The sequence below is a fragment of the Marinobacter sp. ST-43 genome (assembly GCF_030541085.1).
Classification (GTDB): Bacteria; Pseudomonadota; Gammaproteobacteria; order Pseudomonadales; family Oleiphilaceae; genus Marinobacter; species Marinobacter nauticus.
In genome coordinates this window covers 1-57,671 of record NZ_JASSVO010000009.1, presented here as the reverse complement: position 1 = coordinate 57,671, position 57,671 = coordinate 1, and the positions used below count along the sequence as shown (strand labels likewise).

49 protein-coding genes and 1 riboswitch (1 of these 50 running past the window's edge) are annotated in these 57,671 nt (G+C 55.7%); of the genes, 29 read left to right on the top strand and 20 right to left on the bottom strand.

Annotated features, from left to right (window positions below):
* The 5 genes from glnE to QPL98_RS12420 form a co-directional block, all read left to right on the top strand.
* Window positions 1–309 carry the 3' portion of a bifunctional [glutamate--ammonia ligase]-adenylyl-L-tyrosine phosphorylase/[glutamate--ammonia-ligase] adenylyltransferase gene (gene glnE / locus QPL98_RS12440; protein WP_303293360.1) on the top strand. Its footprint begins 2,592 nt before the window's first position, so 309 of the gene's 2,901 nt are visible here — the last part of the coding sequence; its start codon lies off the left edge, out of view; the stop codon is at window positions 307–309.
* 80 nt (window positions 310–389) lie between these two features.
* Window positions 390–1,316: a branched-chain amino acid transaminase gene (locus QPL98_RS12435; protein WP_023010942.1), complete on the top strand. Its 927-nt coding sequence runs from the start codon at window positions 390–392 to the stop codon at window positions 1,314–1,316.
* A gap of 36 nt (window positions 1,317–1,352) precedes the next feature.
* Window positions 1,353–2,300 carry an SIS domain-containing protein gene (locus tag QPL98_RS12430; protein ID WP_286874782.1) on the top strand — a complete coding sequence of 316 codons (948 nt, stop codon included), beginning with the start codon at window positions 1,353–1,355 and terminating at the stop codon, window positions 2,298–2,300.
* Between the two features lie 86 nt (window positions 2,301–2,386).
* Window positions 2,387–3,418 (top strand): hypothetical protein, encoded by a 1,032-nt coding sequence (locus QPL98_RS12425; protein ID WP_286874783.1) that lies wholly within the window; start codon window positions 2,387–2,389, stop codon window positions 3,416–3,418.
* A 72-nt stretch (window positions 3,419–3,490) separates the two neighbouring features.
* Complete coding sequence (locus QPL98_RS12420) at window positions 3,491–4,321, top strand: glycosyltransferase family 2 protein (protein WP_286874785.1); 831 nt, start codon at window positions 3,491–3,493, stop codon at window positions 4,319–4,321.
* Here the strand turns inward: QPL98_RS12420 and QPL98_RS12415 are convergent.
* The gene (locus QPL98_RS12415; RefSeq protein WP_286874787.1) at window positions 4,297–5,544 is read right to left on the bottom strand and encodes an O-antigen ligase; all 1,248 of its coding nucleotides are present in this window, start codon (window positions 5,542–5,544) and stop codon (window positions 4,297–4,299) included. The two genes, QPL98_RS12420 and QPL98_RS12415, sit on opposite strands and share 25 nt — an antisense overlap.
* Before the next feature lie 124 nt (window positions 5,545–5,668).
* On the opposite strand from QPL98_RS12415, the gene rfbB reads away from it, so the two are divergent.
* From rfbB to rfbC, 4 genes are read left to right on the top strand one after another with little or no spacing between them, the layout of a single operon-like run.
* Window positions 5,669–6,742 (top strand): dTDP-glucose 4,6-dehydratase, encoded by a 1,074-nt coding sequence (gene rfbB, locus QPL98_RS12410; protein WP_286874789.1) that lies wholly within the window; start codon window positions 5,669–5,671, stop codon window positions 6,740–6,742.
* Entirely contained in the window at window positions 6,739–7,611 is an 873-nt protein-coding gene (rfbD, locus tag QPL98_RS12405) for a dTDP-4-dehydrorhamnose reductase (protein WP_286874791.1), read from the top strand. The genes rfbB and rfbD overlap by 4 nt, the downstream gene beginning before the upstream one ends.
* Complete coding sequence (gene rfbA / locus QPL98_RS12400; RefSeq protein ID WP_286874793.1) at window positions 7,612–8,478, top strand: glucose-1-phosphate thymidylyltransferase RfbA; 867 nt, start codon at window positions 7,612–7,614, stop codon at window positions 8,476–8,478. It abuts the gene before it with no gap.
* Window positions 8,479–8,490: 12 nt separating this feature from the next.
* On the top strand, window positions 8,491–9,066 hold the full coding sequence (gene rfbC, locus QPL98_RS12395; RefSeq protein ID WP_286874795.1) for a dTDP-4-dehydrorhamnose 3,5-epimerase: 576 nt from the start codon (window positions 8,491–8,493) through the stop codon (window positions 9,064–9,066).
* Between the two features lie 55 nt (window positions 9,067–9,121).
* Here rfbC and QPL98_RS12390 read toward each other — a convergent pair whose 3' ends face one another.
* From QPL98_RS12390 to lpxL, 9 genes are all read right to left on the bottom strand, one after another.
* Window positions 9,122–10,174: a glycosyltransferase gene (locus QPL98_RS12390; protein WP_286874797.1), complete on the bottom strand. Its 1,053-nt coding sequence runs from the start codon at window positions 10,172–10,174 to the stop codon at window positions 9,122–9,124.
* The gene (locus QPL98_RS12385; RefSeq protein WP_286874799.1) at window positions 10,171–10,914 is read right to left on the bottom strand and encodes a YrbL family protein; all 744 of its coding nucleotides are present in this window, start codon (window positions 10,912–10,914) and stop codon (window positions 10,171–10,173) included. Before QPL98_RS12385 ends, QPL98_RS12390 begins: the two co-directional genes overlap by 4 nt.
* A complete protein-coding gene (locus QPL98_RS12380; RefSeq protein ID WP_286874801.1) occupies window positions 10,911–11,951 on the bottom strand; it encodes a glycosyltransferase in 1,041 nt (346 codons plus the stop codon). The genes QPL98_RS12385 and QPL98_RS12380 overlap by 4 nt, the downstream gene beginning before the upstream one ends.
* Before the next feature lie 60 nt (window positions 11,952–12,011).
* Window positions 12,012–13,112 carry a glycosyltransferase family 4 protein gene (locus QPL98_RS12375; RefSeq protein WP_286874803.1) on the bottom strand — a complete coding sequence of 367 codons (1,101 nt, stop codon included), beginning with the start codon at window positions 13,110–13,112 and terminating at the stop codon, window positions 12,012–12,014.
* Entirely contained in the window at window positions 13,109–14,008 is a 900-nt protein-coding gene (locus QPL98_RS12370; RefSeq protein ID WP_031211213.1) for a mitochondrial fission ELM1 family protein, read from the bottom strand. Before QPL98_RS12370 ends, QPL98_RS12375 begins: the two co-directional genes overlap by 4 nt.
* Before the next feature lie 39 nt (window positions 14,009–14,047).
* Window positions 14,048–14,914, bottom strand: a complete 867-nt coding sequence (locus QPL98_RS12365; RefSeq protein WP_161629038.1) for a glycosyltransferase — start codon at window positions 14,912–14,914, stop codon at window positions 14,048–14,050.
* Window positions 14,915–14,983: 69 nt separating this feature from the next.
* The gene (locus QPL98_RS12360; protein WP_023010956.1) at window positions 14,984–15,883 is read right to left on the bottom strand and encodes a lysophospholipid acyltransferase family protein; all 900 of its coding nucleotides are present in this window, start codon (window positions 15,881–15,883) and stop codon (window positions 14,984–14,986) included.
* Entirely contained in the window at window positions 15,880–17,298 is a 1,419-nt protein-coding gene (locus QPL98_RS12355; RefSeq protein WP_023010957.1) for a mannose-1-phosphate guanylyltransferase/mannose-6-phosphate isomerase, read from the bottom strand. The genes QPL98_RS12360 and QPL98_RS12355 overlap by 4 nt, the downstream gene beginning before the upstream one ends.
* Window positions 17,295–18,353, bottom strand: a complete 1,059-nt coding sequence (gene lpxL / locus QPL98_RS12350) for an LpxL/LpxP family Kdo(2)-lipid IV(A) lauroyl/palmitoleoyl acyltransferase (RefSeq protein WP_227499520.1) — start codon at window positions 18,351–18,353, stop codon at window positions 17,295–17,297. The genes QPL98_RS12355 and lpxL overlap by 4 nt, the downstream gene beginning before the upstream one ends.
* A gap of 17 nt (window positions 18,354–18,370) precedes the next feature.
* Between lpxL and waaA the strand changes: the two genes are divergently transcribed.
* Complete coding sequence (gene waaA / locus QPL98_RS12345; protein WP_031211220.1) at window positions 18,371–19,624, top strand: lipid IV(A) 3-deoxy-D-manno-octulosonic acid transferase; 1,254 nt, start codon at window positions 18,371–18,373, stop codon at window positions 19,622–19,624.
* Window positions 19,625–19,680: 56 nt separating this feature from the next.
* Here waaA and QPL98_RS12340 read toward each other — a convergent pair whose 3' ends face one another.
* Window positions 19,681–21,084, bottom strand: coding sequence for a TolC family outer membrane protein (locus QPL98_RS12340; protein WP_303293359.1), 1,404 nt, complete (start codon window positions 21,082–21,084; stop codon window positions 19,681–19,683).
* Between the two features lie 137 nt (window positions 21,085–21,221).
* Window positions 21,222–21,335: riboswitch (TPP riboswitch) on the top strand.
* A gap of 80 nt (window positions 21,336–21,415) precedes the next feature.
* On the opposite strand from QPL98_RS12340, the gene thiC reads away from it, so the two are divergent.
* The 6 genes from thiC to QPL98_RS12310 all read left to right on the top strand — a co-directional run bounded on the left by thiC (window position 21,416) and on the right by QPL98_RS12310 (window position 28,318).
* Complete coding sequence (thiC, locus tag QPL98_RS12335; RefSeq protein WP_303293358.1) at window positions 21,416–23,293, top strand: phosphomethylpyrimidine synthase ThiC; 1,878 nt, start codon at window positions 21,416–21,418, stop codon at window positions 23,291–23,293.
* Between the two features lie 114 nt (window positions 23,294–23,407).
* The gene (locus QPL98_RS12330; RefSeq protein ID WP_114434797.1) at window positions 23,408–24,028 is read left to right on the top strand and encodes an NUDIX domain-containing protein; all 621 of its coding nucleotides are present in this window, start codon (window positions 23,408–23,410) and stop codon (window positions 24,026–24,028) included.
* Window positions 24,025–24,510, top strand: a complete 486-nt coding sequence (locus tag QPL98_RS12325; RefSeq protein WP_278350779.1) for a DUF1249 domain-containing protein — start codon at window positions 24,025–24,027, stop codon at window positions 24,508–24,510. The genes QPL98_RS12330 and QPL98_RS12325 overlap by 4 nt, the downstream gene beginning before the upstream one ends.
* 210 nt (window positions 24,511–24,720) lie before the next feature.
* Complete coding sequence (gene cpdA / locus QPL98_RS12320; RefSeq protein WP_303293357.1) at window positions 24,721–25,527, top strand: 3',5'-cyclic-AMP phosphodiesterase; 807 nt, start codon at window positions 24,721–24,723, stop codon at window positions 25,525–25,527.
* A gap of 113 nt (window positions 25,528–25,640) precedes the next feature.
* The gene (locus QPL98_RS12315; protein WP_303293356.1) at window positions 25,641–27,701 is read left to right on the top strand and encodes a DUF2235 domain-containing protein; all 2,061 of its coding nucleotides are present in this window, start codon (window positions 25,641–25,643) and stop codon (window positions 27,699–27,701) included.
* Between the two features lie 38 nt (window positions 27,702–27,739).
* Window positions 27,740–28,318 (top strand): DUF2931 family protein, encoded by a 579-nt coding sequence (locus QPL98_RS12310; RefSeq protein WP_199452530.1) that lies wholly within the window; start codon window positions 27,740–27,742, stop codon window positions 28,316–28,318.
* A 63-nt stretch (window positions 28,319–28,381) separates the two neighbouring features.
* Here QPL98_RS12310 and metE read toward each other — a convergent pair whose 3' ends face one another.
* A complete protein-coding gene (gene metE / locus QPL98_RS12305; RefSeq protein ID WP_199452529.1) occupies window positions 28,382–30,652 on the bottom strand; it encodes a 5-methyltetrahydropteroyltriglutamate--homocysteine S-methyltransferase in 2,271 nt (756 codons plus the stop codon).
* Between the two features lie 113 nt (window positions 30,653–30,765).
* Between metE and QPL98_RS12300 the strand changes: the two genes are divergently transcribed.
* The 3 genes from QPL98_RS12300 to QPL98_RS12290 are packed head-to-tail and all read left to right on the top strand — an operon-like array spanning window position 30,766 to window position 33,299.
* Entirely contained in the window at window positions 30,766–31,656 is an 891-nt protein-coding gene (locus tag QPL98_RS12300) for a LysR family transcriptional regulator (protein ID WP_023007627.1), read from the top strand.
* 47 nt (window positions 31,657–31,703) lie between these two features.
* The gene (gene gcvH / locus QPL98_RS12295) at window positions 31,704–32,096 is read left to right on the top strand and encodes a glycine cleavage system protein GcvH (protein WP_022992066.1); all 393 of its coding nucleotides are present in this window, start codon (window positions 31,704–31,706) and stop codon (window positions 32,094–32,096) included.
* 6 nt (window positions 32,097–32,102) lie between these two features.
* Window positions 32,103–33,299, top strand: a complete 1,197-nt coding sequence (locus tag QPL98_RS12290; protein ID WP_303293354.1) for a class I SAM-dependent rRNA methyltransferase — start codon at window positions 32,103–32,105, stop codon at window positions 33,297–33,299.
* Window positions 33,300–33,457: 158 nt separating this feature from the next.
* Here the strand turns inward: QPL98_RS12290 and QPL98_RS12285 are convergent, their stop codons facing one another.
* Window positions 33,458–34,114, bottom strand: coding sequence for an HAD family phosphatase (locus QPL98_RS12285; protein WP_041656166.1), 657 nt, complete (start codon window positions 34,112–34,114; stop codon window positions 33,458–33,460).
* A gap of 182 nt (window positions 34,115–34,296) precedes the next feature.
* Between QPL98_RS12285 and QPL98_RS12280 the strand changes: the two genes are divergently transcribed.
* From QPL98_RS12280 to QPL98_RS12270, 3 genes are all read left to right on the top strand, one after another.
* A complete protein-coding gene (locus QPL98_RS12280) occupies window positions 34,297–34,827 on the top strand; it encodes an RNA pyrophosphohydrolase (protein ID WP_011784333.1) in 531 nt (176 codons plus the stop codon).
* A gap of 12 nt (window positions 34,828–34,839) precedes the next feature.
* Window positions 34,840–37,146: a phosphoenolpyruvate--protein phosphotransferase gene (ptsP, locus tag QPL98_RS12275; protein ID WP_153741315.1), complete on the top strand. Its 2,307-nt coding sequence runs from the start codon at window positions 34,840–34,842 to the stop codon at window positions 37,144–37,146.
* A 93-nt stretch (window positions 37,147–37,239) separates the two neighbouring features.
* On the top strand, window positions 37,240–38,481 hold the full coding sequence (locus tag QPL98_RS12270; protein ID WP_022992070.1) for a patatin family protein: 1,242 nt from the start codon (window positions 37,240–37,242) through the stop codon (window positions 38,479–38,481).
* 85 nt (window positions 38,482–38,566) lie between these two features.
* Here QPL98_RS12270 and hslU read toward each other — a convergent pair whose 3' ends face one another.
* The 6 genes from hslU to QPL98_RS12240 all read right to left on the bottom strand — a co-directional run bounded on the left by hslU (window position 38,567) and on the right by QPL98_RS12240 (window position 47,836).
* Window positions 38,567–39,898: an HslU--HslV peptidase ATPase subunit gene (gene hslU, locus QPL98_RS12265; protein ID WP_023007631.1), complete on the bottom strand. Its 1,332-nt coding sequence runs from the start codon at window positions 39,896–39,898 to the stop codon at window positions 38,567–38,569.
* A 14-nt stretch (window positions 39,899–39,912) separates the two neighbouring features.
* Window positions 39,913–40,443 carry an ATP-dependent protease subunit HslV gene (hslV, locus tag QPL98_RS12260; RefSeq protein ID WP_011784337.1) on the bottom strand — a complete coding sequence of 177 codons (531 nt, stop codon included), beginning with the start codon at window positions 40,441–40,443 and terminating at the stop codon, window positions 39,913–39,915.
* A 91-nt stretch (window positions 40,444–40,534) separates the two neighbouring features.
* Entirely contained in the window at window positions 40,535–41,179 is a 645-nt protein-coding gene (locus QPL98_RS12255) for an SPOR domain-containing protein (RefSeq protein ID WP_286714907.1), read from the bottom strand.
* A 7-nt stretch (window positions 41,180–41,186) separates the two neighbouring features.
* Window positions 41,187–42,872, bottom strand: coding sequence for an arginine--tRNA ligase (gene argS / locus QPL98_RS12250; protein ID WP_303293353.1), 1,686 nt, complete (start codon window positions 42,870–42,872; stop codon window positions 41,187–41,189).
* An 837-nt stretch (window positions 42,873–43,709) separates the two neighbouring features.
* Window positions 43,710–45,404, bottom strand: a complete 1,695-nt coding sequence (locus QPL98_RS12245; RefSeq protein ID WP_303293352.1) for an Ig-like domain-containing protein — start codon at window positions 45,402–45,404, stop codon at window positions 43,710–43,712.
* 215 nt (window positions 45,405–45,619) lie between these two features.
* On the bottom strand, window positions 45,620–47,836 hold the full coding sequence (locus QPL98_RS12240; RefSeq protein ID WP_303293351.1) for a primosomal protein N': 2,217 nt from the start codon (window positions 47,834–47,836) through the stop codon (window positions 45,620–45,622).
* A gap of 190 nt (window positions 47,837–48,026) precedes the next feature.
* Between QPL98_RS12240 and rpmE the strand changes: the two genes are divergently transcribed.
* Window positions 48,027–48,248 (top strand): 50S ribosomal protein L31, encoded by a 222-nt coding sequence (gene rpmE / locus QPL98_RS12235; RefSeq protein WP_014420566.1) that lies wholly within the window; start codon window positions 48,027–48,029, stop codon window positions 48,246–48,248.
* Between the two features lie 213 nt (window positions 48,249–48,461).
* On the top strand, window positions 48,462–49,727 hold the full coding sequence (locus QPL98_RS12230) for a malic enzyme-like NAD(P)-binding protein (protein ID WP_222534799.1): 1,266 nt from the start codon (window positions 48,462–48,464) through the stop codon (window positions 49,725–49,727).
* Between the two features lie 82 nt (window positions 49,728–49,809).
* Here the strand turns inward: QPL98_RS12230 and QPL98_RS12225 are convergent, their stop codons facing one another.
* Complete coding sequence (locus tag QPL98_RS12225; RefSeq protein WP_303293350.1) at window positions 49,810–52,350, bottom strand: penicillin-binding protein 1A; 2,541 nt, start codon at window positions 52,348–52,350, stop codon at window positions 49,810–49,812.
* A gap of 237 nt (window positions 52,351–52,587) precedes the next feature.
* Between QPL98_RS12225 and QPL98_RS12220 the strand changes: the two genes are divergently transcribed.
* The 5 genes from QPL98_RS12220 to pilQ are packed head-to-tail and all read left to right on the top strand — an operon-like array spanning window position 52,588 to window position 57,503.
* Window positions 52,588–53,652, top strand: a complete 1,065-nt coding sequence (locus QPL98_RS12220) for a pilus assembly protein PilM (protein ID WP_031211232.1) — start codon at window positions 52,588–52,590, stop codon at window positions 53,650–53,652.
* A complete protein-coding gene (locus QPL98_RS12215) occupies window positions 53,652–54,215 on the top strand; it encodes a PilN domain-containing protein (protein WP_011784346.1) in 564 nt (187 codons plus the stop codon). Before QPL98_RS12220 ends, QPL98_RS12215 begins: the two co-directional genes overlap by 1 nt.
* Window positions 54,215–54,826, top strand: a complete 612-nt coding sequence (locus QPL98_RS12210; RefSeq protein WP_303293349.1) for a type 4a pilus biogenesis protein PilO — start codon at window positions 54,215–54,217, stop codon at window positions 54,824–54,826. The genes QPL98_RS12215 and QPL98_RS12210 overlap by 1 nt, the downstream gene beginning before the upstream one ends.
* 2 nt (window positions 54,827–54,828) lie before the next feature.
* Window positions 54,829–55,371, top strand: a complete 543-nt coding sequence (locus QPL98_RS12205) for a pilus assembly protein PilP (RefSeq protein ID WP_023007639.1) — start codon at window positions 54,829–54,831, stop codon at window positions 55,369–55,371.
* A gap of 14 nt (window positions 55,372–55,385) precedes the next feature.
* Window positions 55,386–57,503 carry a type IV pilus secretin PilQ gene (pilQ, locus tag QPL98_RS12200; protein WP_303293348.1) on the top strand — a complete coding sequence of 706 codons (2,118 nt, stop codon included), beginning with the start codon at window positions 55,386–55,388 and terminating at the stop codon, window positions 57,501–57,503.
* The last annotated feature ends 168 nt before the right edge of the window (window positions 57,504–57,671 follow it).

The following is a 57,671-nucleotide window of genomic DNA, read 5'->3' as shown; positions in this document are numbered from 1 at the left end:
CACATCAAACACGACGCCGGCGGTATTGTGGATATCGAATTCATGATGCAGTACCTGATGCTGGCCTGGAGTGCTGAACACCCGGAGCTGACCCAGTGGAGCGACAATATTCGCCAGATGGAAGAGCTGGGCCGTGCCGGTGTATTGCCGGTGGAGGACACAGAGAAGTTGCGGGAGGTATACATCACCCTGCGTTCGACCATTCACCGCAGGGCGCTACAAAACCTGAACAGCCAGGTGGAGGGTAGTGCCTTTCAGGAAGAGCGTGACTACATCCAAAGTATGTGGAAAAAAGTGATGATTCAGTAGCAAGCTAAATTTATTTCTGTCCGGCTTTCCTGCTAGAATGCCCGATCCCCGAAAAACCGCTTATTCAGGAGCAAAATACAATGTCGATGGCTGATCGCGATGGCGTTATCTGGCTGGATGGTGAAATGGTTCCCTGGCGGGAAGCCAAAACCCACGTACTCACCCATACCCTTCATTACGGCCTTGGCTGCTTTGAAGGCGTGCGTGCCTACAACACCGCGAACGGCCCGGCCATTTTCCGCCTGAAAGAGCACACCGACCGCTTGTTCCGCTCGGCCCACATCCTGAACATGAAGATGCCGTTCACCAAGGAAGAGCTGAACGAAGCCCAGTGTGCTGCGGTTCGTGAAAACAATCTGGACGAAGCCTACCTCCGCCCGATGGTGTTTCTGGGCTCCGAAGGCATGGGTCTGCGCGCTGACAACCTGAACAGCCACGTGATGGTCGCCGCCTGGAGCTGGCCCTCGTACATGTCGCCGGAAGCCAAAGAGCTGGGCATCAAGGTGCGCACCTCTTCCTACACCCGCCACCACGTGAACATCACCATGTGCAAGGCGAAGGCCAACGGCAACTACATCAACTCCATGCTGGCCCTGAACGAAGCCATCTCCGGCGGCGCGGAAGAGGCCCTGTTGCTGGATAACGAAGGCTACGTGGCTGAAGGTTCTGGCGAGAACATCTTCATCGTACGCGACGGCGTGCTGCATACCCCGGAATTGACCTCCTGCCTGGAAGGCATCACCCGCGCCACGATCCTCGACTTCGCCCGCGACATGGGCCTGGAAGTTCGCGAGCGCCGCATTACCCGCGACGAAGTCTACATCGCCGAAGAAGCCTTCTTCACCGGCACCGCCGCCGAAGTACTGCCCATCCGTGAACTGGATGGCCGTCAGATTGGTGAAGGTAAGCGTGGGCCGGTTACCGAGAAGCTGCAGGCTAAGTACTTTGCGGCGGTTAAGGGTGAGTTGCCGGAGCATTCGGATTGGTTGACGCTGGTTAACGCTTAATTCCGCCATAGTCCTGGGTAAAAGGATTGGAGAATCATGTCGAGTCAAGGTATTGGTCGAGAAGTCTTTGAAGTGCAGGCCGAGGCCTTGCGCGCAACGGCAGAAAAGTTGAGCCAGGAGTTTGATCAGGCGGTAGACATGATTCTGTCAACGTCCGGTAGGGTTATTGTGTCTGGCATGGGGAAGTCCGGGATTATCGGTAACAAGATTGCGGCTACACTGGCCTCTACCGGCACCCCCAGCTTTTCTGTGCATCCTGCGGAAGCCTATCACGGCGATTTGGGGATGTTTACGGCAGATGATGTTGCCATTTTGATCTCATACAGTGGTGAAACAGAAGAGGTGATACGCCTGGTTCCCTCATTGCGCCATTTCGGAGTCAAGATCATTGCCCTGGTGGGCAATCCTGAATCGACATTGGGGCGCAACAGTGACCTTGTTTTAGATGTGTCGGTGGAGCGAGAAGCTTGCCCAAACAACCTGGCACCAACTACCTCCACAACAGTAACGTTGGCGATGGGCGATGCTCTGGCAGTTGCCTTAATCGAGCGCCGCCAGTTTAAACCGCATGATTTTGCTGTTTTCCACCCCGGCGGGAGCCTTGGGCGGCGATTGCTCACGCGTGTGAAAGATGTGATGCATACCGATCTGCCGATATGCACATCGCGCGATAGCATGAAGGAAGTGATCATGACCGCAAGCCAGGCGGGATTGGGGCTTGCTGTTGTGGTCGATGATGGCGAAATAAAAGGTATTATCACCGACGGCGACCTTCGCCGGGCGTTGTTCAATCATGACTCGCTTGATGGTTTAACAGCAGAAAGCGTGATGACTCGCAGCCCAATGCTGATCAACGAGAATGAGATGTTTGCTGACGCAGAGAATATCATGCTGAAAGCGAGTATCACTTCTCTTTTGGTTGTTAGTGAGCAAGGGGCTTTAAGTGGGGTGTTGAAGCTGCAGGATGCGGGTAGGGTTGTTTGAGTGTTCTCTATGGGCTTCTCTAGGAGAGTCTGCGCCCACATTTCTAAGTGTGAAGAGTCGTTAGTTAAACAATGTGGGTCCCTGTTATGTCAATTCTTTTTACCTTAGGGCTTTACCAGACTCGTAAGCCTGAACGTTGGCAATCCAAGCACAAGGTATTTTTTTATTTGAGCCAGTCTTTGAGGTCGCTCGGAATTGATAGCTGTTTTCTATGTAATCCTGCATCGGTAAAAGAGCGCTTTATTGAAAGTGAGGCCGAGTACTTTTTTGAGGGTGAAAAAGATCTTGTTCAGTTGTTGGACGAAAAAAACATAACCCACCTGGTTATTTGGGGAGGGCGAACAGATGCTGACGAACGTATTCGGAAAGAAGTTGGTGGCCGTGTAAGAGTCATCTATGGCGAGTATGGCTGGTTCCCTCAGTCCCAACATTGTTACTTTAGCCCTAATGGCACCAATGCAGATGCGGATCTTTGGAACGAAGGATTAGCCGAGCATAAATTGGATCGTCGTCGTTTCCTTTTTGCTCGCCGAAAACTGTTATTCTCAATGCTGGGGTGGCGAGGGATGGTTTCCCCGCCGGAGTTTTTCCGGCAGTGCTTCTTCGATGTCCAAAAGAAAATATTTGTTCCTTTACAGGATGAGCAGGATACAAATATTGTTCTTTCTTCGCCGGTCAAAACTATGTCGGCTTTTGTCGAGGGCCTGTCATCCACGTACCCGGATCAAAAATTCCTGGTGCGTGCCCATCCAAGGGCTCATTATGAGTCACTCCCAAAGTTGCCCAATGTCGAGTATCAGTCGCCAGCGGTAAACCCTTTTAAGAGTTATAAAGAATACGGTGGCGTGCTCGGTATTAACTCGACCATGCTGTTGCAGTTTGCTCTGCTTGGATTGCCAGTTGCAGGAATTGGCGAAGGGGTTGCCTCCCATAGTGGCGTATATACCGACTTGGACTGGTACGACCTTCCGCAGGATATCAGCTTGCTTGGCTCCGATCCTGATGCAGCGGCTAAAGTTATTGATTATATGCTTCGCGTTAAACAAGTCAATCTTCCAGATCTTCGTAGTCCAAAGTACGTGAAACAAAGTTATATTTATCGACTGCTTACATCCTGATATCAAGTAGAAAATTTTCCTGCTAGTGATCCAAGCCTAAGTAATAAGGCTTAATCGTACTTGGGGGCTCTTTTGGCAACAACTCTAGTCATCGTTTCATTCAATAGCTTTAAAGTGATTGAGCAATGCCTGGGCGGCGTCATAGACGCTGGAAACCTCGGTGTGATTATCGTCGATAACGGCAGCCCGGATGGCAGTGCGTCAGCGCTGTCAGCTCGCTTTCCGTCTGCGGAGGTAGTTGCTCTCGTGCAGAATATTGGATATGGCCGAGCTGCTAACAAAGGATTTGAGCGAGTAGAAACAGAATATGCGCTCCTGCTTAATCCAGATATTGTTGGAGACATGGAAACGATTCAGCGACTGGAGCAGCGCATGGGCGGCTTGTCCGGTGATGTGGCCATTCTTGCGCCAGCGGTTAATCCCCGGGATTTTCGGAGGGATGGGCTTGTTGAGCGGGATTGGGTTATTGGTGCCGCGCTGTTATTTCGCATGCAGTCTTGGGCAGATGTGGGTGGTTTCGATGAGAATATTTTTCTCTTCTCTGAGGAAACAGACTTATGTATGCGAATTAAAGAAGCGGGTAAAAAGATATTCTTGGATTCAGATGTCTATATTGAGCACCTGTCAAAGCAATCTAGCACTCCAAGCGTTGAAGTTGATTTTTTGAAGGACTGGCATTATGCGTGGTCAAATCAATACTTGGCTGTAAAGCATGGGTTTGCGCATGGTAAGTGCCATCCTCGAAGGCGTTTGCTTATCTATGGGGTGAAGTTTCTGACGGCAACCAATGCCAAAAAGCGACAGAAATATAAAGCGAGATTTATGGGAGTGAGAGCCTTTTTATCCGGTGAGAAGGCGTTTTTAAGTGATGGTAGCCCTCAGCAATCGCATCGCCTTGGTTGAGGCATGCCCATTTTCTGATTCGTGATCTTGCCCCATTCGCCATACAGTAGCCCGCTTAGTAAGCCTATCGGGGTCCAGAATACTAAGTAGATTTCCTGTGGGCTGGTTACAAGTGTGTCAGGATCAGTGAAGCACAGTCCGCCCACAGTGGCGATCATCCATAATGTCAGGTTTCGTTCGTGATTTTTCCGCGTGAATGCTTTTAGAAGCAGGGCAGTAAACAGAAGTACAATCGAAACAAAGGCTAATATTCCACCGTCAACCCAGGTAGAAAGAAAGAGGTTATGAGGGTGATCGTGTCTGACGCCCATTGCTTGTTTGATTGCGGTGCCAATCTCTGTCTCTGCAACGGATGATGCAGCTCCAATACCCTTCCAGAAGAATTCGTCGATATTGCTTAGTGTCGCACTCCAAATCTCTAGGCGGTAAGACGTCCCCCGGTTCATCATGCTATCGAAAATGTGGAGGTCAGCAATAAAGATCAGGATGCAAGCTATGAGAATAGCGGGAACAACCAATCGCCTGCTATCTTTTGAGAGCATGGTGATAAAAACAAGCCACGCAAAGAGAGTAACCCCAAGAGGAGCGCGGCTTTGGTTGAGTATTGCATAGAGGGTTACGGAAATAAGGGCTAGGGTGGCAAGTAAAAGATCTTTCTTTTGGCCCATTCGCAGACTAGTTAGAGAAACAATCCAGAGCATAATCAGAATGGAAGAGCTGGCAATAATATCATCCAAAAGCCCAAGTCCAGTTATTCGTTCGGGGTATTCTGAGTTGAGCATATACAAGAGAATGGCGATAAGGGCTCCGGCGATCAGTCCTGCTTGTATTGTGTATCCATGTGCTTGCTTTCGGTGCATCCCTAATTTGGCGTAGAGGTGTAGGGCGGTGAAAAAAATAAGGGTTTCGAGAAACCAGCGAGAATGGCGTAGAATTTCTTCAGACCGGTTAGGGACGTCACTCCAGTACACTGAAAGGTAAAGTATCGTGATCAGCCCCATAGCTGAGAGGAAGCTAGGGGATCTGATGGAAGATTCGAGAGCTCGCTTTCTTAAAGCAAGGTACAGGGTCGCCGGCATCATTCCAACAAAGAAAAATGCTCGAAATAGATCGTCGAACTCCTGAGTAAGTCCCAGAAAAATAAACAACAGGAAAGATACTTGTAGGACTGTCTCAGCGCGGTTTGAGCGCTTAGTGCTATGGGCTACAACAGCTTCGTTCATAGAGGGCATATTTTTCAGTAGAGAGTGGGTATATCATTGAGCGCGCAATTATCGCCTATTTTTCGTCTTTATTCAGGAATTGGCTGAATTTTCAAGCATAAATTTGAAAGCTGAACGTTACCTTATGAAACTACTCATAACCGGCGGGGCCGGCTTCATAGGCTCCGCCGTCATCCGCCACATCATCCAGAACACCGAGGACGAAGTGGTCAACGTCGACAAGCTCACCTACGCCGGCAACCTCGAAAGCCTGGTGCAAGTGAGCGACAGCGAACGCTACGCCTTCGAACAGGTCGACATCTGTAACCGCGCCGAACTGGACCGTGTACTGTCCCAACACCAGCCGGACGCCATTATGCACCTGGCTGCAGAAAGCCACGTAGACCGTTCGATAGACGGGCCGGCTGATTTTATCGAAACTAACATCGTGGGCACCTACACGTTGCTGGAGGCCAGCCGGCAGTACTGGCAGGCACTGGAATGCGATAAAAAAGCCAACTTCCGCTTCCACCACATCAGTACAGATGAGGTGTACGGTGATCTCCCTCACCCCGATGAATCGGATGCCGCCAAAGAGCGTCTATTCACTGAGCGTACGGCATACGCGCCCAGTAGCCCCTACAGCGCCAGTAAAGCCAGCTCAGACCACTTGGTAAGGGCATGGCGCCGAACCTATGGCCTGCCAACGCTGGTCACTAATTGCTCCAACAACTACGGGCCCTACCATTTCCCGGAGAAACTCATCCCGTTGATGATTCTCAATGCGTTGGAAGCAAAGCCCTTACCAGTCTATGGCAAAGGCGACCAGATCCGCGATTGGCTCTACGTCGAAGATCATGCTCGAGCACTGTATAAAGTGGTCACCGAGGGGCAGCCGGGTGAAACCTACAACATTGGCGGGCATAATGAAAAGCAAAACATCGACGTAGTCCACACCCTTTGCGATATCCTTCAGGAACTGCGCCCGCAGCAAGCCAGCTACCGTGATCTGATCACCACCGTAAAAGACCGCCCAGGCCACGACAGGCGCTACGCCATAGACGCCAGTAAAATCCAGAAAGAACTCGGCTGGGTGCCTCAGGAAACCTTCGAAACCGGCATCCGAAAAACCGTACAGTGGTACCTCAACAACCTCGACTGGTGCCAGCGAGTACAAGACGGTAGCTACCAAAGAGAGCGCCTAGGGGAGGGGGAATGAACATCCTACTCCTAGGCAAAACTGGCCAAGTCGGCTTCGAGCTCCACCGCACTCTCTCCCCGCTGGGCACCATAACCGCCCCAGGCAGAGAGAAACTGGACCTAACTAACGAACAAGCCGTAACCGACTATCTCGCCCAAATTCAGCCGAACCTGATAGTAAACGCAGCCGCCTACACAGCCGTAGACGCTGCCGAAGAAAACCAGCAAGCCGCCCAACGCCTGAACGCCGGCTTACCCAAACAGCTGGCAGAATACGCAAAGGCCAATAACGCCCGCTTGGTGCACTATAGCAGTGACTACGTATACCCAGGAACTGGCAGCGAGGCCTGGCAAGAAACCAGCCCAACAGGCCCATTGAGCGTATACGGCCAAACCAAACTCGAAGGTGACCAAGCCATTGAACAAAGCGGCGCGGGCCACCTCATTTTCCGAACCAGCTGGGTCTACAGCGCCCGTGGCAACAACTTCATGAAAACCATGTTACGGCTGGCCCAAAGCAAGGAAGAGCTGAGCATCGTCGCGGATCAGGTGGGAGCTCCGACACCGGCACGATTGATTGCACAGGTAACCGCCCTGGCTATCCACGGCCAGTTAAAAACAGGCCTTTACCATTTGGCTCCCAGAGGAGAAACCAGCTGGCATGGCTTTGCCCAGGATATTTTCCGGCAAGCACAGCGGGCCGGGGAAACTCTATCCATGGGCCCCGACAATGCCCGGGCTATCCCCACAAGCGACTATCCAACGCCGGCGAAACGACCATTGAACTCGCGGATGGCCCTGAGCAAACTGGAAAACGCCTTGAATATCCAGCTGCCGGACTGGCAAAGCCAGCTGACGCTCACCCTGAACGAATACCTGGAGAAGTAAATGAAAGGGATCATCCTCGCCGGTGGCTCCGGCACCCGCCTTTATCCGATTACCCGAGGCATCTCCAAGCAGCTCCTCCCGGTGTACGACAAGCCCATGATCTACTATCCGCTGTCGGTCCTGATGCTGGCTGGTATTCGGGATATTCTTGTCATCACCACGCCGGAAGACCAGGAAGGCTTCAAACGCCTGCTAAACGACGGTAGTCAGTGGGGCATTAACCTGAGCTACGCCGTGCAACCCAGCCCGGATGGCCTGGCCCAGGCCTTCATTATTGGCGAGGAGTTCATCGGCGATGACAGTGTTTGCCTGGTGCTGGGGGACAACATCTACTATGGCCAGGGCCTGAGCAAAATGCTTCAGAGCGCCGCTCAAAAAGAAAAAGGCGCGACGGTATTCGGCTATCAGGTGACGGACCCAGAGCGCTTTGGTGTTGTGGAATTCGATGACCAGCAGCGGGCCATCTCCATCGAAGAAAAGCCGGCCAGCCCGAAATCGGACTACGCCGTCACCGGCCTCTATTTTTACGACAACGATGTGGTCGAAATTGCCAAGCAAGTAAAGCCCTCAGAGCGTGGAGAGCTCGAGATTACCAGTGTTAATCAGGCCTACCTGGAGCGGGGCGATCTGAGTGTGGAATTGCTGGGTCGTGGCTTCGCCTGGTTGGATACCGGCACCTTTGATTCCCTGCACGATGCTGCCGGATTTATTGAGACGTTGGAAAAACGCCAGGGCTTGAAAATCGCCTGCCTGGAAGAGGTGGCTTATCGCATGGGCTTCATCGGTGAAGAGCAACTGCTGGCCGAGGCGGAGAATCTGAAGAAGAACAGCTACGGCGCCTACCTGAAGAAACTGGTTAAAACTTAATAAGCGATTTTTATGAATATCACTGACACCAAGATTCCCGCAGTCAAACTGATTGAACCCAAAGTGTTTGGAGACGAACGCGGATTCTTCATGGAAACCTGGAATGAGAAAGCCTTCCGGGAAGCCGGCATTAATGAAACCTTCGTGCAGGACAATCACAGCCGCTCGGTAAAAAACACCCTGCGTGGTCTGCACTACCAGATCAAACAGCCCCAGGGGAAACTGGTGCGAGTGACCCGTGGCGAGGTGTTCGATGTGGCGGTGGACCTGCGAACCAATTCGCCCACTTTCGGCCAATGGGTTGGGGAATACCTTTCGGAAGAAAACAAACGAATGCTTTGGGTGCCGCCAGGCTTTGCTCACGGCTTTCTCGTGACCAGTGAGACGGCGGACTTTCAGTACAAGTGCACGGATTTTTATGCGCCGGAGTATGAGCGTTCCATCATATGGAGCGATCCAGAAATTGGGGTTCAGTGGGGCGGACTGACAACAGATCAGCTCCTATTGTCAGGCAAGGATTCCGAAGCAATGAGCTTGGAGGCGGCAACCCCGGAACTGAGGGAGATCTATAGCCAGTTTGCTCTTTGAGCAGGCACTGTCGGGAGCCGGCGTCCCCACTAAATTGGTGAGGACGCCGCCGCGACTATTTTTGTTGAATAGACCGATAAAGATCCAGATACTGATCAACGATGACTGACCGGCTGAAGTGCTTCCAGTAATGCTCGCTGGCATTCTGCACTAGCCGGGCGGATTCCTCCGGATTCTGCAGCAGCTCCCGAATCGCATCAGCGAGGGCCTGTGGTTCATCGATAGGGGTAATAATCCCTGTTTGTCCTGAGTCAATGAGCTCGCCTGGCCCCTGGGAGTTGGTGGCTATAATCGGGCATTCGTGCGCCCATGACTCCATGACGATAGATCCCAGCCCTTCATGGCGTGAAGGGCAGACAAACAGGTCCGCCGTTTTCATCAGTGTGGTCACATCGTCACGCCATCCGAGGAACCGAACCCGGTCATCAAGGCCCAGTTCATGGCATTGTTGTTTCAGAGGCTGCTCCTCTGGGCCGCTGCCGGCCAACCAAAGCGTTGCATCCGGGACTTTTTTTAGTGCCTGCAGCAGGATGTCGAAGCCTTTATTTTCATGAAGGCGCCCGGCGGCCAGAATCAGTGGCCTGTCCGAGGGAGTCTCGAAGCTGTCACGCGGCAAAGGCTCAACCGGGGTTTCATCGGCAAAGTTTGGGATGTAAAACACCCGGTCTGCGGGCATGCCGCCCTGGATCAGGTGGTCACAGATACCCTTGGAGATCCCTACCCAATAATCCGCATGACGGTAGTATTTCAGGTTGTAGTAGTGCCCCAGGCGACTTATCAGGGTGTAGTCACCGGGGGGCGTGGCAATGGAGGCCCGGTTCATCCAGGTCATGACGATGTCCGGATGAAATTCCCGAAGGGCGCGGTGGTAGCGCATGCGGTCCAGCAGATTCAATTGGCCCCCAAAGCGGAATCCTCTGGTGGGTACGCCGCCTGATTCCAATGCATCTATCCGGTGCTGATGTGCGCGAATGAATGCTTGCTGGTTCACCTTGCCAGTTGCCTGCAGTCCCTTTACCAGGCGAACGAAAAAATTTTCAGCCCCGCCGCGCTCTGCGCCGGCCAGCACTTGGGCTACGCGGTGGATGGTTTCAGTTGATTGGCTCATGAAGACGGTGAGTCCTCCTGTTCGCTGGCGTTGGTGTCTTGCGCCGGAGTCGATTCCGGGCGTCCGTCGTGCAGAAGGAGCCCGTGGTAACCAGGGAAGGTGTCTTGGCCCCGCTGCGAAAGCAGCGTGTTGACCCGTTCATGCAGGTTGGCGGTTTTGCGCGCCACCTTCTTTTTTCGTTGGGTTCTGGGCAGCCAGTGGAATGGGACTAGTCCGGGGCTGCCCAGGCCATCGATTACAACTAGCCTTTTAATTCTGCCAGCTTGGCTTCGCTGCACCACGATGTTGTGCAGTAACAGGTCCCTGGATGGAATAACTTCTTGCTCCCAAAAGCGACAGAGAGCATTTATGGCGGTTTGGCAGTCTTCAGTTAGGCCTTGATCCCAAAGATATTTTTTTAGAGTCTGAGAGATAGCTCCGTCGTAATCGCGAATCAGTTCCGAGACTAGCCCCTGTCCAAGATTGGTGTCGATAAAGCCAAAACAGCGGCTGATGTGCTGGAAAACTTGTTCGCCATAGATGCGCATCAGCTGTTCCATGACCAAGAATTCTTCCCGGTTATCATCGAAGCTGGAGAGGGGCTTCAGGTTTTTCGGGAACCCCTTTTCCCGCCGACGGTCCTCCAGGGTGAAATCCGGTCGACGTACCTTTATGCATCGAAGGCTGTCTTCAGGGTGTACAAAACACAGCCGGTTGCCGCCCTGGGCAAATGGATTGTGGTCAGTCAGGACTAGCGTCATTTCAGGCTGCCGTCCAGGTTAATGTCTTGCGCCCAGGCATAGTCGTGACTGAATGGCTGCATCATGGATGCTTCCACAATGTATTGAGAAAACAAGCGAGTATTCATTTCGCGATGGAAGAAATCGCGCGTTTTTCTTGCCCAGTTGCGGCGTTTTTCATCATCCTGGTGAAACTCTCGAATTTTCGCAACCAGATCATTTACATCAGAGAAATAGACGAGTGTTTCCGGTGGTAATAGCTCATCAAACCGGGCGGATTCATGCGTAAACTGTAGAATTCCATTACCAGCTAGCTGAGCCATGCGCTCAGAGGAGTACCAGTAATCCCCCTCTTGGCGGTTCAGGTTGAGTGCCATTCTGGATTCGCTTAAGGCTTTATCGTAATCGCGTCCCCAGACGGGTGAGGAGCCAAAGCTACCGTGGGCCTTAAACACCAGCTCACTGCCCAGTTTTTCATTTACTTCTTTCACGATTTCCTGTCGGCGTGTGTAATCGTCGCTGTTGCTGCAGAAAACGAGATCAACGGGCAGATTTGTCTTTTCGGCGTTGTTGTAGACCTCGATGGAAGGATCGACTGGGTTCGGAATATGGTAAAGACGAGTGCTCGTGTCTTTGAACCTTTCAAGCTCTTTGCGTCCCGTTGAGACAAAAACAGCGTCACAAACTTCGGCTCGATGACGAATTTTTGCATCATTTTCAGGGACAAATAGTGGATCAAGGTTGCAGTGAACCAGCACAGCGTTAGGGTTACGTTTCCTGACCTCAAGCAGCGTTTCATTGGTGATGATATTACCGTGGCCAATAATGATTAGATCTGGTTCTGCCGCTTCAGCGGTTTCCAGTAATTTTTGATTGGCTTTTTTGTGGCCCAGATCCCGAATGCCAAGTGGTGCTTCAAACGCAGCAATATCTCGGTCACTAAAATCAATTACATAGTGATCGTTTTTGATCAACCCAAAACTGAGTTTTTGAGCCCAGCTCACCCGGGTCTGGCCGTACCGGCGCAACTGCTGGTAGGCAATGTGTAGTACTCGCATGTCTGGCGGGTCCCTTGGATAATAAAACGATTATTGTACCAGCCGGCCTGGTCAGGGTCTTCAGCTGTGGGTTACAGCTCTGTGATAGACCTCAAGGGTTGCCTGTACCTGGTGCTCCAACTGAAACTCTGGATGCACAACAATCCGGGGATGCTGGTGCAGTTGTTCATGCACCCTGGCGGCAAAGGTTGTCAGGTCATCCGGTGGTACCAGGCCTTCGGGGAAACAGGCGGACAGCGACTCTGCCGCCCCGCCACGGTCGAAGGCGACAACCGGTGTGCCCACCGCCAGGGCTTCCGTGAGGGTGCGGCCGAAAGGTTCGGGTTTGTTCGACATATGGCAGACCACGTCGGCCAATCGATAGAACTCGACAATGTCCGAGCGGTGGCCGGTGAAGGTGATCTGCTGGTCAATGCCAAGCTCTCTTGCCTGTGCTTTCAGTTCTGCCAGGTAACTCTCCTTGTTTTTCTCGGCGCCGCCAACAACAACGCCGTGTGCCTCTGGCTCGCGCTGGAGCAGGTCCGCCATCATGGCCAGGAACGCCTCCTGACCTTTCCAGCGGGTCAGCCGGCCGGGCATCAGGATCAGCTTTTTATCTTCGAGCTGAGGGTGTTCTGAATAAAACTGCTCCAGCCAGGCGGCATCGGGAGGTGCCGGGTGGAAGGCGCGGGTATCCACGCCGCGCTGAATGACGGTAATGCGTTCGGGGGCTACCTTGTAGTTATCGAGAATGTACCGTTCCACGCAGTGGGAAATGGCGATCAGATGCTGCGGTTTGGCCATGATGGCACTGTAGGCGTTCACGGAATACATGCCGTGAAAGGTACTGACCAGGGCCGGGCGATCTTTTTCCGGCAGGCCCCTCCAGGCCAGCCAGATGATCCAGGCCGGGAGCCGTGAGCGGACGTGCACAACATCCGGCTTCAGCTGTTTCAGGAGTTGGCGCACGGGCAGTATCTGTCCAAATGAGGCCAGGGATTTGCGGTGGACCGGCATGGTGACGTGGCGTGAACCTTCGGCTTCCAGTTGATCAACCAGGCGCCCGCCGGAGGAAAGCACGATGGATTCATGGCCCTGTTTGACCAGCTCGCGGGCGAACTCCACCGTGCCTCGTTCCACGCCGCCACTGTTCAGTGCCGGCAGGACTTGCAGTACTCTCATTGATGAAACTCCCTGAATTTTCTGATCACCCACTCAGCGGCACGGTCGGCTTCCCACAGTTTGGGGGCTTTGCCGGGTTCCGCCTGCATGAGTTGAGCGCGGTCCTGCCATTCAGTCACCAATCCATCGGCCTTTAGTGACTCCAGGCCCCGAACGACACGGCTGTTGTTGCGGGCTTTCAGATCTAATAATCCTGTAGATGTGCCTGCGGTGAGTGCTTCATAAACCATGGACACGCTGTCTGGGGAGACCCAGGTAGTGCGTGTCTCGGCCAGCGTGTCGATTAACCAGTTGGGGCCGGTCTTTTCGTGGTGGTGGAATGTCACGTTGTTCCGCTGGATGTCGGTCAGTTGTTCGAGCAGGGCGGCTGGCGTCCGGCGTGAAGAGGTGACTGTCCAGTGCCAATCGCGGTATTCGTCGGCCAGGGTGCTGACCTGCCCTAAGATGGCTTCACCGTCCCATTCGTAATGCTCTGAAGGGCCTCCAATCAAGATCAGACCGTTTTGTGCTTCGACGGGCTGCTCTTGTGGTTTGATGGCGTTGAGAACACCTCGGGTGATCAGTACATCCGGGCGGTCCGGCGGGTTGTCGTGGGCCGGAATGATCGAAAGGTCTGGTTTTGCGAATGGAAGTGCCGGGCGCATCAGCACAACAGTCATTGCATCATAACGTTTGCGGCAGGCCAGCAGCAGTTTTTGGGTTTGGCTGCCGGCAGCGATGATGATGTCTGGCGTCGGTTGATCGATCACTGGTGCTCGCCCAAAAATGGCTTGCCACCAGGATGCGCTATACCGCTGGGCTTCGATCCAGTGTATTTGGGGGGCGAAGCGAGTGGTTAACCGGTCACCGAGCCCGCGTAGCTGGTTCCGGTGGCCGGGCTTCTGGTCTGTGATCATCCACACTACGGGGGCGGAGGGAAAGCTGGCGCTCACGAATTAGGATGTCCTTCTGGATTCCGGGGCATCGGCTCCGATCTTGTCCCACAAATCAAAATAGTCCCAAACCGCTTTGAACTTGACATCGTTGCTTTGGGGGCCGGATTTGTTGGATCGTTTCAGTGCGGTTACCTGAGAGTCTTCCACGACAAGGAACCGAGTGCCCCAGTTGCGATAGTCTTCCACGCGCTTGCATAGAACGCCTTTTTTGAGGCTCATGGCTTTTAGCCAGATGTCATCTGCTTTGGGGCAAATAGACATAAAAAGTTCTTCATCCAGAATTCTTTCATCGAAACAGCCCGGAAAGTAAAGTACGCCGCCGACGCCGGTGGGAAAGGTCAGCAAGGAAGGGGTTGTGCTCGCTTTTCCTTTGTTCCATTGCTTGTAGGGCAGCAGCTTCCCATTGCCATCAAACCCAATGGTATGAGCCCGGTGACAGTGAATCACTTCCGGTTCTTTTACCCAGTTCCGGTACAGCATGTCGACCATGTCATGTGGATATAGGATGTCGTCATCGATGGTGATGATCAGACTATCCGGGTGTTGCTTCAGTGTGTGGAAAAACTTGCCATAGGGCCCCAGGTCTCTTTCCATAAACCGGATTTCCAGGCCTCGCCGTTGCTGCTGCGTGAGGATCTCCGGAAGGTTATCCTCATCCATATCCCGGGCGAGCCACAGGATAATCCGGTCAGGGCGCAGGGACTGCTGAAAAATGCTCTCAATGGTGAGGTGAACATTATCAATACGCTTATGGAAGCTGGTCAGGGAAACCGTTATTTCATGAGGCTTGGCATTGCCGACCCCCGCCTCCCGGGATGCCAGGGCCGACTGTAAGAGTTGCGCAGAGACCACCGTTTTTTTGGTCAACTCCAACGCTTCCTGTTTCGCTTTAAGGCGCTTTTGCCGTCTCTGTGCTTTGAACATAAGGTTGCGATTCTAGCTTTTGAAATTGTAAGGGTTTGTTTTGCCGTCAGGCTGATGACGAAAACGCTTGTATTCCCACTGGTATTGTTCAGGAATAAGGCGGACTACGTTTTCCACCGACTGGTTCAGGGCGGCAGCCGCAGTGGTTGAATCCTGGTCGGTCAGGCCGGGTTCCGCTTCGGTGACCACCAGGCGATAACCCTGATGATCCGGCAATCGTTCGGCGTAGGTTACCAGAACCGCAGCGCCGGTTTTCTGAAGTAGCTTGCCTGCCAGGGTCATGGTGCGAATCTCTGTGCCGAAGAACGGGGCGTAGGCGTTGGTTTTCCCCCGGGGGGATTGGTCCGGCAAAATGCCGGCAATGCCACCTTCCTTGAGGATCGTGACCAGCCTGGAAAGCCCTTTACGGTCACCGCGGACAAGTTCGCAGCCAAGCCGGCCCCGGACTTTGATCATGTAGTCCTCAAACTCGGGGATCTTGGGAGGGCTGTACAGCGCCGCCATGTTGTAGCGGGCCGAAAAGTAAAGGCCGGCCAGTTCCCAGTTGCCCAGGTGTGGAGCCAGGAAGATCAGCCCCTTGCCGGAGGCCAGTGCCTGATCAACCAGTTCAATGCCTTGGGTTTCGCGGATCTGGTCCAGGCATTTCTCCACCGGCCATTCCCACATCATGGGAATTTCCAGGGCAGTCATGCCCGTATGCATCAAAGACGTTCGGGCGAGTTCTGTCTGTTCCTTTTGGGAAAGCTCGGGAAAGCACAGCCGGATGTTGGTCTCGGTGACTTTTCGGGCATCGGCTCCCAACGCCCACGCCAGTTTGCCGCCCCAGGCTCCAAGACGCTGCGCCAGGCCCAGAGAGAGTGTGCCAACGACCTTAATGGGACTGATGATCAGATAGTATTTTAGCTTGCTCATGACCTTCCGTATTTGTCATCAAAGCGCACGATGTCGTCCTCTCCGAGATAGGAGCCGGACTGAACTTCAATAAGCTCCAGATCTATAACGCCGGGGTTTTCAAGGGAGTGAACCTGCCCGATGGGAATATAGGTGGACTGGTTTTCCGTGACCAGATAGGTTTTCTCTCCGTTGGTCACTTTTGCGGTCCCGCTCACAACAATCCAGTGTTCTGCCCGGTGATGATGCATTTGCACCGAGAGCTTGGCGCCGGGCTTCACGGTAATGCGTTTGACCTGATAACGGCTGCCGTTGTCGATGCAATCGTACACACCCCAGGGGCGATAGACTTCCCGATGGTTCATGTGCTCGTGCCGGCCATCGTTCTTGATGGTTTCCACGATTTTTTTCACATCCTGCACATGGTCCTTGTGGGCGACCAGCAGTGCGTCTTTGGTTTCCACGATGACCAGATCTTTCACGCCGACGGTGCTCACTAGGCGGCTGTCGGCCCGAACCAGGGTGTTGGCTGTGTTTTGGGCAATCACGTCGCCGTTGAAGCTGTTGCCGTTGGTGTCTTTCTCACTGACTGCCCAGAGGGCGGACCAGGAGCCAATGTCACTCCAGCCGGCGTCCAGTGATACGACGGCGGCGTTGTCGGTTTTTTCCATGACCGCGTAGTCGATGGAATCTTCCGGGCAATCGGCAAATACGTTTTCGTTCACACGAACGAAGTGAAGGTCCTCGCTGGCATCATCCATGGCTGCCTGGCAGATGGCCAGGATGTCGGGGCGATGCTTTTTCAGTTCTTCAATATAGGTGCGGGCGCCAAACATGAACATGCCGCTGTTCCACAGGTAGTCCCCCGAGGCCAGGTATTCTTCGGCCGTCTTCTGGTCCGGCTTCTCGACAAAGCGATTAACCTTGAAGCTCTCCTCGTCCAGTGCCGGGCCTTGCTGGATGTAGCCATAACCGGTTTCTGGGTGTCCCGGCACAATGCCGAAGGTAACCAGTTTACCTTGGTTGGCCAGTGGAATGGCGCGGGCAATGCCCGCCTGGAAGGCTGGCGTATCCTGAATAAGGTGGTCCGCTGCCAGTACCAGCATCAAAGGGTCTTCGTTTTCGTCGACGGTTTTTGCCAGTTGGAGGGCAGCCAGGGCTATGGCCGGCGCGGTGTTTCGCCCGCAGGGTTCCAGAATGATTCTGGCGTCGTCATGGCCTGCTTGGCGCATCTGCTCAGCGGCCAGGAACCGGTGCTCCTCGTTGCAGATGAGCGTTGGGTCGGCTGCTTCCATGCTTTTCAGTCGCGCAACTGTCAGCTGCAGCATCGACAGTTTGTCATCGGTCAGTTTCAGGAACTGTTTCGGATTCAGTTGTCTGGACATCGGCCATAGGCGCGAGCCGGTGCCACCGGCCATGATGACTGGATAGATCATTTTGATGCTCCGGAGCGTTTCCTGCGCTTCTTGTTATAGAATCCGGGGTCCTCTGGGTTCGGTCGGGTCTTGAACCGGCGGTGCATCCAGAGATACTGATCCGGTGCTTTTCGAATTTCATTTTCAATAACCGCGTTGATGCGCGTGGCATCTTCGAGATCGTCCCCGCTTGGGAAATGCTCTAAAGGTGGGTGGAAATAGATGTCATATCCGGGCTTGTCTTCTCGACGGAAATGACTGAATGGCATCACTACGCACTTACTGCGTTCAGCAATGCGGGAGGTTGCTGTGATTGTGCCTGCGGGTACGCCGAAAAAGGGTGCGAAGACGATGTCTTTCCTGCCATAGTCCTGGTCGGTGGCGTACCACACAGCATGGTTGTCTTTCAGGCTGCGTAACAGTCCGCGAAGATCTTTGGCCGCCAGTACTTTGCCGTAGCGTTTGGCGCGTGAGCGGGTCATTACGGCGTTCATCAGCGGGTTGTTGTGGTCGCGCTGCATGACATCAGAATCGATATACAGGGTTGCCAGGGAACCACCCATTTCCAATGTGCTGTAGTGGCCGCCAATCAGCAAAATGCCGTGACCTTCCTGTTTGGCTTTCTCGAAATGTTCGAGGCCATGAATAGAGGTGATTTTTTTCAGCTTTTCAGTGTTTCTGAACCACCCAATTCCAATTTCCATCAGGCCAATGCCATTGGCGATAAATGAGTTGCGGACCAAGGCCGCCCGTTGTTTGTCATTGTATTCCGGAAAACACAGCTGGATATTTGTTTCGGTGATGTGCCGGCGGCTCTTCGCCAACTTCCATGTGATCAGTCCGGCAGCTTTCCCCAACTTCCACTGAATACGCAGGGGAAGCTGTGCGGTAAACCACATGAGAGCAATGCCCACCCAGGTTGGCCACCAGCGGGGATGGAGGTAGGCTGAGTAGTCAGTATTCCGGGATTTTTGGCGGTACTTCTTATTCAAAATTGCTGTTCCTGAATCGACAAAAAGTTTGTCCGAAGGCAAGATGCCCCGCGATACAATGATTTCACTATGATAACGCATCATTTCGCCGGGAGTCCCGCGTGTTGCTCTTCATTTATTCGCAGCTAATCAGGTTGGCGTTGCCATTGATTTTGTGCCGGTTATGGTGGCGTGGTCGGAAGGCGCCCGCGCGTCGAGAGAAATGGTGGCATCGTTTAGGCTATGTTCCAGAGATGTCGGGTACAGTTATATGGGTACATGCGGTATCCGTTGGTGAGACGATTGCAGCAGGTCCTATGGTCGGGCGGCTGGTTGCGGAAAATCCCGATGCCTCCATTCTAATGACTGCGACAACTGAAACAGGACTGGCCCAGGCCCGGAAGATGTTTGGCGACAAAATTGCCTACGCCTACGCCCCATACGACACGCCAGGCTCCGTAGGGCGCTTTCTGAAACAAATAAAGCCTCGCATCCTGGTAGTGATGGAAACCGAAATCTGGCCGAACCTGATCACCCAGTGCTACCGCAAACAGGTTCCCGTTTTCCTCATCAACGCCCGTCTCTCGGAGCGTTCGGCCCGGGGCTACGAGCGGGTGCGGGGACTGGTCCGACCGGTCATGCAGAAAATTACCTGGATCGCCGCCCAGGCGGAGAAAGATGCTGAGCGTTTTCGGCGCATTGGTGTCGCACCGGCCAGTGTGGAAGTGACGGGTAGCGTGAAATTTGACGTGGATATCACCGAAGGCATTCGTGAGTCAGCCCGCCAGTGTCGACAAATCCTGGGAGCGCGGCCCGTGTGGGTCGCTGGCAGTACGCATGCCGGCGAAGATGAACAGCTGCTGGAGGCCCATCGGGCGGTGCTCGGGCAACACCCGCAGGCTTTGCTGGTGATTGTGCCCCGCCACCCGGACCGGTTTGGTTCGGTGGCGGAGCTGGCGGAAAAAGCCGGTTTCAACGTGGCCCGCCGCTCACTGCAGCAAGATCCTGCCCATGCTCAGGTATACCTGGGCGACACCATGGGCGAGCTGATGATGCTCTACGGCGCGGGTGACATGGCGTTTGTCGGCGGTTCATTGATTGAAAGGGGCGGGCACAACCCGCTGGAGCCGGCGGCCTGGGGTATTCCGGTACTTTCCGGCCCGCATGTGTTCAACTTTGAGACGGTGTATGAGCGCCTTCGTGCCGGCGAGGGTGTGGTGATGGTCCAAAGCGGGGACGAGTTGGGCCAGGCCGTGGTCCGTTTAATGGCGACCCGGGAAGAACGGCAGGCTCTGGGGGAGCGGGCACTGGCGGTGGTGAATAAAAATCGCGGGGCACTGGACAGGGTCGTTGAGGGTATTGTCGAGCGCCTGTAAAAACGGGCCCCTGAATCAGGAGGCCCGCCTGGCTGGTGTAATGCTCAAGGCCAGCGTTATTGCATCGGGTCGTCCAGCACTTCCTCATCGTTGGCCAGTGCCTCTATGCCCTGAGCGCCTTCACTGAGCCAGTTGTTCAGGTCAATCAGGTCCTGCGGGCTCAGGGTGCCTGCCGCCTGCTTCAGTTGCAGGGTGTTGATCACGTAGTCATAGCGGGCGTTGGCGTAATCCCGCAGGGCCACGTAGTACGCACGTTCTGCATCCAGCACTTCCACAATGTTCCGGGTACCTACATCATAGCCGGCGCGGGTTGCATCCAGTGCACTGCGGCGGGAGATGATGGTCTGCTCAAGGGCAGAGGCTGTCTCCACGTTGTTGTTCACGGTCAGGAACAGGCTGCGGGTGTTCACCTGTACATCCCGGCGCACCGTATTCAGGTCCTGTTCGGCGGCGGTGACCAGCGAACGCTGTTCCCGGGCGCCGGCCTGGGTGCCGCCGCCCGTGTAGAGCGGGATGGTCAGTGACAGTGAGGCAACGGACTGGTTGCCCTCCTGCTGGGTAGAAAGGGCGTTCTCCAGACTGGTTTCCTGGTAGGAGGCGCTCAGCTCAAGGGTTGGCAAATGACCGGACTTTGCCGCTTTCAGGCTGGCTTCGCTGGCATTGAGTTGCCTCAGGGCCGCCTGAATAGACCAGTTTTGCTCCACCGCGGTTGCTTCCCACGAAGTCGGATCCATGGGCTCCGGGCGCCCGAGCGGAAAATTCTGCCTGAGATTTTCCATGGCGTCCGGATATTCTCCGGTTAACCGGGCCAGTTGTTCCCTGGCCACATTCAGGTCGTTGTCGGCGGCGATGCGCTGGCTCCTGGCATCGTCGTAGCTGGCACGCGCTTCATAGACTTCGGTGACGGCAATGAGCCCCACGTCAAACCGTTCCCGGGCCTGTTCGTACTGGCGCTGGATGGCCGTTTCAGTCGCTTTTGCGGTTGTGACGGTGTCCTTGGCGCGCAGGACATCGAAGTAGGCGGTTGCCACATCCAGAATCAGTTGTTGCTGGGCCAGGTTGTACTGGGCCTCGGCCGCCTCGGCCTGGAACTGGCTGGCTTCGTAGCTGAACCAGTCTTGAGCCCGGAACAGTGGCTGGGTCAGCTCGACGCCGTAGCGGTAGGTTCGATAACTGTCTCCCGAGAAGAGTTGCCGCGTCAGCTCATCGGCGTTTGCCCCCCCGGGTATATTCCTGGGCTCGAAACGTGTGTAGCTTGCTGACCCAACCGCCGAGATTTTGGGCAGCAGGGCGCTCTTGCTCACATCACTGGCGGCCTGCTGGGCCTGGAACTGTGCCATGGCAGAGGCAATGCCGGAGTCGTAAGACAGGGCTTTCTCGTAGGTTTCCATCAGATCCAGAGCAAGCGCAGGCTGGGCTGCGAGCAGGGTGATCAATCCTGGAAGTAAACGTTTTTTCATTGGTTCTCCTGAAATACTGACACCGGGAATCTGCCCGGCAATGACCCAAAGGTATTGGTTGACCATTATGGACAATAATCGTTCCCGTCTCTAGACTTGCTAAGTCCACGTATTTTGTGGACAAACGAATTCAGAATCGCGTCTTGACGGGGTGCTGATTCGCCATAAACTGGCGATCGGCTGAGATTGCAACGCAGAACCCGCGACCTGATCCGGATAATACCGGCGTAGGGATTAAGGCCAGATGAACCGCGACACCATGCCTGTACGGCTATTTGTCGCAACTCCGTCATACGCGACCCGATACCACAAGACCACCCGGGAGCAGATCATGACGGACTTACCAGCATACCTCAGCGACTCCGCAAAAGTAGACTCCGCAGCAATCAAACCATTACCAAGCTCACGAAAAATATACGTGCAGGGTAGCCGACCCGATCTACGGGTGCCAATGCGGGAAATTACCGTGGGCGACACCCCCACTGAAATGGGTGGCGAAAAGAACCCGCCGGTGGTGGTGTACGACACCTCCGGGCCCTACACAGACCCGGAAGCCACTATCGATCTGCGTAAGGGCTTGCCGCCGGTTCGTGCCGCCTGGATTGCCGAACGGGGCGATGTAGAGCAACTGGAAGGCTACACCTCCGAATTCACCCGCCGCCGCATGAAAGACCCTCAGCTTGATCCCCTTCGGTTTATGGACGAGCGAAAGCCACTGCGCGCCAAGCCCGGACGAAACGTATCCCAGATGCACTATGCTCGCCAGGGCATTATTACGCCGGAGATGGAATACGTTGCCATCCGGGAAAACATGAAACTGCAGGAAGCCCGGGCTAACGGCTTGCTGGCGGAACAGCATCCCGGCCAGTCCTTCGGTGCCAACCTGCCCCCTGAAATTACCCCCGAGTTTGTTCGGGATGAAGTGGCCCGGGGCCGCGCCATCATTCCCGCCAACATCAACCACCCGGAAATCGAACCGATGATCATCGGCCGCAACTTCCTGGTGAAGATCAACGGCAACATTGGCAACTCGGCAGTGACCTCCTCCATTGAAGAGGAAGTGGAAAAACTCACCTGGGGCATTCGCTGGGGAGCGGATACCATCATGGATCTGTCCACCGGAAAGAACATTCACGAAACCCGGGAATGGATCATCCGCAACTCCCCGGTCCCCATCGGCACCGTGCCCATCTACCAGGCCCTGGAAAAAGTCGGCGGCGTGGCCGAAGATCTGACCTGGGAAATCTTCCGCGACACCTTGATTGAACAGGCGGAGCAGGGCGTGGATTACTTTACCATCCATGCCGGCGTGCGCCTTCACCACGTACCGCTGACCGCCAAACGCACCACCGGCATTGTGTCCCGAGGTGGTTCCATCATGGCCAAGTGGTGCCTGGCTCACCACAAGGAAAGTTTCCTGTACGAGCACTTTGAAGACATCTGCGAAATCATGAAGGCCTATGATGTCTCCTTCAGTCTTGGTGACGGCTTGCGCCCGGGCTCTATTGCCGATGCCAATGATGCCGCCCAGTTTGGTGAACTGGAAACCCTCGGAGAACTCACCAAAATTGCCTGGAAGCACGACGTCCAGTGCATGATCGAAGGCCCCGGCCATGTGCCGATGCAGTTGATCAAGGAGAACATGGACAAGCAGCTGGAATGCTGTGACGAAGCGCCGTTCTATACGCTCGGACCGCTGATCACCGATATTGCCCCAGGCTATGACCACATCACGTCTGGCATTGGGGCGGCCATGATCGGTTGGTACGGTTGTGCCATGCTTTGTTATGTCACGCCCAAGGAACACCTTGGACTACCCAACAAGGACGACGTGAAAACCGGCATTATCACCTACAAGATCGCCGCGCATGCTGCAGACCTTGCAAAAGGTCACCCGGGTGCCCAGATCCGCGACAATGCGTTGTCCAAAGCGCGATTCGAGTTCCGTTGGGAAGACCAGTTCAACCTGGGGCTGGACCCGGATACTGCCCGCGCCTACCACGACGAAACCCTTCCCAAGGAATCGGCCAAGGTGGCGCATTTCTGCTCCATGTGTGGCCCCAAGTTCTGCTCCATGAAAATCTCCCAGGAGGTCCGGGATTACGCGGCAGAGCACGGTATCGATGAGGTGTCGGCGATTGATGCCGGTATGCAGGCGAAATCACGGGAGTTTGTGGAATCGGGCAGCAAGATCTACGACAAGATCTGACCCGCATTCACTTGGTTCCGTGATGGCGTGAATCCGAGCCTGGCGGGGTGTTAACTTGCACCCCGCCGTGGCTCCGGCTATCGTTCAAGGCCGAATGCGCAACCGGGTGAAGTAATGCCAAAACCATTCCAGTTCAACGCCAGCGACGTCAAAGTCGAAAAACGTGAAACCGTGTTCCAGGGCTTCTTCCGAATGGACAAACTCTGGCTGACGCATCCACGCTTCGATGGTCGCGACATGCCCGTCTTTACCCGGGAACTGTTTATCCGGGGTGATGCCACCTGCGTGCTTCCATACGACCCGGCGCGCGACGAGGTTGTACTTCTGGAGCAGTTTCGATTGGGGGCGCTCCACCGTAACCAGTCCCCCTGGTTGCTGGAACTTGTTGCTGGCATGAATGAGGATGGTGAGAGTCCGGAAGAGGTGGCCCAGCGAGAAGGTCAGGAAGAGGCTGGGCTGAGTTTCAGTCGCCTGGACAAAATCTGCGATTACCTGGTTTCCCCCGGCGGTACCACGGAAATGATCCACCTGTATTGCGGTCAGATCAGCACCGCCGAGGCTGGTGGTGTTTTCGGTATGGAACATGAGCACGAGGACATTCTCAGCCACGTGGTGTCAGCGGAAGAATGCTTTGCCATGATTGCTGATGGCCGCATCAATAACGCCGCCGCGATTATTGCCATCCAGTGGCTGCAACTGAACCGGGAGCGTTTGCAGCGGGAGTGGCAAGCATGACGGAGTGGGTAAAGCGGCCCAGGCAATATGTGCCGGACCTGCGCCAGTTGGGGGCGCTCTGCGACGGCAACTATCAGCGCCTGCGCAAGCTGCGCCAACTTGAGGTGGATGGCAAACCCGTATGTGAGTTCGAACTGCACCGGGAGAACCAGTACCTGGGCCGGGTGCGAATTGAAGTGCTGCAAACGGCCAGATTCACAGAAACCCTGCTGCTGGAGCAAGTCCACAACAGCGGCCGATGGCTGAACAACCCGCGGATGACAGTGCGCGTATACCACGATGCCCTCATGGCCGAAGTAATCAGCTGCTACCGGCAACGACAGATTGCGTCCGTGAATGACTATCCGAACCGGTTTATGCATCACCCGGATGAAAAGGTTCAGGTGAACGGCTTCCTGGCCGATTGGCTGGACTACTGCCTGCGTTTCGGGCACCTGCCGATGGAGCATGCAGCCTGGTCTGCGGGCGAAGGCATCGATTGAAAACCCTCATCTCTGAACGGTTTCTCAGTTCGCCGAAAGTCTATAAAGCCGGTTGTCGGACCTGTGGCAGGGTTGTCAAATACTGCAAAATATAGCGTGCCGCTGGTCAGAATGTGATCCACCTTCCATTCGTGAACAATCAATCTGAACTAAGCCATCGTACACTTGTCTGGATTATCAACTGCTTGCAGAAAACAGAACAGGCCTGGCATGACCAAACCCACAACGGCGCGCCCACTCAATGTGTTGCAGCTTACCGATCCGCACCTGATGGCGTCTGCGGATGGCGCCTTGCTGGGAGTCAACACCCGTGACAGCCTGGCGGCGGTGATTGACGAAGTGCTTCGCAATCACGGCCAGCCCGACCTGATTCTTGCCACCGGAGATCTCACCCAGGATGCATCGCCGGAGGCGTATCGCTATTTCGCTGAACAACTGAAGGCGTTTGATTGCCCCTCGCTCTGGATTGCTGGCAATCATGACGATTCCGCGCTCTTATCTTCCATTGCGGCGGAGTCCGGCTCTGATCAGAAACAATGGATCCAGGGCGGCTGGCAGTTTGTCATGCTCGATTCCTCGGTACACAGCAAGGTGTTTGGAGAGCTTTCGGCCGATGAGCTGAGTTTTCTCGACAGGGCTTTGTCCGAGCAACCAGAGATGCCTGCTGTGGTTAGCCTGCACCACCACCCGGTGGATATCGGCTCAGACTGGATGGAAAAAATCGGGCTCAAAAACCGGGAGGCCTTCTGGCAGGTGATTGACCGGCATCCGCAGGTTCGGGTAGTGCTGTGGGGCCATATCCATCAAGAGCTTGAACAGCAGCGCAACGGTGCTTGCCTGCTGGCCACGCCTTCTACTTGCATCCAGTTCGCCACAGGATCCAGTGACTTTGCCGTGGAACCTCTGGCACCGGGTTATCGCTGGCTGGAACTTGATCCCTCAGGCAGCTTCAAGACGGAAGTCCGCCGAGCGGAAAGTTTCGAGTTTGACCTCGACGAGAAGAGTACCGGGTATTGATTCGGGTCTGGCTGAAGGCAGATCACGGTTTACGTTGACGGCTTTGATAATATGACAACCCTGTGAAGGGGATTTCACAGGGAAGATCAGCACTCGTCAACGGATGACTTGGAATGAGAATCATACAACCTCAGGATCTGCGGGCTGCGGATCTGCCAGGGCTGGAATCGCCCTTTTTTGCCTTGGAAAAAGCCCGACGCTTTATTCAGAACAACCCCAACATGAATCTGGAGCGCCTCCTTGGACAGCCGGCAACTTACGGTCTGGGAGCGCGGGCGTTCAATCTACAGCGCAATACGCATATCGAAAATGTCCTCCGGGAAATACGGGATGGGCGACTTCTTCTGGTTTTTGACAGTATTGATGGAGCACCATCCTCACCCGTCGTGCGTTGGCGTGAGGGGGAGAGAGGCGAGGGCCGTTGGCAAGTGACAGAGGCCGGAGTCGATCCCGAAATCAGCGCCGGAGTAAACGCTCTGAATCAGCACGGTATTACCCCGGGAGATTTGCGGGTTCAGGGCAGTCTGGGCGTGGGAAGTCTGCCTTCAGGCGATTTCGCGATGGAGTATCGCCTTAAACAGCGCGAGCAGGCTTCGCGGCAAGACGTTCAATCCGGCGGCTCACCCAGCTTATTCTCGAAAAACGTTTTGCCTGTCTCTGCACGGACCAAGACGACCGAATCTTCCACCACTGAAGCACCTCCGGAAATCCATCTCGAAATTGGCATCTTTACTGATGGCACCCTCAACAATGCTGAAAACTCCAGGGAACTGGAGGAGCGCGTGGCGACCGAGTGCGTTGAGGCCTTTGAGCGCGGCGATATTTCCCTGGAGGAGTGTGAGTATCGATTGTCTCTGGCAATGGGTGGGAGTTATGGCAATGCGCCGAGTAATGTGGCGAAACTGGCTACTCATTATGCCGAAACTAAAGATAAGTCTGGGAATCGAGTAATCCATCGGCTATGGGTCTATGCACCTGGAATTGGTACTAAAACTGGCGAAGGTGATTCGCTGGTTGGATCGATTTCAGGAATGGGTGAGACGGGTATAGTTAGTCAGGTTCGCGATGTTTTCGCCAATGCTGCGAACCGAGTTAGTGAGCTGGAGCTTCCTGGACAGATTAGAGTTCTGAAGGTTGATTTGTTCGGATTTAGTCGCGGAGCGGCATCCGCGCGTCATGCCGTATACGAAATACAGAAGGGGCAGAGTGGGGCGCTGGGTGAGGCATTTCGAAAAGAGGGTATTGATTGGCCTGAAGAAACAAAAATTCGCTTTGTTGGGCTATTCGATACGGTTGCGGCTATCGTGAATCCGTTATTGCTGGATTTTGCGCCCGGCAATAGTCTGAATGAACCTGTAAGGGTCTCCCTCGACCCGGCACATGTTGAGCGCGCTGTGCATATTGTTGCCGCCGACGAAGTCAGGAAAAACTTTTCCCTGAATAGCCTACGTAATGCTGATGGGAGTCTGCCAGAGGCATTCCGTGAAATATCTTTGCCTGGTGTACATTCAGATATCGGAGGAGGTTATCCAGATGCGCAACGCGAGGATGTCCTCCTGACCCCATACCATTTGATTCCAACCAGTCGGCATCGTTGGCCGGAACAGACTATGCAGTGGGATAATCTGGAGGAACTCAGGTCGACAATTGTCTCAGAAGGCTGGGTTGGAGAGCGTAGTTCACCAGATCAATTGTCCGAAAGATATGACTCAGCGACCGCTGGGTTTGGCGCTGAGGCGGATTCCTACTTGGGAATCTACAAAAAAGTCTCATCTCATCCGGCGCCTGACGGTCGGGTTGAATTGGCGTTGCGAATGATTCGTGAGGTTCGGGGAGAGTATTCACTTATAGCGTTAAAAGTAATGTGTGAACTGGCAAAGGAAGCCGGTGTCCCATTCCGTGATATCAATAGTAGCGACGGGGCAAAATTGCCAGAGGATTTGGAGTCAATTGCTGAAACAATTCTTGATCAGGTTGCCTCCGGTTCCGACAGCCCTTCGCTAAGCACAGAGCAGCGCGCACTGATTCGTCAGCGATATACTCACTATTCAGCGAACTATAATCCCCTTCGAACAATGGTGAAGGGCCTCGTAGCCACTTTTCGTCTCGGACGACACTTTAGCCCAAATGCGCCGGCAGACTCTGGAAAGCGAACCATCCATCCCAACAATTGAGAGATTTCGTAATGTGTAGATTGCTAAGGATTGCATTAATGCTCGCACTAGCCTTTGCTATTGCCGGCTGCTCCACTTGGACGAAAGACGAGTCTCCGCTATACATTGGTGTCGCCGCACCTAAGCAATACCAGATGCGGGTTGTGCATCTGCAATTGGAAAAACCTGGTGAAAGGAGCTGGTGGTACCCTGTTGGTTCAGTTTCTTGTTGCTGGATTGGGGAATTTGGCCCCCGCCGGGTTGGCGGTGGCGAAATGTCTCCCTTCCCCAGCCTGATCGCCCTTCATTGGTTTTCATTTGCAGAGCAAAAATTCTATTTCTCGTTGATTCGTGTTCCGGAGGGTCTTCAAGACAAGATGCGTAAGCCAGCCGCACACTCATATCCGGACGGAACAACCGGCTTGAGGCCTCGGAGCTCACTGGTACTTGGGCTGGCCCCCGGCGGCCAGGTCGTAATGTGGATGATGAGCCAGCGAAGTAACGCAGTGGAGGTGATGCGTGTATCAGCCACTGAGGTTGATGGTGACCCCGATGACTTTGCCAGTGCCACAGCATCTTATCTGGAAGAGCATGGCGATTACCTGGAAGAGCATGGCCTGCAGCTCGACAAGTGGTAGTCGCACCGCTAAATCTGCGGGTGCGTTTTCCTGGCCGCACCCGCAGATTGCAGTTTGTAAAATCTAGTTTCTGAGCTCCCTCGCTGCCGCCACCATGGTTTCCAGTGCCGGCGTCACTTCTTCCCATTTCCGCGTTTTCAGGCCGCAGTCCGGGTTAATCCACAGCCGTTCTGCGGGGATACGTTCAGCCGCCAGAGTCATCAGGTTGATGATGTGTTCCTTGTCCGGAATGTTGGGCGAATGAATGTCGTATACGCCCGGTCCAATGTCGTTGGGGTATTCAAAGCTCCGGAAAGCATCCAGCAGTTCCATGTCTGACCGTGAGGTCTCGATGGTGATGACATCGGCATCCATACGGGCAATGGCTTCGATGATGTCGTTGAACTCCGAGTAGCACATATGGGTATGGATCTGGGTGCTGTCATCCACGCCGTTGGCGGCGATGCGGAAGCTGTTGATCGCCCACTCCAGATACGTTGCCCAGTCCGACTGTCTCAGCGGCAGGCCCTCGCGCAGAGCGGCTTCGTCGATCTGGATGATGTTCACGCCGGCTTGTTCCAGATCCTGAACCTCCTCGCGAATCGCCAGGGCCAGTTGCAGGCAGGAATCCTTGCGAGGCTGATCATCCCGCACGAAAGACCAGTTCAGAATCGTCACCGGGCCGGTCAGCATCCCTTTCACTGGTTTGTCCGTCAGCGACTGGGCATAGCGGATCCATTCCACGGTCATGGCCTGGGGTCGGCGGATATCGCCAAACAGAATCGGCGGTTTCACGCAGCGCGAACCGTAAGACTGAACCCAGCCGAAGCGCGTGAAGGCATAGCCGTCCAGTTGCTCGCCAAAGTATTCCACCATGTCGTTACGTTCCGGTTCGCCGTGTACCAGAACATCCAGTCCGAGCTTTTCCTGCGCTTCCACGCAGCGAACAATTTCTGCTCGCATTTGTTCGATGTAAGCCTGTTCGCTCAGCTCGCCCTTACGGAATTGCAGCCGCGCCTGTCGAATCTCGCGGGTTTGTGGGAAAGATCCGATAGTCGTGGTCGGGAAGGCGGGCAGGTTTAGTCTCTCCCGCTGGCGGGCGATTCGCTGAGGGTAGGGGCTCTGGCGATTGCCAAGCTCAGATGTGGCGGCTGCAACGGCCTTTCGAACCTCCGGATTGGTCACGCGATGGGAGTTTCGGCGGCTATCAATGGCCAATTGATTGTCTGCCAGCTCGGCGCGCACGCTGCTGCGGCCCTCGTTCAGTGCTCTGGCAAGAATCTGCAGTTCGTCGAGTTTCTGAACCGCAAACGCCAGCCAGTTGCGGATGTCGCTATCAAGCTCCTGTTCCCGGGAGAGGTCGACAGGGACATGCAGGAGCGAGCAGGACGGTGCCAGCCACAGACGTTGGCCCAGTTTTTCGTTCAGGGGCTCCAACCAGCCCAGAGTGCTGTTCAGATCCGATTTCCAGATGTTGCGACCATTGACCACCCCGAGCGAAAGCACCTTGTGGCTAGGTAGCCAGTCCGCCACGCGACTGACTTCAGCCGGGGCGCTGATAGCATCAATGTGCAGGCCTGCAACGGGCAATTCGCACGCCAGTTGAAGATTGTCCCTGAGCTCGCCGAAATAGGTGGCTAATAGCAGTTTCGGGCGGTTCGCTTTGAGCTGGTGGTAAGCCAGATTGAAGGCATAGCGCCAGTTGGCGTCCAGATCCGTGACCAGGGCAGGTTCGTCAATCTGAACCCATTCCGCACCGGCATCCGCCAGGGCTTCCAGGAGTTGGGAGTACACCGGTAGCAGGCGCTCCAGCAAATCCAGAGGATTGCTTCCATCCGAGGTTTTTCCCAGCCAGAGATAGGTCACCGGGCCGATAATCACGGGTTTTGCGTTGAGTCCCTGTTTCCGTGCTTCGGACAGTTGTGTTAACAGTCGTTCCGGATTGAGTTCAAAGTGAGTGTCAGCTGTCAGCTCCGGCACAATATAGTGGTAGTTGGTGTCAAACCACTTGGTCATCTCGCCAGCGGCAGTGGCACAGCAGGGGCTATCATTGGCACCCCGGCCACGTGCGGCACGGAAGTAAGCATCCAGCTCCGAGCCTTCTTTGCTGGCGGCCCGGATGGGGAGGTTTCCCAGAGTGACGGACATATCCAGCACCTGGTCGTAAAGGGAAAAGTCGCCCACCGGCACATAGTCGAGCCCGGCCTGTTGCTGCCAGTGGCGCCGGCGCAGATCGGCCGCCGTAATGGCCAGTTCCTGTTCGGTTTGCCGGCCGCCCCAATAGTCTTCCAGCGCGAATTTCAGTTCGCGCTGGCCACCGATACGGGGGAAACCGAGGTTATGTGTGGTTGCCATGATCGAGTCCTTGAATCTTGTGCGTTGAATGAGGTCTCAAGGTTAAGCGGGCTTTTACATGAATAAAAATGGTATTATTTCACCAAATCATGAGAAAAATTCACGGAGAGGCCATGGTCGAGCGGCACCATCTGGAGATTATGCGAGCCGTGGAGCGCCAGGGTTCACTGACGGCGGCGGCGGAACAGCTACACCTCACTCAGTCGGCGCTGTCCCATGCTATTCGCAAGCTGGAGCAGCAACTGGGCACGCCGGTCTGGCTCCGCGAGGGGCGCCAGTTGCGTTTTACCCAAGCTGGCGTTCAGTTGCTGGCATTGGCCAACCGGTTGCTGCCGCAGTTTGAACACGCTGAGATGCAGATTCACCAGATTGCCCAAGGTCAGCGCGGCAGCTTGCGAGTTGGCATGGAGTGTCACCCCTGCTATCAATGGCTTCTGAAAGTAGTAGGCCCTTACTTGCAGCAGTGGCCGGATGTCGATGTGGATGTGAAACAGGAGTTCCAGTTCGGCGGCATGGGCGCGTTGTTTGGTCATGATATCGACTTGCTGGTTACCCCGGACCCGTTGCATAAGCCCGGTGTACGTTTTGAGCCCGTGTTCGATTATGAACAGGTGTTGGTGGTGTCGGAAGATCATTCGCTTGCCGATGAAAAATGGGTAGAGCCGCATCAACTCGAAAAAGAAACGCTGATTACTTATCCGGTGGCAGTAGAGCGTCTGGACATCTTCACGCGGTTTTTTCTGCCGGCGCATACCGCACCGGCACGCCATAAGACCATTGAGACCACCGATATCATGTTGCAGATGGTTGCTGCAGGGCGAGGGGTGAGTGCGTTACCACGCTGGCTGGTGGATGACTATGCCCGGAACATGCCCATCAGAGCCCTGAAACTCGGTCAACAAGGTATGCCCAAACAGATTTTTCTGGGTTTCCGGGAGCGTGACGAGGCGGTGGATTATCTGAACGCGTTCGTGAAGCTGGCCCGCAGCATTCGCTGGAACTAGTCTCTTCGGTTAAACTGCGCGGAAAATTATCACAGGACACACAAATCATGAGTGAAATCCCTTCTGATCTGAAGTACATCGAAACTCACCAGTGGGTGCGCGTTGACGCTGACGGCACCGCCACCGTGGGCATCACCGATTTTGCCCAGGAGCAGCTGGGAGACGTGGTCTACATCGGTGTGCCGGAAACGGGCGCAACGGTAAACGGCGGCGAAGAAGCCGGCGTGGCAGAATCCGTGAAATCCGCCTCAGACGTTTTCAGCCCGGTAACCGGCGAGGTCATCGAGATCAATGAAAAGCTGGAAGACGAGCCGGAAATCGTGAACGAAGACCCCTACGGCGATGGCTGGATGTTCAAGGTAAAGCTGGCCGACGAAGGCGAGCTGGAGGGCCTCATGGATGCGGCTGCCTACGCTGAACACGTGGCCGCTGAGGAATAATCGTTGATGGATTTTCCCGTTCTCTACCTGCGCAAAGGCGCAGAACGTCGTCTCCGGGCCGGTCACTTGTGGGTGTACAGCAACGAGGTGGATACCCGCCGCAGCCCGCTGACGGAGTTTCAGCCCGGCGCGCAGGTGCAGGTTCGGGCATCGAACGACAAACCGATGGGGGTGGCGTTTGTGAATCCCCATGCCCTGATCTGCGGTCGTTTGATCAGTCGTGATGCTGCTCACGGCATGACGCCCAAGCGGCTGACTGATCGCATGGAGGCGGCCCTGAGTCTGAGGGAGCGATTGTTTGATAAACCCTTCTATCGCTGGGTATTCGGCGACAGCGATGGTCTCTCTGGCCTGGTGGTAGACCGGTTTGATGATGTCGTCGTAGTGCAGATCTCCACCGCCGGCATGGAGCAGATGAAGGAGGCTATTGTCCGTGCCGTCCAGCGCCTGGCTCATGCCCGCATAATCGTGCTGAAGAACGATGGCAAAATGCGCAAGGTAGAAGGGCTGGATACTTACGTGGAATTTGCCCACGGTCCGGAAGCCGACACCGTGCTGGTAGAAGAAAACGGCGCCCGCTTTGAAGTGCCCCTGGCGGGCGGCCAGAAAACCGGCTGGTTCTACGACCACCGCATGAATCGCCAGCGCCTGCAGGCCTACGCGCCCGGGAAAAAGGTTCTCGATGTGTTCAGTTACGTGGGTGGTTGGGGCATTCAGGCCGCTTGCGCCGGCGCATCCCGGGTGACCTGCGTGGACGCATCGTCAGCCGCCGTAGATGCGGTACACCACAACGCCAAACTGAATGGGCTGGAAAACGTGGATACCATTGAAGGTGATGCCTTTGATGCCCTGAAAGCCCTGGCGGACGAAAAGGAAAAATTCGACATCGTTGTGCTGGACCCTCCTGCCTTGATTCCCCGCCGGCGGGACCAGAAAGCCGGTGAGCAGGCTTATGCCCGGTTGAATCAGTTGGGGCTCCGGCTGCTGGAGCGCGACGGATTGCTGGTGTCGGCCTCCTGTTCCATGCACCTTTCCCAGGAAAAGCTGATCGATATTATTCGTAGCAGCGGCCGCAAGATCGACCGGTTTGTGCAGTTGCTGGAACAGGGTCACCAGGCGCCGGATCATCCGATCGTACCGGGGATTCCGGAGACGGACTATATCAAGTCCTGCTTTGTGCGGTCGTTGACTGGATTTCTGTGAGTTGCCAGACCCGATAAAAGCTTAGGCCTTGGGTAGGGAGGGTTCTTCCGGGATCGTCAAAATCATGGATGATTTTGTCGAGCGTACATGGATGTATTCACAGCGTATCCCGGAAGAACCCTCCCTGCCCCAGGCCGGTCCGGTAGCACCAGCCCAGATCAATCCCGCAAAGACATCACCGCCCAGCCATTCTCAATTGCCGTTTTCTCCAGGGTAGGGTCCGGGTCCACCGCCACGGGATTATCCACCTTCCGCAACAGCGGCAAATCATTGTGGGAATCGCTGTAGAACCAGGCGCCCTCAAGGCTCTCGCCGTGGGCAGTCAGCCAGTCATTCAGCCGCTCCACCTTGCCCTCCTGAAAACTCGGTGTGCCCGCCACTTCACCCGTGAATTTCCCGTTCACCAGCTCTGGCTCAGTGGCAATCAAATGATCCACTCCCAGCATTTCGGCAATAGGTTCGGTAATAAAACGGCTGGTTGCCGTAATGATCATCAGCGTGTGGCCCCGCTCGCGATGATCCGCGAGTAACTTCACCGCCTTGTCCAGCATCATCGGCTGCACCTTCTTGGCCATGAAAGCAGCCCGCCAGCCTTCAAGCTCTTCCAGATTGTGGCGGGTGAGGGGGGCCAGTACAAAGCGCTGGTAATGGAAAACATCCAGCTCTCCATTCAGATATTCCTGATAGAAGCGGTCGTTGGCCCGCTTGTACTCCTCCGCATCCACCATGCCCTCTTCCACCAGGAATTCGCCCCAGGCGTGGTCGCTGTCCCCGGCCAGCAAAGTGTTATCCAGATCAAAAATCGCGAGCGTCAAGCCTTCCCCTCCCATCCGTACAGGCCTTATGGCAAAGGCGACAGTCTACCACGGCACGCCAGTAACGTGCCGCCAACAGCTCCGTTTGCCGAAGTCTTGGGTTTCTGTAAGAATGAGAGCAACTTGGACAATTTTCGCCGGTTAAAAAATAACCGGCAGCCGACTACTACGAGGACTGTGCCGTGATCGACTCAGACGGTTTCAGACCCAACGTCGGAATCATTCTGGCCAACCACAGGGGAGAAGTTCTCTGGGCAAGGCGAATAGGGCAGGACTCCTGGCAGTTTCCTCAGGGTGGGATCAAGCACAACGAAACCCCCGAGGATGCACTCTACCGGGAGCTTGGAGAGGAAATCGGCCTGTGTGCCAGCGATGTGGAAATCATCAGCTGCACCCGGGGCTGGCTGCGTTACCGGCTTCCGAGGAGGATGGTACGCCATAACTCGCACCCCGTATGCGTGGGGCAAAAACAGAAATGGTTCCTGCTGAGGATGTTATCGCCAGACGCGCACGTACGCGTGGATGGCACGGATTCACCGGAATTCGACGGCTGGCAGTGGGTGAGCTACTGGTATCCGTTGGGGCAGGTGGTTTCATTCAAACGAGAAGTATACAGGCGCGCGTTGAGGGAGCTGGCTCCAAGACTGTTTCATAACATGGAGCAGTGGCACCGGGCCGAGAACCCACGGCGTATGAAGGAACATCAGAAATGACGGACTGACTCCATGCTGAGCATCCTGCGAAGTCTAGTACAAGAGGTAAACAGCGCCCGCGATCTCCAGGAGGCGTTGGAAATCATTGTATCGCGGGTGCAAAAGGCCATGGGCACAGAAGTCTGCTCGGTTTATCTGCTGGATCCCGCCTCCAATCGCTATATCCTGATGGCCACTGAAGGCCTTTACAAAGACTCCGTGGGCCAGGTCAGCCTGGCCTATTCCGAGGGTCTGGTGGGTCTCGTGGGTTCACGTGAAGAACCCATCAATCTTGAGGATGCACCATCCCACCCGCGCTATCGTTACTTCCCGGAAACCGGTGAGGAGCGCTTTCGCTCGTTTCTGGGGGTGCCGATTATCCACCATCGCCGGGTAATGGGCGTGCTGGTGGTGCAGCAGCGGGAGAGTTCCCGTTGCTTCGATGAAGGTGAAGAAGCTTTTCTGGTCACGGTTTCAGCTCAATTGGCAGGTGTGATTGCCCACAGCGAGGCGACAGGGGCCATCAGTGGCCTGTCGCTGACGGGTGAGGAAGCGCGGGATGTGAGTTTTAGTGGTGTTCCCGGCGCGCCGGGTGTCGCCATTGGAACGGGCGTGGTGGTTTATCCTGCTGCCGATCTGGACGTGGTTCCGGAAAAGCCGACCGAAGACATTGGCCAGGAGCTCGAGCTCTTTCGTTCAGCTGTTTCGGCGGTGCGGGAAGATATCGAACGCGTTGCCAACCGCCTGGCGTCCCAGCTCCGGCCGGAAGAGCAGGCGTTGTTCGATGTTTACCTGCGGATGCTGGGAGATGAGGCGCTACCGGGTGAGGTGGCGAATCGAATCCGGGAAGGCGTTTGGGCTCAGGGCGCCTTGAAACAGGTGGTTCAGCAGTATGTTCGTCATTTCGAGATGATGGATGATCTGTACCTGCAAGAGCGCGCGGTCGACATCCGTGATCTGGGCCGCCGGCTGCTCTCGCACCTTCAGGAAGGTGAACAGAAACATCTGGAATATCCCGAACGCACCGTACTGGTCAGTGAAGAGCTGACACCGGCCATGCTCGGTGAAGTGCCCAAAGGGCAGCTGGTCGGCCTGGTTTCCGTTAAGGGGTCCAGCAATTCCCATGTGGCCATCCTGGCCAGGGCCATGGGTGTTCCCACCGTAATGGGGCTGGTGGATATCCCGGTTAACCAGCTCGACGGCCGGGAGCTGGTTGTTGACGGTTTCGAGGGGCAGATTTTCGCGTCTCCCTCGGCCGATCTCCGGACCTTTTTTCAGGCTATCTGCGACGAAGAAGACGAGCTGGTTCGGGGCCTTGAAGCGCTGCGTGACAAGCCCTGCGAGACCACAGATGGTCACCGGGTCTCCCTGCTGGTAAACACCGGTTTGATGACCGACGTTGTGCGCTCTCTTTCCCATGGTGCCGAGGGTATCGGCCTGTACCGCACCGAAGTGCCATTCATGATCAAGGACCGGTTCCCGTCCGAGCAGGAGCAGAGGGAATACTACCGGGAACAGCTGGAGGCCTTTGCCCCCAATCCGGTCACCATGCGAACCCTCGATATTGGCGGTGACAAGGCGCTGACCTATTTCCCCATTCAGGAAGAAAACCCGTTCCTGGGCTGGCGCGGTATCCGGGTAACGCTGGACCACCCCGAGATCTTCCTGGTTCAGGTGCGGGCCATGCTCAAGGCCAGCGAAGGCTTGAACAACCTGCAGATCATGTTACCGATGATCAGCAATATCTCTGAGGTGGAGGAGTCCCTGCACCTGATCTATCGGGTCTATCACGAAGTCCGTGAGGAAGGTTACGACATCCACATGCCCAAGGTGGGTGTGATGGTGGAAATCCCGGCCGCGGTTTACCAGATTCGTGAGCTGGCCGAGCGGGTGGATTTCCTGTCGGTGGGCTCCAACGATCTGACTCAATATCTGCTGGCGGTAGATCGCAACAACCCGCGGGTAGCGCAGCTTTATCACTCCTATCATCCGGCGGTGCTTCAGGCGCTGGTGCGGGTGGCGCAGGATGCCCATTCGGTGGGCAAACCGGTGGGTATCTGTGGCGAACTGGCGGGTGATCCGGGCGGTGCTCTGTTGCTGATGGCCATGGGCTATGACTCCCTGTCGATGAACGCGGCCAGTTTGCCAAAAGTGAAGTCCGTAATCCGCAGCGTGGGGCGGGAATGGGCCATTCAACTGTTGGAAGATGTGCTGTTGCTGGATTCGCCCCATGTCATCAAGAGCTGTGTTGATCTGGCGTTACGCAATGCAGGGTTTGGTCGCTACTTACGTCCTGCCCGTACCTCGTCAGCAGCGCTGGCGGAACAGGCCGTTTCCTGAGCATTATGAGGGTTATAGTGTGCGCACTCTAAATTCCCTTGTTAGGTTGTTGGATAACTGAAATCCTGCAGCAGTATCCGATAAGGACAGTCAATGAAGACAGCGACCGAGCTCAAGCCAGCACCGAGAATCGGCCTCGCCCTTGGCGGCGGTGGCCCTCTGGGTGGCATTTACGAGATCGGTGCCCTGCGGGCTCTGGACGAAGCGCTGGATGGTCTGGACTTCAATAATATCGATGTCTATGTCGGCGTGAACGCAGGCTCTTTTGTGGCCGCCAACCTGGCAAACCAGATGACCACGGCCCAGCTTTGCCGTATCTTCGTGCGGAACGAAGCCGAGGTTCATCCGTTCCATCCTGAGGTTTTCTATCGCCCTGCCTTGCGTGAGATCGGGCGCCGGCTGCTCGCCGTGCCGGGCTTGCTTTCAACGGCGGTCAGCCGGTTCGTGAACAATCCTTACGACCAGAGCCTGCTGGAAGCCATGACTATCCTGGCCCAGGCGGCACCGGCCGGACTCTTCGATAACGAGGGGTTGCACGAGTATCTGAAACGCGCCTTCACCATGCTTGGCCGCACCAATGATTTTCGTCAGCTCAAGCGCAGCCTGTATGTGGTTGCTGCAGACGTGGAGAGCACGGAGGCGGTCTGCTTTGGTGCGCCCGGGTACGATCATGTCCCCATATCCCGGGCGGTTCAGGCCAGCACCTCTTCGCCAGGTCTGTACGTACCGGTCGAGATTGATGGTCGTTTTTACGTGGACGGTACCCTGAGAAAGGGGCTGCATGCTTCTGTCGCCTTTGAAGACGGCGCGGATCTGGTGTTGGCGGTCAATCCCCAGGTGCCCATTGATGCCAGTGCTGCGGTACGCGCCGGTACCATGAAGCCGGGAGAGCTTACCCGTTCCGGAATGCCGAATCTGTTGTCCCAGATGTTCCGGACCATGGTTTATTCCCGTATGCAGTCGGGTATTGCTCAATACACCCGTGATTATCCGGATAAGGACATACTGCTGTTTGAACCTACCCGGGATGATGCCAAGCTGTTTTTCTCAAACGTGTTCAGCTTCCAGAGTCGCCGTATGGTGTGTGAGCACGCCTATCAGATGACCCGCCGAGATCTGCTCCGGCGGGCAGATGAATTGGAGCCCAAACTGCGCAAGTACGGCATTACGCTGCGCCGGGATCGTCTTGAGGATGAGCAGAGAACCATCAGTACCAGCCTGTATGGTGAAATGCTGCCCCTGTATGTGGCCAAAGGTCGCAAGAAGCAGGGCGAGAAGAACCGGATTGCGAGCGGCTTCAGTACCGTCACGCACCTGTTCTCAAAGGCAGAATAAGTACTGATGTTGCTGATACGGGCGTGAAAAAGCCGGAGAGGTCATCCCCTCCGGCTTTTTTGTTGGCATTTCAGGAAACCGCGAATCAGAGAATGTAGCGGCTCAGGTCTTCGTCTTCAGAGAGTTCGCCGAGTTTCTCGTCAACGTAGTCCGCTGTCACCTCAAAGGTCTCGGTGACCTGGTCGCCGGCGTCGTAGGACAGACTTTCCAGCAAGCGCTCAAGCACCGTATGCAGGCGGCGGGCGCCGATGTTTTCGGTGGTTTCGTTCACCTTGTAAGCCACTTCCGCAATGCGGGCGATGGCATCGTCGGCGAAGGTCAGTTTCACACCTTCGGTGCCCATCAGCGCTTCATACTGCTGCACCAGCGAGGCATCCGGTTCGGTCAGAATGCGCTTGAAGTCGTCCGGCGTCAGCGCCTGCAGCTCCACGCGAATTGGCAGGCGGCCCTGCAGTTCCGGAATCAGGTCTGAAGGCTTGGACAGGTGGAACGCGCCGGAGGCGATGAACAGAATGTGGTCAGTCCGAATGGAACCGTATTTGGTGCTCACTGTGCTGCCTTCAATCAGAGGCAACAGGTCGCGCTGAACGCCTTCCCGGGACACATCCGAGGAGGTGTTTTCCGAGCGCTTGGCAACCTTGTCGATCTCATCGATAAAGACAATCCCGTTCTGCTCAACCGCCTGAATGGCCTTCTGCTTGATCTCTTCCTCATTCACCAGCTTGGCGGCTTCTTCGTCCTTCACCCGCTTCATGGCATCCGCCACTTTCATCTTGCGGGTCTTGCGCTTGTCCGAAGACAGGTTGGAGAACATGCTCTGCAGTTGAGAGGTCATCTCTTCCATGCCCGGAGGCGCCATGATCTCCACGCCGGCTCCGCTGCTGCGCAGATCGATCTCGATTTCCTTGTCGTCCAGTTCGCCTTCTCGCAGTTTCTTGCGGAACAGTTGTCTGGTTGAGGAGTCCGCATTGGTGCGCTGGCTGTCTTCGTTAAAATCCCGGGGGGGCGGCAGCAGGGCATCCAGAATGCGGTCTTCGGCGGCATCCAGTGCACGGTGTTCATGCCGCTTCATTTCCTGTTCCCGCAGCATTTTCACCGCCATGTCGGCCAGGTCGCGGATGATGGACTCAACATCCCGGCCAACATAGCCCACTTCGGTGAATTTGGTGGCTTCCACTTTCAGGAAGGGAGCATCCGCCAGTTTGGCCAGCCGGCGGGCGATTTCCGTTTTACCGACACCAGTGGGGCCGATCATCAAGATGTTTTTCGGGGTAATTTCATCCCGCAGACTGCTGTCCAGTTGCATGCGGCGCCAGCGGTTACGCAGGGCAATGGCGACGGCGCGTTTCGCTTCTTCCTGGCCCACGATGTGTTTGTTCAGTTCGTGGACAATCTCTCGGGGAGTCATTGCAGACATGGTCGCTCCGGTCGTCAGTCTTTAATGGGCAGCACTTCCAGAGTGCGGTTCTGATTGGTGTAAATGCAGATATCGCCGGCAATTTCGAGCGCCTTCTCGGCGATTTCGTGGGCGCTGAGCTCGGTATTTTCCAGTAGCGCCCGGGCGGCGGCCTGGGCAAACGGCCCGCCTGAGCCGATGGCGATCAGCCCCTGCTCCGGTTCGATCACGTCGCCGTTGCCGGTAATGATCAGGGAAGCGGTTTTGTCCGCAACGGCCAGCAGGGCTTCCAGTTTGCGCAGGGCGCGGTCTGTGCGCCAGTCTTTGGCCAGCTCTACAGCGGCACGGGTGAGATTGCCCTGGTGTTTTTCCAGCTGGGCCTCGAATCGCTCGAACAGGGTAAAGGCATCGGCGGTGCCACCGGCAAAGCCAGCGATTACCTGGCCGTTGTAAAGGCGGCGTACCTTTCGGGCATTGCCTTTCATAACGGTGTTGCCAAGGGATACCTGGCCATCACCGCCCATGGCGACTTCATTCTCCCGGCGTACGGAAACTATGGTGGTCATTGGGGCTCCAGTTGCCTGTTTGAATTTGTATTTTGGCTTTATGGAGGCGCGGGGCGGAATTTCAAGAGCAGGGGGGGTAGCTGAACATAGTTCAGCCTTCTTTCGGGATCTTGCGCACCAGAGGCTGGATATTGATAGTAACCAGCTTGTCGACCGCCGAGTTCATCTGGCTGCGGGAGTTGAATGGCCCCACATTCACGCGGTACCACACACTTCCATTGTCGAGATCGATGCGCTGTACATGAGCTCTGAGTCCCTGGAAGGCGATCTGCGCGCGCTGTCGCTCGGCATCTTCCTTGCTCCTGAACGAGCCGGACTGTACGACATAATCGAACTCCTGCATGGCCGGGCCCGGGGTATATTCTTCCACTTTGGGCGGCACCACCTCGGATTCCGGCAGCATTTCGTAGAATCGGAAGTTCTGCTCTTTCGGCCGAGTGTTCTGTTTGGCCGTGGTGTTGGCGGGTTGTTTCGGCGCTACCGGGGTTTGCTCCTGAATCGGAGTTTGCCTGGCCGTCTCCGGCCCGCCGGGCAAGGTGTTCAGGTAGACGATAAAGCCGATGAAGCCACCCACGGCGGCCAGAGACAGGATGGTTTTCATAGACAAGGCGCCATGCTGTGAATGCGAGGGTGCACTCTTTTTGGGTTTGGACGGCTTGCGGGGCCTGGCCGCGGGCTTGCTGGCGGCAGCCCCTTTGCCCGCAGGACGATCTTTCCTGGCGTAATCTCTGGCCATGGCCTGATTACATCTCCTCTGGTGCGCTTACGCCGAGCAGGTCCAGGCCGTTGGCAATCACCTGGCGCACGGCCAGATACAGGCTGACTCTTGCGTCCCGCAGGGCGGTATCTTCAACCAGCACCTTGTGGGCGTTGTAGTAAGTATGGAACTGGCCGGCCAGCTCACGCAGGTAGTGGGTGAGGTGGTGCGGCTCACGCTGGGCGGCGGAGTTGGCAATCAGCTCCGGGTACTTGGCCAGCTGGTTGGCCAGTTCTTTCTCTTCGTCCAGGGTCAGCAGGCTCAAATCGCCCACACATTCGTTCAGGCCCCGCTGTACGCCTTCGGCGGCCAGTTTGCGCAGTACGCTGCAAATCCGGGCATGGGCATACTGGATGTAATACACCGGGTTTTCATTGGTCTGGGAGCGCGCCAGGTCGATATCGAAAGTCAACTGGGAGTCCACGCGACGTGCCGCCAGGAAGAAGCGGGTGGCATCCCGGCCCACTTCGTCGATCAGGTCCCGAATGGTGACGTAGCTGCCGGCACGCTTGGAGATTTTCACTTCCTGGCCGGAGCGGGTCACCATCACCATCTGGTGCAGAACATAGTCCGGCCAGCCCTGGGGGATGCCGGCTTTCAGGGCCTGCAGGCCGGCGCGTACACGGGTGACCGTGGAGTGGTGGTCTGCACCCTGTTCGTTGATCACGGTTGTAAAACCGCGCTGCCACTTGTCCAGGTGGTAGGCCACATCCGGCAGGAAGTAAGTGTAGCCACCGTCTTTCTTGCGCATCACGCGGTCTTTGTCGTCGCCGAACTCGGTGGTTTTCAGCCACATGGCGCCGTCTTGCTCGTAGGTGTAGCCGTTGGCTTTCAGGCGCTCAACGGTGGCTTCTACCTTGCCATCTTCGTACAGGGACGATTCCAGGAAATACACATCGAACTGAACGCCAAAGGCTTTCAGGTCCAGGTCCTGCTCCCGGCGCAGGTAGGCCACGGCGAATTCGCGGATGGCGTCCTGGTCGTCCGGGTCGGCCTTGGCGGTTACTTCCCGGTCGTCGGCAATCACGGTTTCGCCGGCCATATAGGCGTTGGCTACGTCGACAATGTAGTCGCCCCGATAGCCGTCTTCCGGCCAGCTTTCGTCTTCTGGGGTCAGGCCCTTAACGCGGGACTGAACCGACAGGGCCAGGTTGTTGATCTGGGCACCGGCGTCGTTGTAATAAAACTCCCGGGTAACGTCGTAACCGTTGGCTTCCAGCAGGCGGCACAGGCAATCGCCAATAGCGGCGCCCCGTCCGTGGCCCACGTGCAGAGGGCCGGTGGGGTTGGCAGACACAAACTCCACCTGAACCTTCTCGCCGTTACCGGAGTTGTTGCGGCCGAACTGCTGCGCTTCGTCCAGGATGGTGTTCACAATGCCGAAGGCGCTGGCGGTGCTCATGAAAAAATTGATAAATCCCGGCCCGGCAATCTCCACCTTTTCCACGGCAGAACTCTCTGGCAATGCCGCCACCAGGGCTTCGGCCAGCTTGCGAGGCGGGCAGCCGGCGGCTTTGGATGCCACCAGGGCAATATTACAGGCATAGTCCCCGTGGGACTTGTCTTTGGTGTTGCCCACCTGAGGAGTGAAGCTCTGGTCTGCCGGCAGTGTGCCGTCAGACTGAAGGGTCGCCAGTGCAGACTGGAGAAGCTCGGATACGGTCTCTTTCATGCTGTCGAATGACTCGGTTTGCAGAAGAATGGGTGTCAGGGCAGGGCGCCCGTTGAAAACAGAAGGGGCGTATTATCGCGGAAAGTTTGGGTGTAAGCAAAAAGGCCCGTTGCGTTGATTGTCAGCGGACGTGCAATTAAATGCTCAGCCCATGATGCCGGCCCGTTGAATCTGCGTAGGTTCGGGTTTGCATTGGTAGAAGGGCCTTTCGAAAGGCTTCAGTTTTGTCGCTAAGCTTCCATCGCTTGCTGGGAGAGTATCTCCCGCGCGGCTGTGGGCCTTTGTCGCCCAGCAAAAGACTATGAAAGCGGCGAGTTAACTGCTGAAGCCTTGCCGCTTTGTCGCGAGGGCACACTGGGTACTGGCTTAGCAGTTCTAAAACGCATAGTAGGCGTTGGAATTCCTCGGAGGCCATCTCGGATCGCACTTGGGTCAATTCAGGCATCGTTGGCCGGTAATCGGTAAACCAAAGTAGCTCTGCAAGAGATTTTGCATCCTCATTTGCTTTCTCAAGCGGTGTTGTGCCGACACGATAGAGTAATCGTTGCTCACAAGTCACTGTCATGACTCTTTACCTTGATAACTGTTCGTCAGAACCTCAAAACATCTGTGAGTGCTCTCCCCAATGCGGTGTCCGGCTTGATAGCTTGAGAATCGCCTTGCTCACGCAGCATCATGGGCTCCGGTACTGTTCGATTTTTGAGTCTATCACAAGATGGCGGTGTGCAATGGCGGGCAGGGCGCCCGTTGAAAACAGAAGGGGCGTATTATCGCGGAAAGTTGGTGTGTAAGCAAAAAGCCCGGCGCTGGGGCCGGGCTTTTTACTTCGTTGAGCGATTAGTCGGAAATGGTTGTCTGTAATGTGAATGCATCGCCGCCGTATGGGGCAGGTGGAGTCACCTCGACAGTAAATGTTCCTGTGCTAGGTGTGTCGTCGGCTTCAACTGTAACGCACTGGGTGACTGGACCCGTTCTATAGCTTTTTGTGGTTGTAAAGCTGCTCGGATTCACAATCGTGCCATTGGTTGTAGTGAACGCCACGTCAGTTCCTCCCGGAGGTGGGCCTGCAACAGGGTTTCCTTGCGAGTCTGAGAACATGCCCGCTATCTCCGCACAAACACTGCCGGGCGCCACAGGGGTGGTAAAGTTGATGGAAATGTTGTCGCTTGCCATGAACAGCTTTGCTGTTTGAGTTATTTCTAAAAGCGAGCTTGTGCAATTTGCTTGATTGATGCAGGCGGTTCCGTTGTATATCCCGTTCGCAACGTCGTACTGTCCGTTACCGTTGTAGTCGAAGTACTCTTCGCCACTGTCGTAAACGTTATTTCGATTTCTGTCGAGGTAGGCTTCCCCGAGGTCATCTTCTGCAACATTGAAACTATCGGTACCTGATGTGTAAATGCCATCGCTGTCCACGTCTCGATAGCTTTCTTCTCCCACAGTTCTAGCAAGAATCAATACGACCCCGTCATTGCTTCTAGGGTTTTGGCTTATCCATTCAATTGAACAAGCTCCGTCGGACAGTGTGCACTCGCTTTGCACGGAGCCAGCGTTCGTAAGGAAGTTTACGACAGCGTCGGTAATTCGATTGTTATTGCGGTCGGCCGCACGAATGGTGATGCCGACCGGAACGCCATCGTAGTTGCGAGCATTGGGAAGAAAGTTTTCTTCAATTGAAATAGAAAAACTGTCTTGGTCTGGAATTGTCGCGCTGATCGATATCGGAGCAGAAGTGGTTTGAATTGAAGAGCCCGCACCGGAGCTGTATGTGGCTGTTACGCTAACTACCGCTGGGACAGTGCCGGCATTTACACGAGTGGTCGCTAACCCGTTCTCGTCAGTTTCAGTTGACGACTGGGAAAGTGTTATTCCCCCGACAGTTGTTGACAGCTCAAAGGTTACTGTTTCGCCAGTTGTAATAGGTTGGCCGTTATTGTCATTAAGTCTGAAGGTTACTTCGGATACGCTTGGTCTGCTGCTGTTTGAGTTTCCTGCAAGAGCGATGGAGTCTGGCTCAACGCTAACGAACTCGAGTCCTCCTATTACTGGAGGTGCTACAGTTATGGTTGCGTTGGCAGTTGCGCCATTTTGCAGCCTAGCGGTAATCGTATCTTGGCCAGCGCAGCCTGCTTCGTACGTTGTTGCAAACGTTCCCGAGGCGGACGTTACCTGGGGGTCAAAGGAGGCGCTGGAGCACAAAGATGAAAGTGTGACAGTAGTCGGTTCGGCATTGTAGATTGCGTTACTATTGTTAGCATCGACAACATTGAACTCAAGTCTAGTGGTGCCGCCCGCAGAAAGGTTTGTCGCGGATAGTGTCATTTGTCCCGCTTGAAAGCTCGAACCACTGCCCGTTCCTAGCTCTAGCGAGATCGTTTGATTGTTGTCACCACCTGTGCTGCCGTCCCCTGATGTGGAGTCACCTTGATTGGGGCCAGATGCCAGCGGCGTTGAACTATCGTCCCCACCGCAGGCGGTCAAGATTAAAGCCAGCGATAATGCCGACATACGCGCAAGGAATTTCCATGCCATTTTATTTCTCCAGTTTTCATCGACAGCAAAAGCCAAAAACCTGCGCATTCCCGCACGAGAACCGCAACCTCAGGTTTTGATCCAAGAGTAGTGGTTATAGTGCTGAAAATCATAGCACAGTCAGTTCAAACTGAATGAGTATGAATGGTGAATTCTGAAAAAGATTGTAACGAATTGCAGAATATGGACTGTGTCACGATTCGGGATGATGATCTTCAGCCAGTCTCCTGAGGGTCAACATCCACAATCCATTTAGTGCTCGCCGGCAGCTTGCTCTGATCCAGATGCTGGCAAATGTGAGTAAGCAGATGGTTGAGTTGGCGCCGGTGGTTACTGCACAGGATCAGCTGCGCCCGGTGCCGGTCGGCTTTACGTGCAATTACCGCCGGTAGCGGCCCCCAGGTTTCTATGCCGCTCACTGCCGTCATGGGTTTAATGGTGTCCAGCAGTTGCAGGCTTGCCTGCATGGTGTCGGCTTCCGCGCGGAGTATGGCCATGGCACGGAATGGTGGAAGGGCGCCGGTTTGGCGTTCGGCCAGAAGTTGGTCTGCCAAGGCGGCGTAGTTGCCCTTACAAAGCGATTTCAATAGCGGGTGGTCGCTGTGGCAGGTCTGGATCATCACTTTGCCAGGTTTTTCGCCCCGGCCAGCGCGGCCGCTGACTTGCAAAAGCGTCTGTACCATCTGTTCCGGCGCCCGAAAATCGACACTGAACAGACCGCCATCGGCATTGACGACGGCAACCAGCGTCACGTTCGGAAAGTCGTGGCCCTTGGCCAGCATCTGGGTGCCGACAAGAATACAGGGCTCGCCGGTATTCACCCTTTTCAGGATGGCTTGGATACTGCCTTTGCGCTGGGTGCTGTCCCTGTCTACCCGCACGATGGGCGTGTCCGGAAATTGCTCGGCCAGGGTGTCTTCGGTACGCTCGGTGCCCTGGCCCACGGGTTTGAAATTCTCGCTCTGGCATTTCGGGCAGTTGTGGCTGGCGGCCATCTGGAAGTCGCAGTGGTGGCAGCGCATGGCCCTGTCCCGCCTGTGATAGGTCAGGCGGGTGTCGCAGCGGGGGCATTCCTCCAGGTGGCCGCAGTCAAAACACATCATTACCGGGGCGAAGCCGCGGCGGTTTACAAACACCAGGGCCTGTTCGCCTTTGTCCAGTGTTTTTTTGATGGCAGTCAGGGCCGGGCGAGACAGCCCGGCTTCCAGTGGCCGGCTGCGGATATCCAGCAGCTCCAGCGCCGGAGGCTTCGCGTTGCCGGCCCGTTCTTCCAGTCGAATCAGTTGGTATTTGCCCTGTTGCGCGTTATGCCAGGATTCCAGGGACGGTGTGGCCGAGCCGAGAATCACCGGGCACCGGTTCAGGTGGGCCCGGTATACGGCCACATCCCGGCCGGAATAGCGGAAGCCCTCACCCTGCTTGTAGGAACTGTCGTGCTCTTCGTCCACGATGATGGTGCGCAGCCCGGTAAACGGAAGCAATACGGCAGAGCGGGTGCCAATCAGGATAACCGGCTCGCCGTTGCGGATTTTCAGCCAGGTGCTCAAGCGCTCGCCGTCGTTCAGGGCGGAATGCCATACCGCAATCCGGTTGCCGAAATAGCGGCGGAAGCGGGCCAGGGTTTGCGGTGTCAGGTTGATTTCCGGCACCAGCACCAGTGCTTGCTCGTTGCTCTGCAGGCGGGTTTTCAGGTAATGCAGGTACAGTTCGGTTTTGCCGCTTCCGGTAATGCCGTATAAAAGGGTGGCAGAGAATTCGTCGGTGCGCTCCGGAAAGCCGGCGGCGGCTGTCTGCTGGGCCGGTGACAGCTGCGGAGCGGGCAGGTCGGCTTCCGCGGCTGTGGTTATGTCGGTAATCGCTTCCTTCTGCTGTATCAGTTCTTTCTGCTCCAGTGCGCGAATCTGTGCGCGGCTGAAGCCCGCCTGAACCAGGGCGCTGGTGGTAATGCCCGGTGCCTCTTTTACAGTATTGAACAGCGCCCGCTGGCGGTACGCGGTGGCTGGCAGGGCGGGTTCGCTGGCGGTGCAGTGCCAGCTTTCATCCGGCTTTTCCCGCGCCGGCCGGCCTTTGCGCAAGGCGGGGGGCAGGGCGGTGAACAGGCATTCGCCCAGTGGATGCTGGTAGTAGTCACTGGCCCAGGTTAGTAGCCGGAAGGTGCTTTCGGGCAGGGCGGGCCAGGGCTCCAGGGCTTCGGCCACCGGCTTCAGGGTAATGCCTTCAGGCGGTTGAACCCCTGTTTCTACCACCAGGCCGGTCAGGGTTTGCCTGCCAAAGGGTACTTTTACGCGTTGCCCGGGTGAGACCGTAATGGTCTCCGGGATTCGGTAATCAAAGAGTCGCCGGAGCGGGCGATTCAGGGCGATGCGGGCGATTGAGGGCCGTGTCACGGTAACTGCGTATCCTGAAAGCGGGCAAAAGTAGGCTGGTTGCATGGTATCCGGACGGTTCCGGAGGGCCAAGATACTTGCCTGTGGTCGGGTTTGTCAGTAAGATTCGCGGTCTGTTTCTGGCCGGGCTTGATTGTGCACGGTCTTTTCAATTGATTCAAACATGCGGTGCCTGGCACCTGGGCAGCTAAGATGCCCCGTGATCAGGTAGCGGCATGACCTAACGAGGTTCGCCATGAAAGAAGGTATTCACCCGAAGTACGAAGACATCACCGCTACCTGTTCCTGCGGTAATGTGATCAAGACCCGTTCTACCATCGGTCACGATCTGCAGCTGGACGTATGTTCCCAGTGCCACCCGTTCTACACCGGCAAGCAGAAGGTTATGGACACCGGTGGTCGTATCGATCGCTTCCAGAAGCGTTTCGGCAGCCGTATCGGTGGCAAGAAAGACTGATCCGCGCCGGGATGTTGAAAAAGCGCCTTTGGGCGCTTTTTTTGTGCGCCATTGAAAAATAAAGTTTGCTATATACGCAAAATGCACTATTGACTGTTCGCAAAATATTCGATTTCGGCTTGTCGTTTTGGGTCGGGCGCGCCATAATGGCGCGCTCCGTTGGGCGAGCTCCAGCGGGATTTACCTTTAAACGTGACAAACGGAACAGTGGCAATGTCTCAAGATCTGAAAGAAGCAGCCCTTGAATATCACGCCAAACCGCGGCCGGGTAAGCTGAGTGTTGAAATCACGAAGCCGACCCAGACTTCCCGCGACCTCTCCCTGGCGTACAGCCCCGGGGTTGCCGAACCGGTCCGCGAGATCGCGAAGGACCCCGAGAACGCTTACAAATACACAGCCAAGGGTAACCTGGTTGCCGTGATTTCTGACGGTACCGCTATCCTGGGTCTGGGTAATCTCGGCCCTCTGGCGAGCAAGCCGGTTATGGAAGGCAAGGGCGTACTGTTCAAGCGCTTTGCCGGAATTGACGTCTTCGACATCGAGGTTAATTCCGAAAGCCCGCAAGCGTTTATTGAAACTGTTGAGCGCATCGCCGATACCTTCGGTGGTATCAACCTCGAGGACATCAAAGCACCGGAGTGCTTCGAGATTGAGCGTGCGCTGATTGAAAAGTGTAACGTGCCCATCTTCCACGATGACCAGCACGGTACCGCTATTGTAACTGCGGCCGGCATGATCAATGCTCTTGAGCTGCAGGGCAAGAAAATTGAAGAGGCAAAGGTGGTATGTCTGGGCGCCGGTGCGGCCGCCATTGCCTGCATGAAGTTGCTGATCAGCTGCGGTATGCGCTCTGAGAACATCTTCATGCTCGACCGTAAGGGTGTGATCCACTCTGGTCGTGATGATCTGAACCAGTACAAGGCGATGTTCGCCAACGATACCGACAGGCGCACTCTGGACGATGCCATCGACGGTGCCGACGTGTTCCTGGGTCTGTCTGGCCCGGACCTTCTGTCTGCCGAGCAATTGGCGAAAATGGCACCGAACCCGGTGGTGTTTGCCTGTTCCAACCCGGATCCGGAAATTAGCCCGGAAGTGGCTCTGGCCACCCGCGATGATCTGATCATGGCGACCGGTCGCTCTGATTATCCGAACCAGGTGAACAACGTGCTTGGCTTCCCGTTCATTTTCCGTGGTGCACTGGATGTACGTGCAACCGCTATCAACGAGGAAATGAAGGTTGCCGCGGTTAACGCGATCCGTGAACTGGCCAAAGAGCCGGTGCCGCAGGAAATCTGTGAAGCCTACGGTGTTGATGCGTTTGAATTCGGCAAGGAATATATCATTCCGAAGCCGATGGACGTTCGTCTGCTGGAAGTAGTGCCTGCCGCCGTGGCCCGCGCTGCAGTAGATTCCGGTGTTGCGCGCAATCCGTACCCTGCGCACTACCCGCTGAAGTCTATGGACGACATCATCTGATCGGGATGTAGTCTGGCTTCAAAAAAAACCGGCGGAGATCCCGCCGGTTTTTTTGTGCTTACTGGTTGGGGGTTGCGGCCGATCAGAAGATCTGCCGTGACAGGTCGTCCCCGTTACTATTGTCGCCATTCCCTCCGATACTCTCGGCTGGCAGAGGCGAGGGTGCGTCTTCTTCCTTGAATATCTCGAAAACGGCTTCTTCGCCGGGTCGAGCTCTTTCTCCGGTTTCCGGGTTGATCCGGATATTCACGATGCCATTGGGCCTGGGCATGGTGGCTGCTGGCTGGCCTGCCAGTGCTACTTTCATATAGTCGACCCATATCGGCAGTGCGGTACTGGCGCCATACTCGCCGCGACCCAGGGGAGAGGGTTGGTCAAATCCGACCCAGACCGTGGTTGCAATGTCGTGATTGAAGCCCGCGAACCAAGTGTCTTTCTGCTCGTTGGTGGTGCCGGTCTTGCCGGCGATGTCGCTGCGGTTCAGGGCCAGGGCGCGACGTCCCGTTCCCCGGCGAACCACGTCCTGCATCATGGAGTGCATGATATAGATTGATCGTTCGTCGGCCAGGCGTTGCATGATTCGTGGTTCGGTTGTGTTCTCCCCGGCAGCGGAGGCTGGCAGTGTCATGCCTTCAATTTCGGGTGGTTGCTCCGAAGTGCGTTGTTCGGCATCGGCGGCCTGCGTAGAGGCAGCGTCGCAGTTTTCGTCGCACAATATGGTCTTCGGGGCTTCATAGACTACGTTGCCGTCCCATTCCTCGATTCGTTCAATCAGGTAGGGTTGTACGTCGTAACCGCCATTGGCTATCACCGCAAAGCCTCTTGCCAGCTCCATGGGGGTCAGCAGGCCGCTGCCCAGAGAGAGTGAGAGGTTGGACGGCATGTTTTCGGTCGGGAGCTTGAGTTGCTCAAGATAGTTGAGGGTGGTGTTGATGCCAAGGTCTCTCAGCAGGCGAATGGAAACCAGGTTGCGAGAACGGTAAAGGCCTTCGCGCAAGGTGGTTGGTCCGTAGAACTGACCTGATGAGTTCTGTGGCCGCCATGCGGTTTCAAGTTCGGAATCTTCGAACACAATCGGGGCATCGTTGTAGATGGTGGCGGGTGTTCTTCCGTTCTCCAGCGCGGAAAGGTACAGGAACGGCTTGAACGTAGAGCCTGGTTGACGGTTGGCCTGGGTGGCGCGATTGTATTTGCTCTGGTTGAAGCTGTAGCCGCCCGCCAAGGCTTCAATGGCGCCAGTTTTGGCCTCGAGAGAGATGAGCGCGCCCTCGATTCTGGGTGCCTGCGCCAGGGAAACCCGCAGTTCGGTGACTGCCTGAGTCGATACGCTCTCGCTCTCAGGCTCTGCTTCAGCGTCTGCAATCTGTGGCAGTTGGTCAACTTTGACATAGATGACGTCTCCGGGGCTGACCACCTCGGAAGGATTCTGTGGTTCGGGCCCGGTAATGCTCTCGGTGCGGAATCGGCGTGCCCAGGTCATGGTGTCAAAGGGCATAACGCCCGGCCCCAGGCGCCGAGTGTGCACTCTCACTTCATCCTTTTCGTCATCTATGGATGTCACAACGGCTGGTACCAGTGCTTCAACCCGCGGGTAGTTCTGCATCTGGTCCGACAGTTCAGCCGGGGTCAGGCCTTCAACATCAAATTGTCCGATGGGGCCTCGGAATCCGTGCCGGCGGTCATAGGCTTCGAGCCCTGCTCTCAATGCCTCGGTGGCAGTTTGTTGCTTGGTGCTGTCGACGGTCAGGGTCACGCTGTAACCGTCGGTGTAGGCGTTTTCCCCGTAGCGGCGAACCATTTCGGCCCGGGCCATCTCGGCCACATAGTCGGCATCCACTTCGGCGTCGCGAGTGTTATAGCTGGCGGTCAGCGGTGCTTTGCTGGCCAGAGACCAGGCGTCTTCGGTGATGTAGCCCAGGTCTTTCATCCTGCCGAGAATCCAGTTACGGCGGATCAAGGCTCGTTCCGGGTTTGCCAGAGGGTTATAGGCAGACGGGGCTTTGGGCAAGCCGGCCAGCATTGCCATCTGTGCCAGTGACAGTTCTGTCACCGGTTTGTCGTAGTAGACCTGGGCTGCGGCGGCGATTCCATAGGCCCGGTTACCGAGGTAGATCTTGTTCAGGTAGAGCTCAAGAATCCGGTTTTTATCCAGTTCACGTTCAATCTGAAGAGCCAGCAGTATCTCGTTGAACTTTCGGATGAAGGTCCGGTCGCGTGACAAAAAGTAATTTTTTGCAACCTGCATGGTGATGGTGCTGCCGCCAGACTGGATTTCTCCGGTGGTGATCAGTTCCACTGCAGCCCGCGTCAGGCCTTTAATGTCGACTCCGAAGTGCTCGTAAAAACGCGCGTCTTCCGCCGCCAGGAAGGCTTGTAACTGAATTGTAGGGATCTGTTCTATTGTGATCGGTGCCCTTCTCTTTTCACCGAATTCTGCTATTAATCTGTTGTCTTTGCTATACACCCGTAAAGGCGTCTGCAGCCGGACATCCAGCAATTGCTCGACCGGTGGCAGATTGGGCCGAAGATAAAGATACAGGCTTGAGGAAATAATAATGGCGACACTCAGGCCGGTAAGAATGAACCAGGCAAAAACGCGAGATGTACGCAACAAATGAGACATTTTTTTCTGACAACTGTTGGATATAGGTCTATTATTTGAGAAATTGCTTTAGGAAGGTTCGGTCGCCTCGCCGTCTGCAATGTCTCCCGAAATTCGAGAGATTGCATTGTAGACGGAATAAATAAGAAATTCTCTTACATAAAAAACACATAGAACGCCTCTGAAATGATCGCCTTTACAGGGAGTGGTTCAGGGGTTCCAACGCCGGGTGCATTTAACCAGGTATAGGGTGAGCGCGTGTTCGGATTACCAGGAAAAAAATCCAGTGCCGTCCTTGGGGTGGATATAAGCTCCAGTTCGGTCAAGCTGCTAGAGCTGTCAAAACATGGCGATCGATACAAGGTCGAGAGCTATGCGGTAGAGCCGTTGCCGGCCAATGCAGTTGTTGAAAAAAACATCACAGACGTCGAAGCGGTTGGGGAAGTGCTCAAGCGTGTCGCGTCCAAGTCACGCACCAGTGTGAAACAGGTGGCTGTTGCTGTTTCCGGCTCGGCGGTGATCACCAAGGTTATCCAGATGGATGGTGGTCTTAACGAGTTTGAGATGGAAGACCAGATCGCACTGGAAGCGGATCAGTACATTCCTTACCCCCTCGATGAAGTGGCGATCGATTTCGAAGTCCAGGGCCCTTCCGAATCCAACCCGGACCAGGTGGATGTGCTGCTGGCGGCCTGCCGTAAGGAAAACGTCGATATCCGCGAAGACGCCCTGGAAATTGCAGGGCTGACAACCAGGATTGTCGATGTGGAAGCCTACGCTCTGGAGCGCGCTTACAGTCTGATTGAGCCCCAGCTTGATTCTCAGGGCGAGGAGTTGGTGGTTGCCATCGTCGATATCGGTGCAACCATGACAACCCTGAGTGTGCTGGCAGAGGGCAAAACGGTCTATACCCGCGAGCAGATCTTTGGCGGAAAACAGTTGACGGAAGAAATTCAGCGTCGTTACGGGCTTTCGTTTGAAGAGGCGGGTCTGGCCAAGAAGCAGGGTGGTTTGCCGGACGACTACAACGAGGAAGTCCTGACCCCGTTCCGGGAAGCGGTTGTTCAGCAAGTGGCACGGGCGCTGCAGTTTTTCTTCGGCGCCAGTCAGTACAACGTGGTGGATTACGTGGTGCTCGCCGGTGGAACAGCGTCGATTCAGGGGCTCACGGAAATGGTGGAAGAGAAAACCGGAACGCCAACCCTGGTGGCCAATCCGTTTGCCAACATGGCGGTGGGTTCCCGGGTCAACGCCTCTGCGCTCAGCAATGATGCCCCCTCGTTGATGATTGCCTGCGGTCTGGCAATGAGGAGTTTCGACTGATGGCAAAGATTAACCTCAGGCCCTGGCGGGAAGAGCTTCGCGCGGAGAAGCAGAAGCAGTTTGTCGTGATGATACTGGGCGCCGTGATTATCGCGGGTGGCCTGGCTTTCCTCTGGAAATCGGATATGGACAGCCGGATTGCCTACCAGCAATCCCGTAATGCCTATATCGAGACTGCAACCAAAGAGCTGGACAAGCAGATCAAGGAGATCGAAAACCTCAAGCGTCAGCGCGATGAGTTGCTGGCACGCATGCAGGTGATTCAGGATCTTCAGGGCAAGCGGCCGGTAATTGTGCGGGTGTTCGATGAGTTGGTGAGAACCCTTCCTGACGGACTTTACTACACCGATCTCAAGAAAACCGGTGAGCGACTCGACATAGTGGGTATGGCTGAGTCCAATAGCCGCATTTCGAACCTGATGCGTCAGTTCGAAGATTCTGAATGGTTTGCCAATCCCAACCTGACCAATGTGGCCGCAGCAGACAGCGCCCGTTCTGGCTATAGCCAGTTCAATCTTTCTGTCCAGCAGCGCACACCTGAGCCCGAAGGGGAGGATAACTGATGAGCCTCGCGGACTCTCTGAAAAGTCTTAACGAATTCGATATCAATGATCTTGATATCAACAATGCCGGCATCTGGCCGGCACCAATCAAGGCCATTGTGGCGTTAGTTGTCTTCGGCTTGATACTTGGCGGTGGTTACTGGTTCTTTATCAAGGATCAGTATGCCCAGCTCGATCGGGTGGAGCAGCAGGAGCAGGAACTCAAGCAGCGCTACGAGCAAAAGGCATATCAGGTGGCGAACCTGGATGTATTCAAGGCCCAGATGGAAGAAATGGAGGAAACCTTTGGAGCCCTGGTGCGTCAGTTGCCCAGTGAGACGGAGGTGCCTGGCCTGCTGGAAGATATCACCAATACCGCGTTAGGTAGTGGATTGGCGCTGCAGGAAGTCGCACTTCAGCCCGAGCAGCAGCGTGACTTCTACGCCGAACTTCCCATTAATATTCGGGTATCCGGCTCCTATCATGAGCTGGCCTCTTTCGTAAGCAGTGTGGCGAGCCTGCCGCGCATCGTAACACTGCACGATTTAACCATTAAACCAATGGGCGGAGACGGAGACCAGCTGGACATGCAGGTGGTTGCCCGTACTTACCGCTACCGGGCTGGAGAATGAGCATGACAGGAAAGCATGCGGGAAAAGCCTGGCTGGGTGTGTGTCTGGCGTCTTTGCTGACGGCTTGTTCCCAGGGAAACGGTTTCTCGGATCTCGACAAGTTCATGGCGGATACTCGGGCCAAGCCTCGGGGACACGTGGAACCCTTGCCGGAGTTTAAGGCCTATGAGGCTTTCAGTTATTCGGCGGCCGATCGCCGGGCGCCGTTTGAGCCGCCGGTAGATGTCCAACTTACGATGGTTGATGAGCAGCCGGTTAGTGACGTTGAGCCGGACCTGGATCGGCCGCGCGAGGTGCTTGAGAACTTTGATCTGAAGTCGTTGACCATGGTAGGCACGCTTCAAGGGGTTGAGGGCAATCTGTTCGCGTTGGTGCGCGATGATATGGGTGGCATTCACCGTGTTCGCACCGGCAATTATATGGGGCAGAACTATGGCCGTATTGTGGGTGTCAGTGAAACCCGCATTGAACTGATTGAAATCGTTCCGAATGGCCGGGGTGGTTGGGTAGAACGCCCGCGCTCCCTGTCTTTGGATGAAGGCTGAGGAGCGGTAACGGTATGAATTCAAGAAACATGCACGAACAAACAGGTTTAGGGTCGAGGCTAGCGATGTTCAAAAAACTCAATGTCTGCGTAGGCGTGATTGCCATCGGGTTATGGAGTAGCCTGGCCGGAGCGGTCACGCTGGAAGACGTATCGTTTACGTCGCTGCCGGGGGAAGGCCTCGAAGTGACCATGAAGTTCGATGGTGCCCCGCCCGAACCTAAGGGTTATACCATCGAGCGTCCTGCACGGATCGCCGTAGACCTGTCGGATACCACCAGCGGCCTCAATCAGCGCAGCATTCCGCTGGGTAGCGGAAATGCCCAGAGCCTGACGGTCGTGGAAACCAAGGACCGCACCCGGTTGATCTTCAATCTGGTGGAGCTGGTGCCTCATGAAACGGTTCGCAACAATAACTCGCTGGTAATGACCATTGGTGGAGGCGGTTCAGCGCCTGTGGCGAGCTCCCGCCCGGCACAGCCCCAGTCAGCGCCAGTTGCCTCAACCTCATCTTCCAATGCGCTGGCGGATGTGGATTTCCGCCGGGGCAAAGACGGTGAAGGTCGGGTGATTGTGGATCTCGGCAGCACCAAGGCCGCTGTAAACCTCACTGAGCTTGGTGGCCGTATCCGGCTGACCATGCCGGACCTGGAGGTGCCGGCCAACCTGCGCCGTCGCCTGGATGTTTCGGACTTCGCCACTCCGGTAACCCGTATCGATACATTTGTTGAAGATGGCAATGCGGTGATCGAAATCCGTCCGGAAGGCGAGTACGACTACATTGCCTACCAGTCTGGCCGGGAGTTTACGGTCAGTGTTGAAGAGCTGTCCCAGGAAGAAGCGGAAATCCGCCGTGAAGAGAAGTTCCCGTACACCGGTGAGAAACTGTCCCTGAACTTCCAGGATATTGAAGTGCGCTCTGTACTTCAGCTGATTGCCGATTTCACCGGCCTGAACCTGGTGGCCAGTGACACTGTGGGTGGCAGCATTACCCTGCGCTTGCAGAATGTACCCTGGGATCAGGCGCTGGATCTGATTCTTAAAACCAAGGGTCTGGACAAGCGCCAGATTGGCAACGTGCTGCTGGTAGCCCCAGCGGATGAAATTGCCGCCCGTGAAAAGCTTGAGCTGGAAACCTCCAAGCAGATCGCTGAGCTGGCGCCGGTTCGTCTGGATATCATTCAGGTGAACTACGCCAAGGCCGCGGATGTGGTAGCCCTGATTCAGGCAGACGAAGAGCTGATTTCCTCCCGTGGTTTCGTATCGTCAGATGCCCGTACCAACACCATCAGTGTGCGTGAAACAGCGGACAAGCTGGAAGAGATTCGTCGCCTGGTAACTACCTGGGACGTACCTGTACGCCAGGTTTCTATCGAGGCACGCATTGTCCGGGCACAAACCAATGTGGCCGAAGACATCGGTGTTCGCTGGGGTGGTGCTGCTTACAATGTCGATGGCGATGACGTTGTGACCATTGGTGGCTCGCTGGGCACCCTGCAGGAAGCTCGCGACGCAGCTGGCGGTGGCAGCAATACCATTTCCTTCCCGGGTGCCTTGGGTGTTGATCTAGGGGTGTCTGGCGAGGGCGCATCCTCCTTCGCAATCGGCTGGGGCAGTGATGACTTCCTGGTAGATCTGGAGCTTTCTGCCCTCGAAAGCGACGGCCGTGCAGAAGTGGTCTCCCAGCCGCGGGTTGTGACTGCGGACCGCCAGACGGCATCTATCAAGTCCGGTGAAGAGATTCCGTACCAGAAAGCTGCGTCCAGTGGTGCCACTTCCGTTTCTTTTAAGGAGGCTGTGCTATCGTTGGAAGTGACCCCGCAAATTACCCCGGATGATAAGATCATTATGGATCTGGTAGTCAACCAGGATTCCCGGGGCGAGGTCACGGCCGGTATTCCGTCGATCAACACCAATGAAGTTATGACTCAAGTGCTGGTGGCGAACGGCGAGACAGTGGTTCTGGGTGGTATCTTCCAGTCCGAGGTGGCCACGCAAACCACCAAGACTCCGTTCCTGGGTGATATTCCCTACCTTGGCCGCCTGTTCAAGCGTACTGAGCACATCAATGAGCGCAGTGAGCTGCTGATCTTCATCACCCCGAAGATCATCAAGAACGACCTGATCGACTGATCCGGCCAGTAAACCGAAAAGCCGCCGCTAACCCCGGCGGCTTTTTCGTAGTGCGCCAGGCATGGCGCGTAGCGCCTTGACGGGCGCTGTTCCGGTACAGGTGGTGCTGGCCGGATGACTTGGGGGTGCAAGTCCCCTGTGGGCCCGGCAAGGGGAACCACTAGCCGG

Bases quoted from the DNA above. Each gene is read 5' to 3' on its own strand.
- QPL98_RS12435 (WP_023010942.1), top strand. From the start codon at position 390: ATGTCGATGGCTGATCGCGATGGCGTTATCTGGCTGGATGGTGAAATG.
- QPL98_RS12430 (WP_286874782.1), top strand. From the start codon at position 1,353: ATGTCGAGTCAAGGTATTGGTCGAGAAGTCTTTGAAGTGCAGGCCGAG.
- QPL98_RS12425 (WP_286874783.1), top strand. From the start codon at position 2,387: ATGTCAATTCTTTTTACCTTAGGGCTTTACCAGACTCGTAAGCCTGAA.
- QPL98_RS12415 (WP_286874787.1), bottom strand. From the start codon at position 5,544: ATGAACGAAGCTGTTGTAGCCCATAGCACTAAGCGCTCAAACCGCGCT.
- rfbB (WP_286874789.1), top strand. From the start codon at position 5,669: ATGAAACTACTCATAACCGGCGGGGCCGGCTTCATAGGCTCCGCCGTC.
- rfbD (WP_286874791.1), top strand. From the start codon at position 6,739: ATGAACATCCTACTCCTAGGCAAAACTGGCCAAGTCGGCTTCGAGCTC.
- rfbA (WP_286874793.1), top strand. From the start codon at position 7,612: ATGAAAGGGATCATCCTCGCCGGTGGCTCCGGCACCCGCCTTTATCCG.
- rfbC (WP_286874795.1), top strand. From the start codon at position 8,491: ATGAATATCACTGACACCAAGATTCCCGCAGTCAAACTGATTGAACCC.
- QPL98_RS12390 (WP_286874797.1), bottom strand. From the start codon at position 10,174: ATGAGCCAATCAACTGAAACCATCCACCGCGTAGCCCAAGTGCTGGCC.
- QPL98_RS12385 (WP_286874799.1), bottom strand. From the start codon at position 10,914: ATGACGCTAGTCCTGACTGACCACAATCCATTTGCCCAGGGCGGCAAC.
- QPL98_RS12380 (WP_286874801.1), bottom strand. From the start codon at position 11,951: ATGCGAGTACTACACATTGCCTACCAGCAGTTGCGCCGGTACGGCCAG.
- QPL98_RS12375 (WP_286874803.1), bottom strand. From the start codon at position 13,112: ATGAGAGTACTGCAAGTCCTGCCGGCACTGAACAGTGGCGGCGTGGAA.
- QPL98_RS12370 (WP_031211213.1), bottom strand. From the start codon at position 14,008: ATGATCACAGACCAGAAGCCCGGCCACCGGAACCAGCTACGCGGGCTC.
- QPL98_RS12360 (WP_023010956.1), bottom strand. From the start codon at position 15,883: ATGAGCAAGCTAAAATACTATCTGATCATCAGTCCCATTAAGGTCGTT.
- QPL98_RS12355 (WP_023010957.1), bottom strand. From the start codon at position 17,298: ATGATCTATCCAGTCATCATGGCCGGTGGCACCGGCTCGCGCCTATGG.
- lpxL (WP_227499520.1), bottom strand. From the start codon at position 18,353: ATGATGCGTTATCATAGTGAAATCATTGTATCGCGGGGCATCTTGCCT.
- QPL98_RS12340 (WP_303293359.1), bottom strand. From the start codon at position 21,084: ATGAAAAAACGTTTACTTCCAGGATTGATCACCCTGCTCGCAGCCCAG.
- thiC (WP_303293358.1), top strand. From the start codon at position 21,416: ATGACGGACTTACCAGCATACCTCAGCGACTCCGCAAAAGTAGACTCC.
- QPL98_RS12330 (WP_114434797.1), top strand. From the start codon at position 23,408: ATGCCAAAACCATTCCAGTTCAACGCCAGCGACGTCAAAGTCGAAAAA.
- QPL98_RS12325 (WP_278350779.1), top strand. From the start codon at position 24,025: ATGACGGAGTGGGTAAAGCGGCCCAGGCAATATGTGCCGGACCTGCGC.
- cpdA (WP_303293357.1), top strand. From the start codon at position 24,721: ATGACCAAACCCACAACGGCGCGCCCACTCAATGTGTTGCAGCTTACC.
- QPL98_RS12315 (WP_303293356.1), top strand. From the start codon at position 25,641: ATGAGAATCATACAACCTCAGGATCTGCGGGCTGCGGATCTGCCAGGG.
- QPL98_RS12310 (WP_199452530.1), top strand. From the start codon at position 27,740: ATGCTCGCACTAGCCTTTGCTATTGCCGGCTGCTCCACTTGGACGAAA.
- metE (WP_199452529.1), bottom strand. From the start codon at position 30,652: ATGGCAACCACACATAACCTCGGTTTCCCCCGTATCGGTGGCCAGCGC.
- QPL98_RS12300 (WP_023007627.1), top strand. From the start codon at position 30,766: ATGGTCGAGCGGCACCATCTGGAGATTATGCGAGCCGTGGAGCGCCAG.
- gcvH (WP_022992066.1), top strand. From the start codon at position 31,704: ATGAGTGAAATCCCTTCTGATCTGAAGTACATCGAAACTCACCAGTGG.
- QPL98_RS12290 (WP_303293354.1), top strand. From the start codon at position 32,103: ATGGATTTTCCCGTTCTCTACCTGCGCAAAGGCGCAGAACGTCGTCTC.
- ptsP (WP_153741315.1), top strand. From the start codon at position 34,840: ATGCTGAGCATCCTGCGAAGTCTAGTACAAGAGGTAAACAGCGCCCGC.
- QPL98_RS12270 (WP_022992070.1), top strand. From the start codon at position 37,240: ATGAAGACAGCGACCGAGCTCAAGCCAGCACCGAGAATCGGCCTCGCC.
- hslU (WP_023007631.1), bottom strand. From the start codon at position 39,898: ATGTCTGCAATGACTCCCCGAGAGATTGTCCACGAACTGAACAAACAC.
- hslV (WP_011784337.1), bottom strand. From the start codon at position 40,443: ATGACCACCATAGTTTCCGTACGCCGGGAGAATGAAGTCGCCATGGGC.
- QPL98_RS12255 (WP_286714907.1), bottom strand. From the start codon at position 41,179: ATGGCCAGAGATTACGCCAGGAAAGATCGTCCTGCGGGCAAAGGGGCT.
- argS (WP_303293353.1), bottom strand. From the start codon at position 42,872: ATGAAAGAGACCGTATCCGAGCTTCTCCAGTCTGCACTGGCGACCCTT.
- QPL98_RS12245 (WP_303293352.1), bottom strand. From the start codon at position 45,404: ATGGCATGGAAATTCCTTGCGCGTATGTCGGCATTATCGCTGGCTTTA.
- QPL98_RS12240 (WP_303293351.1), bottom strand. From the start codon at position 47,836: ATGCAACCAGCCTACTTTTGCCCGCTTTCAGGATACGCAGTTACCGTG.
- rpmE (WP_014420566.1), top strand. From the start codon at position 48,027: ATGAAAGAAGGTATTCACCCGAAGTACGAAGACATCACCGCTACCTGT.
- QPL98_RS12230 (WP_222534799.1), top strand. From the start codon at position 48,462: ATGTCTCAAGATCTGAAAGAAGCAGCCCTTGAATATCACGCCAAACCG.
- QPL98_RS12225 (WP_303293350.1), bottom strand. From the start codon at position 52,350: ATGTCTCATTTGTTGCGTACATCTCGCGTTTTTGCCTGGTTCATTCTT.
- QPL98_RS12215 (WP_011784346.1), top strand. From the start codon at position 53,652: ATGGCAAAGATTAACCTCAGGCCCTGGCGGGAAGAGCTTCGCGCGGAG.
- QPL98_RS12210 (WP_303293349.1), top strand. From the start codon at position 54,215: ATGAGCCTCGCGGACTCTCTGAAAAGTCTTAACGAATTCGATATCAAT.
- QPL98_RS12205 (WP_023007639.1), top strand. From the start codon at position 54,829: ATGACAGGAAAGCATGCGGGAAAAGCCTGGCTGGGTGTGTGTCTGGCG.
- pilQ (WP_303293348.1), top strand. From the start codon at position 55,386: ATGAATTCAAGAAACATGCACGAACAAACAGGTTTAGGGTCGAGGCTA.